At 47.3% G+C, this 57,671-nt stretch carries 49 protein-coding genes (1 of these 49 running past the window's edge); 27 read left to right on the top strand and 22 right to left on the bottom strand.

Annotated features, from left to right (window positions below):
* The first annotated feature begins 61 nt into the window (after window positions 1–61).
* Window positions 62–2,761: an RHS repeat domain-containing protein gene (locus tag AC2YIT_RS25335; RefSeq protein WP_487281042.1), complete on the top strand. Its 2,700-nt coding sequence runs from the start codon at window positions 62–64 to the stop codon at window positions 2,759–2,761.
* Window positions 2,748–3,452, top strand: coding sequence for a hypothetical protein (locus AC2YIT_RS25340; RefSeq protein ID WP_430852007.1), 705 nt, complete (start codon window positions 2,748–2,750; stop codon window positions 3,450–3,452). Before AC2YIT_RS25335 ends, AC2YIT_RS25340 begins: the two co-directional genes overlap by 14 nt.
* 731 nt (window positions 3,453–4,183) lie before the next feature.
* Here the strand turns inward: AC2YIT_RS25340 and AC2YIT_RS25345 are convergent.
* The 7 genes from AC2YIT_RS25345 to AC2YIT_RS25375 form a co-directional block, all read right to left on the bottom strand.
* Entirely contained in the window at window positions 4,184–4,324 is a 141-nt protein-coding gene (locus tag AC2YIT_RS25345) for a hypothetical protein (protein WP_430852006.1), read from the bottom strand.
* Between the two features lie 99 nt (window positions 4,325–4,423).
* Window positions 4,424–4,624, bottom strand: coding sequence for an integrase core domain-containing protein (locus AC2YIT_RS25350; protein WP_487281173.1), 201 nt, complete (start codon window positions 4,622–4,624; stop codon window positions 4,424–4,426).
* A gap of 22 nt (window positions 4,625–4,646) precedes the next feature.
* Entirely contained in the window at window positions 4,647–5,654 is a 1,008-nt protein-coding gene (locus AC2YIT_RS25355) for an IS110 family RNA-guided transposase (protein ID WP_487281043.1), read from the bottom strand.
* A 227-nt stretch (window positions 5,655–5,881) separates the two neighbouring features.
* Entirely contained in the window at window positions 5,882–6,169 is a 288-nt protein-coding gene (locus AC2YIT_RS25360) for a DDE-type integrase/transposase/recombinase (RefSeq protein WP_487281044.1), read from the bottom strand.
* A gap of 209 nt (window positions 6,170–6,378) precedes the next feature.
* Complete coding sequence (locus AC2YIT_RS25365) at window positions 6,379–7,020, bottom strand: DUF3885 domain-containing protein (protein ID WP_487281045.1); 642 nt, start codon at window positions 7,018–7,020, stop codon at window positions 6,379–6,381.
* Between the two features lie 221 nt (window positions 7,021–7,241).
* Window positions 7,242–7,829 carry a DUF416 family protein gene (locus AC2YIT_RS25370; RefSeq protein WP_430846425.1) on the bottom strand — a complete coding sequence of 196 codons (588 nt, stop codon included), beginning with the start codon at window positions 7,827–7,829 and terminating at the stop codon, window positions 7,242–7,244.
* Between the two features lie 661 nt (window positions 7,830–8,490).
* The gene (locus AC2YIT_RS25375) at window positions 8,491–11,274 is read right to left on the bottom strand and encodes a CshA/CshB family fibrillar adhesin-related protein (protein ID WP_487281046.1); all 2,784 of its coding nucleotides are present in this window, start codon (window positions 11,272–11,274) and stop codon (window positions 8,491–8,493) included.
* Window positions 11,275–11,580: 306 nt separating this feature from the next.
* Here AC2YIT_RS25375 and AC2YIT_RS25380 point away from each other — a divergent pair, with 306 nt between their 5' ends.
* Window positions 11,581–12,204 carry an FEKKY domain-containing protein gene (locus AC2YIT_RS25380; RefSeq protein ID WP_487281047.1) on the top strand — a complete coding sequence of 208 codons (624 nt, stop codon included), beginning with the start codon at window positions 11,581–11,583 and terminating at the stop codon, window positions 12,202–12,204.
* A 71-nt stretch (window positions 12,205–12,275) separates the two neighbouring features.
* Window positions 12,276–12,662: a hypothetical protein gene (locus tag AC2YIT_RS25385; RefSeq protein ID WP_487281048.1), complete on the top strand. Its 387-nt coding sequence runs from the start codon at window positions 12,276–12,278 to the stop codon at window positions 12,660–12,662.
* Between the two features lie 521 nt (window positions 12,663–13,183).
* Here AC2YIT_RS25385 and AC2YIT_RS25390 read toward each other — a convergent pair.
* Window positions 13,184–13,579, bottom strand: coding sequence for a hypothetical protein (locus tag AC2YIT_RS25390; protein WP_487281049.1), 396 nt, complete (start codon window positions 13,577–13,579; stop codon window positions 13,184–13,186).
* Between the two features lie 183 nt (window positions 13,580–13,762).
* Window positions 13,763–14,656, bottom strand: coding sequence for an alpha/beta fold hydrolase (locus tag AC2YIT_RS25395; protein WP_430846435.1), 894 nt, complete (start codon window positions 14,654–14,656; stop codon window positions 13,763–13,765).
* A gap of 520 nt (window positions 14,657–15,176) precedes the next feature.
* On the opposite strand from AC2YIT_RS25395, the gene AC2YIT_RS25400 reads away from it, so the two are divergent.
* The 5 genes from AC2YIT_RS25400 (at window position 15,177) to AC2YIT_RS25420 (ending at window position 21,655) form a co-directional block, all read left to right on the top strand.
* Window positions 15,177–15,563 (top strand): hypothetical protein, encoded by a 387-nt coding sequence (locus AC2YIT_RS25400; protein ID WP_430846437.1) that lies wholly within the window; start codon window positions 15,177–15,179, stop codon window positions 15,561–15,563.
* A 242-nt stretch (window positions 15,564–15,805) separates the two neighbouring features.
* Window positions 15,806–17,248: an FAD-dependent oxidoreductase gene (locus AC2YIT_RS25405; protein ID WP_430846439.1), complete on the top strand. Its 1,443-nt coding sequence runs from the start codon at window positions 15,806–15,808 to the stop codon at window positions 17,246–17,248.
* 157 nt (window positions 17,249–17,405) lie between these two features.
* Complete coding sequence (locus AC2YIT_RS25410; protein ID WP_487281050.1) at window positions 17,406–18,941, top strand: glycosyltransferase family 39 protein; 1,536 nt, start codon at window positions 17,406–17,408, stop codon at window positions 18,939–18,941.
* A gap of 331 nt (window positions 18,942–19,272) precedes the next feature.
* Entirely contained in the window at window positions 19,273–20,298 is a 1,026-nt protein-coding gene (locus AC2YIT_RS25415; RefSeq protein WP_487281051.1) for an MBL fold metallo-hydrolase, read from the top strand.
* Between the two features lie 676 nt (window positions 20,299–20,974).
* A complete protein-coding gene (locus tag AC2YIT_RS25420; RefSeq protein WP_487281052.1) occupies window positions 20,975–21,655 on the top strand; it encodes a sensor histidine kinase in 681 nt (226 codons plus the stop codon).
* Window positions 21,656–21,659: 4 nt separating this feature from the next.
* Here AC2YIT_RS25420 and AC2YIT_RS25425 read toward each other — a convergent pair whose 3' ends face one another.
* From AC2YIT_RS25425 to AC2YIT_RS25435, 3 genes are read right to left on the bottom strand one after another with little or no spacing between them, the layout of a single operon-like run.
* Window positions 21,660–22,460 (bottom strand): helix-turn-helix domain-containing protein, encoded by an 801-nt coding sequence (locus AC2YIT_RS25425; protein WP_487281053.1) that lies wholly within the window; start codon window positions 22,458–22,460, stop codon window positions 21,660–21,662.
* Between the two features lie 26 nt (window positions 22,461–22,486).
* Complete coding sequence (locus tag AC2YIT_RS25430; protein ID WP_487281054.1) at window positions 22,487–23,446, bottom strand: SDR family oxidoreductase; 960 nt, start codon at window positions 23,444–23,446, stop codon at window positions 22,487–22,489.
* Window positions 23,447–23,455: 9 nt separating this feature from the next.
* The gene (locus AC2YIT_RS25435) at window positions 23,456–24,517 is read right to left on the bottom strand and encodes an oxidoreductase (protein ID WP_487281055.1); all 1,062 of its coding nucleotides are present in this window, start codon (window positions 24,515–24,517) and stop codon (window positions 23,456–23,458) included.
* 322 nt (window positions 24,518–24,839) lie between these two features.
* Here AC2YIT_RS25435 and AC2YIT_RS25440 point away from each other — a divergent pair, with 322 nt between their 5' ends.
* Complete coding sequence (locus AC2YIT_RS25440) at window positions 24,840–25,031, top strand: DUF2188 domain-containing protein (RefSeq protein ID WP_430846453.1); 192 nt, start codon at window positions 24,840–24,842, stop codon at window positions 25,029–25,031.
* A 103-nt stretch (window positions 25,032–25,134) separates the two neighbouring features.
* Window positions 25,135–25,713 (top strand): DUF4142 domain-containing protein, encoded by a 579-nt coding sequence (locus AC2YIT_RS25445; RefSeq protein WP_487281056.1) that lies wholly within the window; start codon window positions 25,135–25,137, stop codon window positions 25,711–25,713.
* A 275-nt stretch (window positions 25,714–25,988) separates the two neighbouring features.
* On the opposite strand, the gene AC2YIT_RS25450 is transcribed toward AC2YIT_RS25445, so the two are convergent.
* From AC2YIT_RS25450 to AC2YIT_RS25460, 3 genes are all read right to left on the bottom strand, one after another.
* Complete coding sequence (locus AC2YIT_RS25450; protein WP_487281057.1) at window positions 25,989–26,768, bottom strand: Fpg/Nei family DNA glycosylase; 780 nt, start codon at window positions 26,766–26,768, stop codon at window positions 25,989–25,991.
* A 19-nt stretch (window positions 26,769–26,787) separates the two neighbouring features.
* Entirely contained in the window at window positions 26,788–26,955 is a 168-nt protein-coding gene (locus AC2YIT_RS25455; RefSeq protein WP_487281058.1) for a hypothetical protein, read from the bottom strand.
* A gap of 244 nt (window positions 26,956–27,199) precedes the next feature.
* Window positions 27,200–27,631, bottom strand: a complete 432-nt coding sequence (locus AC2YIT_RS25460; protein WP_487281059.1) for a MarR family winged helix-turn-helix transcriptional regulator — start codon at window positions 27,629–27,631, stop codon at window positions 27,200–27,202.
* Window positions 27,632–27,678: 47 nt separating this feature from the next.
* Here AC2YIT_RS25460 and AC2YIT_RS25465 point away from each other — a divergent pair, with 47 nt between their 5' ends.
* On the top strand, window positions 27,679–29,940 hold the full coding sequence (locus AC2YIT_RS25465; RefSeq protein WP_487281060.1) for an ATP-binding cassette domain-containing protein: 2,262 nt from the start codon (window positions 27,679–27,681) through the stop codon (window positions 29,938–29,940).
* Between the two features lie 53 nt (window positions 29,941–29,993).
* Here AC2YIT_RS25465 and AC2YIT_RS25470 read toward each other — a convergent pair whose 3' ends face one another.
* Genes AC2YIT_RS25470 through AC2YIT_RS25485 form a run of 4 tightly spaced genes read right to left on the bottom strand, consistent with a single transcriptional unit; the run spans window position 29,994 to window position 31,828 of the window.
* Window positions 29,994–30,497 carry a hypothetical protein gene (locus AC2YIT_RS25470; RefSeq protein ID WP_487281061.1) on the bottom strand — a complete coding sequence of 168 codons (504 nt, stop codon included), beginning with the start codon at window positions 30,495–30,497 and terminating at the stop codon, window positions 29,994–29,996.
* A 34-nt stretch (window positions 30,498–30,531) separates the two neighbouring features.
* Window positions 30,532–31,179, bottom strand: coding sequence for a hypothetical protein (locus AC2YIT_RS25475; protein ID WP_487281062.1), 648 nt, complete (start codon window positions 31,177–31,179; stop codon window positions 30,532–30,534).
* Window positions 31,163–31,657: an RNA polymerase sigma factor gene (locus AC2YIT_RS25480; protein ID WP_430846469.1), complete on the bottom strand. Its 495-nt coding sequence runs from the start codon at window positions 31,655–31,657 to the stop codon at window positions 31,163–31,165. The genes AC2YIT_RS25475 and AC2YIT_RS25480 overlap by 17 nt, the downstream gene beginning before the upstream one ends.
* 33 nt (window positions 31,658–31,690) lie before the next feature.
* Entirely contained in the window at window positions 31,691–31,828 is a 138-nt protein-coding gene (locus tag AC2YIT_RS25485) for a hypothetical protein (protein WP_487281063.1), read from the bottom strand.
* A 165-nt stretch (window positions 31,829–31,993) separates the two neighbouring features.
* Between AC2YIT_RS25485 and AC2YIT_RS25490 the strand changes: the two genes are divergently transcribed.
* The 9 genes from AC2YIT_RS25490 (at window position 31,994) to AC2YIT_RS25530 (ending at window position 46,845) form a co-directional block, all read left to right on the top strand.
* Window positions 31,994–32,854: a helix-turn-helix domain-containing protein gene (locus tag AC2YIT_RS25490; protein WP_487281064.1), complete on the top strand. Its 861-nt coding sequence runs from the start codon at window positions 31,994–31,996 to the stop codon at window positions 32,852–32,854.
* A 70-nt stretch (window positions 32,855–32,924) separates the two neighbouring features.
* Window positions 32,925–33,752, top strand: a complete 828-nt coding sequence (locus AC2YIT_RS25495; RefSeq protein WP_487281065.1) for an NAD-dependent epimerase/dehydratase family protein — start codon at window positions 32,925–32,927, stop codon at window positions 33,750–33,752.
* 120 nt (window positions 33,753–33,872) lie between these two features.
* Complete coding sequence (locus AC2YIT_RS25500) at window positions 33,873–34,877, top strand: aldo/keto reductase (RefSeq protein WP_487281066.1); 1,005 nt, start codon at window positions 33,873–33,875, stop codon at window positions 34,875–34,877.
* A gap of 8 nt (window positions 34,878–34,885) precedes the next feature.
* Window positions 34,886–35,773 carry a helix-turn-helix domain-containing protein gene (locus AC2YIT_RS25505; protein WP_430846480.1) on the top strand — a complete coding sequence of 296 codons (888 nt, stop codon included), beginning with the start codon at window positions 34,886–34,888 and terminating at the stop codon, window positions 35,771–35,773.
* A 512-nt stretch (window positions 35,774–36,285) separates the two neighbouring features.
* Window positions 36,286–39,114 carry an RICIN domain-containing protein gene (locus tag AC2YIT_RS25510; RefSeq protein WP_487281067.1) on the top strand — a complete coding sequence of 943 codons (2,829 nt, stop codon included), beginning with the start codon at window positions 36,286–36,288 and terminating at the stop codon, window positions 39,112–39,114.
* Between the two features lie 1,365 nt (window positions 39,115–40,479).
* Window positions 40,480–43,635: a SusC/RagA family TonB-linked outer membrane protein gene (locus tag AC2YIT_RS25515; RefSeq protein WP_487281068.1), complete on the top strand. Its 3,156-nt coding sequence runs from the start codon at window positions 40,480–40,482 to the stop codon at window positions 43,633–43,635.
* A 10-nt stretch (window positions 43,636–43,645) separates the two neighbouring features.
* The gene (locus tag AC2YIT_RS25520) at window positions 43,646–45,433 is read left to right on the top strand and encodes a RagB/SusD family nutrient uptake outer membrane protein (protein WP_487281069.1); all 1,788 of its coding nucleotides are present in this window, start codon (window positions 43,646–43,648) and stop codon (window positions 45,431–45,433) included.
* A 186-nt stretch (window positions 45,434–45,619) separates the two neighbouring features.
* A complete protein-coding gene (locus AC2YIT_RS25525; protein WP_430846488.1) occupies window positions 45,620–46,018 on the top strand; it encodes a VOC family protein in 399 nt (132 codons plus the stop codon).
* Window positions 46,019–46,104: 86 nt separating this feature from the next.
* Complete coding sequence (locus AC2YIT_RS25530; RefSeq protein ID WP_487281070.1) at window positions 46,105–46,845, top strand: hypothetical protein; 741 nt, start codon at window positions 46,105–46,107, stop codon at window positions 46,843–46,845.
* A 442-nt stretch (window positions 46,846–47,287) separates the two neighbouring features.
* Here AC2YIT_RS25530 and AC2YIT_RS25535 read toward each other — a convergent pair whose 3' ends face one another.
* Window positions 47,288–47,695: an EthD family reductase gene (locus tag AC2YIT_RS25535; protein ID WP_487281071.1), complete on the bottom strand. Its 408-nt coding sequence runs from the start codon at window positions 47,693–47,695 to the stop codon at window positions 47,288–47,290.
* A 122-nt stretch (window positions 47,696–47,817) separates the two neighbouring features.
* On the opposite strand from AC2YIT_RS25535, the gene AC2YIT_RS25540 reads away from it, so the two are divergent.
* Window positions 47,818–48,684 carry a LysR family transcriptional regulator gene (locus AC2YIT_RS25540; protein WP_430846494.1) on the top strand — a complete coding sequence of 289 codons (867 nt, stop codon included), beginning with the start codon at window positions 47,818–47,820 and terminating at the stop codon, window positions 48,682–48,684.
* Between the two features lie 24 nt (window positions 48,685–48,708).
* Here the strand turns inward: AC2YIT_RS25540 and AC2YIT_RS25545 are convergent, their stop codons facing one another.
* The gene (locus AC2YIT_RS25545; protein WP_487281072.1) at window positions 48,709–49,653 is read right to left on the bottom strand and encodes an NmrA/HSCARG family protein; all 945 of its coding nucleotides are present in this window, start codon (window positions 49,651–49,653) and stop codon (window positions 48,709–48,711) included.
* 116 nt (window positions 49,654–49,769) lie between these two features.
* Between AC2YIT_RS25545 and AC2YIT_RS25550 the strand changes: the two genes are divergently transcribed.
* Window positions 49,770–50,144 carry a winged helix-turn-helix transcriptional regulator gene (locus tag AC2YIT_RS25550; protein ID WP_487281073.1) on the top strand — a complete coding sequence of 125 codons (375 nt, stop codon included), beginning with the start codon at window positions 49,770–49,772 and terminating at the stop codon, window positions 50,142–50,144.
* A gap of 29 nt (window positions 50,145–50,173) precedes the next feature.
* Here AC2YIT_RS25550 and AC2YIT_RS25555 read toward each other — a convergent pair whose 3' ends face one another.
* Window positions 50,174–50,644, bottom strand: coding sequence for a DinB family protein (locus AC2YIT_RS25555; RefSeq protein ID WP_487281074.1), 471 nt, complete (start codon window positions 50,642–50,644; stop codon window positions 50,174–50,176).
* A gap of 196 nt (window positions 50,645–50,840) precedes the next feature.
* Between AC2YIT_RS25555 and AC2YIT_RS25560 the strand changes: the two genes are divergently transcribed.
* The 4 genes from AC2YIT_RS25560 to AC2YIT_RS25575 all read left to right on the top strand — a co-directional run.
* Window positions 50,841–51,824: a GlxA family transcriptional regulator gene (locus AC2YIT_RS25560; protein WP_430846498.1), complete on the top strand. Its 984-nt coding sequence runs from the start codon at window positions 50,841–50,843 to the stop codon at window positions 51,822–51,824.
* 211 nt (window positions 51,825–52,035) lie between these two features.
* Window positions 52,036–52,626, top strand: a complete 591-nt coding sequence (locus tag AC2YIT_RS25565) for an RNA polymerase sigma factor (RefSeq protein WP_487281075.1) — start codon at window positions 52,036–52,038, stop codon at window positions 52,624–52,626.
* 70 nt (window positions 52,627–52,696) lie between these two features.
* The gene (locus tag AC2YIT_RS25570; RefSeq protein WP_487281076.1) at window positions 52,697–53,866 is read left to right on the top strand and encodes a FecR family protein; all 1,170 of its coding nucleotides are present in this window, start codon (window positions 52,697–52,699) and stop codon (window positions 53,864–53,866) included.
* Between the two features lie 309 nt (window positions 53,867–54,175).
* A protein-coding gene (locus tag AC2YIT_RS25575) for a TonB-dependent receptor (RefSeq protein WP_487281077.1) crosses the window boundary here: on the top strand, window positions 54,176–57,671 show its 5' portion. The gene runs 47 nt beyond the window's last position; the window shows 3,496 of its 3,543 coding nt (coding positions 1–3,496); its start codon is at window positions 54,176–54,178; its stop codon lies off the right edge, out of view.

Here is a 57,671-nt window from a genome sequence, read left to right on the forward strand (position 1 = left end):
TGTCGGCTCAGACCGACCGGTAATACTGGAATATGGTACCAACATTGCCAACGACGTCCGGTTGTATACCGTTGCGGCAGATAACAGCCTGGTGAATGATAATGTTTATTATGGAGCAGGCCAGTTATCTAAAACCAGCACCACCGATGAAAACGGGAACCTGTCTGTAGAATTCAAAGACAAAAACGGAAGGGTTGTGTGCAAAGCGGTACAGGTGGCCAAAGCTGTGGGAGCTACCGCTGCGGTCTGGCAGAAAACGTATTACGTCTATGACGATCTTTCCCAGCTGAGATTGGTATTGCAGCCAGAATATCAGCGGGAGGCCAACCTGAGCAAATACGCGTTTAAATATACCTACAATGGGCGCGGACTGATGGACAGCAAATATGTTCCAGGTGGCGGTACGACAACAATGACCTACGACAGCCGGGACCGTTTAATCGAAAGCAAGGATGGTAATAACAAAATTACCTACTTTAAATATGACGATCTGAACCGGGTGATCGAAACAGGCGAGAAAGTAGGTACCGAATACCGGGCATTTGCTAAAACGCACTATGACAATTATTCACCTCCTTTTGGGGCAGCTCAAGCATTTGTAGGCAATTATGGTAATGGCTACCCGTCCACTTACCGGTCGGACGTCAAGGGAAAGGTAACCGTAACGGCAACACGCATATTGAATCCGGACGGCACGTACAGTGACCAGACTAGCGGATGGTATTACATCACCAACTATTACGATGATCGTTTTAACTTGATCCAAACAATCAGAGGGCTTTTTGACCTTGGCGGAGACAATCAGAATTATGAACATGTGGTAAGACAACTCCGTTTCGACGGCCGTGTGGAAAAGGAGCTTATCCTGCAAAAGGTGAGTACGGGTGAGCATACAGTTGAAAAACAGTACGAGTACGATCACAGCGACCGATTGTTGAGCATCCGCTACATTGTAAAAAGAGACGGTACTGAGAAGAAGAACATTGTAGTAGCTGCTAGTCGATACAATGGCCTCGGACAGTTGAAGAAGAAGTTTTTGAACTCGACAGATGCTAGCACGTTTCGGGAGCAATTAGATTACAGCTATATTCCAAGAGGCTGGATGAGCAAAGTAACGGGCAAGACCAGCGCCGGGGAGAATTTTGGCGTGGAACTTAAATATGCTAACGCAACAGTCCCGCAATACAATGGCAATATTGGCGACATGCTCTGGAAGCGCGGCGGCGCCTGGGTAGGTTACAAATTTACTTATGACGAAGCAAACCGTTTGACAAAAGGAGAGGGGTTAAACAACGATTACAGCGAAACGGTTTCATCGTATGACTTGAATGGAAATATCAAGGCGTTGCAGCGCAAAAATGGTGCTGCAATCTGGGATAACCTTAGCTATGATTATGTTAACGGCAACCGCCTGAACAAAGTAACCGATACTGGCACGACTGAAGGTTTTAGCAACGGGTCTTCTGGTGATGGCGTGGATTACGACTACGATGGTAACGGAAATGCCATTCGAGACCAAAACCGAGGCATCGGAAACGGGGGCATACGATATAACATTCTGAATCTGATCAGAGAAGTGGATGTCAACGGCCTCACGATGAAGTACCACTACGATGCAGCCGGAACGAAGCTCCGCATGCAGCGAGGAACTGACAACACCAAATACGCCGGAATCTTTGAGTATAATGGTAGTAATTACATCAGCCGTATTGCGACAGAAGAAGGCCAGATCAATATCGCCAATAACGGTGCTAGTGCCAGCGATTATTCATTTGAATACTACCTGAAAGACCATTTAGGGAACGTCCGACAGGTAATTAACGAGTCGGGTATGCTTTTGCAGGAGATGGAATATTTTCCTTTTGGGTTGGCGATTCCTCGTACGGTAGGCACGAATAAGTATCTTTACAATGGGAAGGAGAAGCAGCCTGAAACAGGTCTCTTTGACTATGGCGCTCGACAATATGATCCAGCTATTGGAAGGTGGATGGTGATTGATCCGATGGCGGAGTTAGATCGGAAAGCTAGTTCTTATACATATGTTTTTAACAACCCATTACGGTTTATTGACCCTGATGGTATGTTTGGGGATTATTATGATGCAAATGGAAAATATTTGGGAAATGATGGTATTGACGACAATAAGGTTTACGTTGCGGACTCCAAAAATGAGCGGGGAGGTTTCGACAATGCACAGGAGCTTTCAGTTACTCATAGCGAATTTACAATCTCAGCAAACGTTGTGAAGCACGAATCTTCCGGAGACAAGGATGAGAGTCTTTGGATTGCCCATGCAGCGAATAATGCAAAGGACAATAATGCGATCGACTACAAAAAGAAGAATGAAACATTAAACGACCAATTGACAGATAAAAGTTATTCAACTACTCCTGCTAGTGCGAGAACACAGTTGAGTGATAAGGATGACAGTAATGCGGCTAATAATGCCAGAGCTGCCGTTATTAGTGTATTGTCCGGAAAAGCAGATCCAACCGGTGGAGCAGTGCTCTGGGACGGTTCTGATTTTTTAAAGAAGGGTGGGGCGCATAATAAATTCAAAGAGTATTCAACAGTTACGATTGGTGGCGATGCACTTCAAAAGTATTCGGCTGCGTATAAACGTAGCACCGCTTCGCCAGACTTTTGTGATGCTCTTGCCAACAAATCTTCGTTCGTGTCGACAGGAAAAGGGAAATATTATTCCTTAGAATCAACTGGTGCTGCCGGGAAATCAATATTTTGGAAAATTGGAAAAAAATGACATGATAAAAATTGCTATTTTGATATCTGCTCTGCTCCTAATAAAATTGGGTGGCTATGAAAGCCAGATAAAGACAGATGATCTCCGTTTAGATACACTTTATCATCCGGATTTTGGAGCTTCTGTCGTCGATCGTCAGTGTGTGCGATTTGTGGATGGGTATAAATTAAAATTTGGAATTTTAATTTCAAATTATTATACAATAATGGACAGTTTGAGATTGAATTTGAATGACGATGGACTTGTCGATAATGTGCTAGTATTGTCTCCAAAATCACTTGATGCTATCGAAACGCCATGCAGATTTTCGTTTGACACAAACCCCAAACGAATACTGGTAGAGGTAATAAATGACGGTAATGGAGCGGCGAAAATTAGGGGGGTATACTATAATGTTTTATCGGATACCGGTGGTGTTCTTTCTCATTTTAGTGGGATTTTTCATACCAACAATGGATTTAAGATTGTGCATGAAGCTGGCGCAAATTACTCATGGAGTTATTCTACCGAATTCTCGGTTACAAAAAAACGTCTTGGATTAAAACAAATCTCTAAAATTTGCGCCTTTGGGGATAAAGCAGATAGTTTAAATTATCAATATGATAATATTGATTTAGGCAAAGTGAACATTCCAGACACTTTGGCTAACCAATGTAACTGCGACATCCTCTGGTCAAAATTGGATAAATAATGTGAGGACTTAGCACTCGGGATTCGTTCCTTAGGTGGTTTTTATCGGTTCGGATAGGAAACTATGGAGATTTATCAAATGGGACAGGAAAATTGTTTGAAATTATTGAAGATCTAACTAATGGAACTGGTCTAAAATGGTAACGATCTTAAAAAAATGGATGAGTTAGATAAGATTGATAATTTTATTTACCAAGTCCTTATAGATTTGTTATTTGATATGGTCCCTGAATATCGGGTTGTCTTAAAATTTGAAAATAATTTTCCGGGTGGGATATATTTTCATATGAGTGAATTTGCTTCATTTTTAAGTGGTGAAATAGAAAAAAAATCCTACGAGTACCATTGTAAATAATTCGTTTGCTTTCATAAATAAAGTTGGCGAAAGTAATAACTTGGAGGTTTTAAATATATTAAAAGTTGGAATTCTGGAAATATTGTACACGAGTAAAAATGTGGATAGAAAACTGGTGTCTGACGTTCTAAGCGAAAAACTTCAAAGATATTTTCTCGAGTTTTCGAGAAGTTATTATTGACAAAGTCTTTATTACATAGTTATTTGGGGCCCTTTTTTTATCGCCTTCGATGTCATTTGCTCAATGTACATTAAAGTAAAATGGTGCACTAAGAGGTGTTTTTGGGAAAATCAGGCAGGCTAGTTGCCTAAAATACAAGGCCCTGACAAGCTACATCAAATGCTTGTCAGGGCCTTGTGTTATCCGTCCGGGGAGATTATTGGGCGTATGCCTGCTTGGTTTTAAAATCACGGATGACCCTATCCAGGAAAGTATTGACGACAGAACGCGTCTCGCCTGTCAGCTCCTGGATCACTTCAAACTTACGCAGCAATTCCATGTCTTTTACCGGTGCCACATCGTCTGTCCGGCTTACGGCAATGCTTATTTCTTGGGGTACAGATTGAATGTAAAAAGGTTACCGTGTGGCCTTACCTTAAATAGGACAATGAGGATATTAGACTTTTTTGTTTTCCATTGTCTTCGCGAATACGGCCGGTGCCATCCCGGCAAGGGCTTGATGCGGGTGTAGCCGATTGTAATTATCCATCCATTCGTCCGATAAAATACGAACCGCAGCGGCGGCCGCTTGTTCAAGCGATTCAAACAAATATGCGTCTAATACTGCTTCTCGATACAGTCGGTTAAATCTTTCGATATAGCGGTCCGATTTCTATGGTTTAAACAAGTATAGGTACATAGTTTTTATCATATTTTTCACCTCGGCGAACCACAGCATAGATTCGGTGAATAAGTTTGTTCCGCACAGCATTCAAAATTAGCATCTTGTTCTTGCCTGTCGCGACTTTTCGCTGATAGTAGTTCTGCAATTCGCCTTGAGATCTGATGGTAGCCATGGCAGCTAAGTGTAGCAAGGTTTTGAGTGACTTACGGGCATGCGGGTTAACTCTTGTGCGGCCTCGTACACTACTGCCTGAACGATGTTCGAAGGGGGCTCCCCCCGCATGACAAGCTAACTTTTGGGGCTCACTGATAGTTTTAAATTCGCCCGTTGCTATGATTACTTCTGTCGCAACCACAGTTCCCACCCCCGGTACGGAAGTTAGTAAACCGAAAAGCATTCGCAATTCGCTATCTGTTTTAATAATCTCTTCGATGCTGGCCTCCACTTGTCGTAGGTCAATTTTGAGGGCTTTTAAGGAATTCTGGCAATGTTTTCTCAAAATTGACAGAAGTTCTTTGCCTCCAAATTGATTTTGTTCAGCTAATGGTACAGCTATTTGGTTGATAGCAGATTGTAGTCGCTGACGTAGCTGTGTTAATTCGCAAAGTTGCCTTAGAACCAAGCGTTGGGGGTGCCATAGCCGTAGGCGATCCTGGAACCGGAAGGCGTATTCGGCAATTCGGGCTGCGTCAATTGCGTCCGATTTACCCCGCTGCAAGCCACCAGCCTGCTTGATATGTAACGAAGCTTCCAGCCACAGATTAAACGCCTCCAAATGAAGTGTGTCTAAGACGTGCGCACTGTAAAGCCCAGTATGTTCCAGGCAACATACGCATGTTTCCAGGAAAAACTCCGGCAATGATTTTAGCCTTTTAGCCACTTTACGCACAGCATTTACAGAATTATCTGACTGTACTTGACAGACTAAGCCGTCAAGAGTATATACAGCCCAATCTAATGTAGCCTTTGATACATCGACCCCGATGAAGTAGTGAAATTTCATGAGATTTGGTAGGTTAATGATGGATAGATTGTCTTGTCCTATGCTCAAAACCTTCCTAATGGGTCTCTGGCTACCCTCATTTCTATTCGAGTCTGGGCAAGACTCAAAGCGGGCCCTAAATCGGACCATAGGTCTCTCTCCTAGCCGCCGCGATAGGTAGCCCCGCCCTGATTATTTTCCGATAAGATAAGAAAGGTTAAATATTGAAATCTTACCAGTCCACTAATCTAAAGGCCGCTGTGGCCATTTTGCGTTGGCTTGCCTGGCTGTATAAATTTGGTTTCAATCCCTTTTTCCTCACACCAGATCGTGAAATTTCCGGAAGTGAATTCGGGTCCGTTGTCCGATCTGATTGCAATTGGGAATCCTCTGCTTTCACCAATACGATTCAAAGTCCTAATGATCCGCTTAGCGGAAAGTGAAGTGTCGATTTCTATGGCCAATGCCTCACGAGAACAATCGTCGATAACATTGAATCCGGGCCGCCGGTGCGGTGCGGAACCTGCGGTTGCCAATCATACTATCACTCCATACTTCATTTACCTGGGCAGGCGGTGCTAACGGTTGCCTAATCCGATCGGGTAATCGCCGCTTCCCCTTTCGCTTGCCCCGGGCCACCCGGATAGGAACAAATACGGACCAAGACCTAAGATGCCGGTCGAGGAATTTGTTTGAAATTGGCCCTTTGTGTAAAAGCTAGCGCACGTTCAAGTGGTTAACCAATTCACTCAAATTGTTTGTCAATCCGCTCTCGATCATAGCTAAGTATCAGGTCATTATGTCTTTCATAAATTGACCTCAACGTTTGTCTATCTGCTGCTATAATGTCAAGCCCTCGGTCATCATACATGTGAAGAATGAGTTTCTTCTCGATGTTTAAAAAATAAACTTCTTTGCTTGTCAAAGAACGATTATTGTCAAGCCTTGGCTGTCTAGGAGGAAAGTCCGAGTGTCCTATTGCAGCAAAAATATTCTCGAGGTTTATTCTGTCCGAGGTTAATTTAATAATAGCAACATCAAACTTGTCCTTGGGAGAATAAAGCCCCGTTTCTTTTGAGTAATAAACTTCTGATTTATTGAGGTTGCTAATTTGTTTGAATGTAAAATTCCCAAACCGTATTTTCCTACGCTTGTATTTCCAATCTAACATTACCAAGTACACGTTGTCAGACCTGCTAAATGCGGTTTGAAAAATTATCGAGGCTCTTCTGATAACTTCCTTGAAATATTCGTCAGTGCTCGTGTCACCACTTTGCAAATCAAAACGGAGGCCATGATTCCAGCTATAAAATAGCGGCATTTTAAACCTCAATCCTTTGAAATTGTCATTTAAGAACTGGCGATATTCAGTAGTAGTTGACTTCACCTTTTTTGTTTTTTTTAATACTCTAAGCGATAGATACGAAATTTTCGGTTCCACTCCACCGCTAAAAAGACAATGAGCGACTTTATATCCTCGCACCAGCAGGTGCCTCCCAAGAATTCTGGCGCGGAAGGTTAGCGCGGCATTTTTTATTTGGCGCAGCCTCCATTTTTATGCGAGAGATCGTCGAGCAGGACAACGAAAACGCAAGAATAAAATATAGACTACTCAATAATAGACAGTTGCGGCAGTAAACTATTGATCAACCCATCACTTACAGCATCGAGCTTTAAAATAGCGAGCTGCTTTATTAACAGCTCTTGCCTGGCTTTCTCCCGCAGCATCAAATGATCCGACTCGATTCGAGATTCACACGAGGGATCATTGCTATTAAAATCGTCTCGGACTTGGATAAACATGTCTACTGTATCCCTCGCACATAGAGCAACATTCACGACAGATTCTAGGTCCCGCGTCTTTATGTATTCCAGGGTACTTAAAACTGCAACACCAGCATCCAACGCCTGTGAACAAGCGATATCTGAAAAATCCTCCGTGTCGGGAATTACTAAATCAACAGCGTCAATTAAATCCTGTAGTTGCCGCACAGAGCATGGGCTATCCTCCTTCAGAACCAGAAAAATTTCATCAATTGCGTGCTGGATAACCTGAGGGCTACCCCATCCAAAAGCCGTGACAAAGTTCTCGTAGTTTGGGTAAAGATGGACGCAGGTTATAGCCGCGAAAAGTAACCTTCCTTTCTCGGACAATGAAAGTAGTGCAGTTCTTATGTCCAGTTGAAAACTATCCATGTGATATTTGCAGTGGGTTCCTTTGACTTTGCAAGGCAAAGACTGAACTATACTAAGGGGTTCCCAAAAGCAAGTTATGGGATATCATCGCTATATATTTTATCCTTTGGATCATCTTCGGATCTACCGACCAATAAGGAATTCACAAATCCCTCATCGGATAGATCGGCGTACCACCACCAAAACAAGCTAAAAGAATCGGTTACCGTTTCGGGTACCTATTTTGAAAGAAAATACAAGCAATTGACATATAAGCGCTTTCAGAATAAAAATTGTTCCCAGTGTGATAACCCAGAGTGCCTCAAAGGGTGCTTTTTTCATTCAAAGAACTCATTATTGCGAGTACTTAAAAAGATAAGAATACCATTCCAATCCAATAGGGCTAAACATCTGGTAACCTTTTCGGTAACCTGCCTTGCGTACAACAGTTTGGTTAACCTGGCCTATCAAGCCATAGATGTCCGTACAACGGTGAAACGGCATTAGAGTCAAGTTACTAAACTTAACCGATGGCCTCAATTTTGGGGAGTATTACACTTGGAGCCAACATAACGGTAATTAATGCCGCAACAAAGCGCATTGCCAGTACCTCCTCATTTTGTTTGGGTTCTTTTACTATCGAAGTAATATTAAGAGAATTTCTGTTTTGTTATCTGCTATGTTATCGCACAATGACCAGTTTTTGTCCCGGAAGATTGAGCGCGTTTTTACCGGTGGTTAGCACATAGCTTCCGTTTTCAAGGCTTTCCACACTAATTTTGCCATTGAGGACCTTCGTAGTTAGTTTTAATATCCCATTTAAATCGTACACCCGCACTTCCTCGCCATCCTGTTCGTGCACTTGTACGACGTTGCTGGCCGGGTTCGGGTAAATTTTGAAGTCGCCGACATTGAGCGAAACGTGGCGGATGGCACTCCAGGCGGAGGTGCCGTCCAGATCAACCATTTTCAAGCGGTAGTAATGATCGCCAGCCGCTATATTCGTGTGAATGAAGTCGTAGTGCCGGACTATTGTGCTGTTTCCTGCCGATTCGACCCCGCCGATAGCTAGCCAATTCCGACCTTCTATGCTGTGTTGTATTTCAAAATGGCTACTGGCTGATTCTTCGGTGGTCGACCAGTTCAGTACCACATTACGCTCGGCTATTCTTGCTGTAAAATCGACCAACTTGACGGGGAATGCTGCGTTGGCCGTTACATTGAACGTACCCGGTGTGCTGCTTTTCACCCCGGCGGCATCCAGCAACGAATACGTGAACCCAACCGGATCACCCGGACCACCAGCACCTACCTGGCCGTAAAGGACTAATTTCGCCACATCCAGCGATGCAATGGTGGTATTTGAAGTGCCGGGGATTAACTCCTGCCCGTCGTAAAATAGTTTAGAATTGGGTTTAATGCTTTCTATGACAAAACTTTTGCCTGCATTGCAGCTGCCGGCTGCCACGCAATCTTCCGCGTCGCTACCCGCCAGCGAGCCACCCGAGCTGTAACCGGTCAGCGAGGCACTGTTCAGCGGAATGCCAAGGTAATCGGCGAGCGCAGGCCCACCCGCAGGCGATAGCGACAACGCCTCGTTTGGAACGACGAACGTCTTGCTTTCGGTAACCGGCCGGCGGTTGATCCCAAAATTGATGTTGGTCAGCGGATTATCCAATGTGACATTGATCCCGGCAATATTGGCATTAGGGGTGCCATCGCCGGTAGCCGTCGCGCCTTCACCGGTTGCTACCCAGCCCTGCGGCAATAATGCAGCGCCGGCGTTTTGCGTAAGGTAAGCATGGGCAGTTGTGAGCCGCAATTCATAAGTGCCATTGTATACATTAGGTAATGAGAAATTACCCGACGCGTCCACCGCCGAGAAGGCCCATACTTTTCCATTCGTGCCTACTGCAATAACATTCAGGCCACCTGCGTTGGTACCACCGCCACCTACCGCATTGTCCGTCATCCCATTGGCATCATTGAATACCTTTCCGGTAATCATGTTGGGTTTGGTCAGCCATATGCGGTGATCTTCGGTTTCTCCCTCGCCCAGGATAGCAATGCTTCGTTCGTCTGCTGGCGTGGCCGGGTCATCGGTCAGCGTCGCCGGGTCGGTGTAGGAAATTCTTACACGGGTGTAAGTTTGCCCGGCGCCGTAAGGAATGGACGTCAGGTTCCAGGTAAAATTAAGATCTTGCTGCGCATTATCATCCGTTAGCGTGTTCCAGGCAAATTCCGACGGACTGAAAACGCCATCCTGGTTAAAATCAATCCAGGCCGTGACGTAAGCCGGCGTGGCGGGATCGGGGGATTTTTTGTACGCCTGAACGGTATAGGAAAATGTGGGTGCAACACTGATCGGGAACACCGAAACTTCTTCAATATTCACAGGCCAGATGCCTTCGTCATATCCGGAATACTCGTCAGCAAAACCCCCATAGGTAGGGCCAAACGAATCGGCATCGGCGCCGTACATGCCGGTTCGCAAGTTCTCATAAAATGCCTCAGGAACGGTCCCGGGCTGGATACGGGGCGTGGCCGGTGACGACTGGTTCCAATTAAAGTAGTTAGTAATAGTAGCTGTGTTCCCCACCGGATCGCCTCCCGTGATGACAAATGGCTGCTTGTTAATGGCCATCCCGTAGGTCGGATCGCCGTCACCGGTATCATAGTAAACCATAAAGCCGAGCGCTAACGACGAGCCTGTGGCGCAATTCATTTCTATATTGGCCTGCAAGGGTGCGGCGGCCGAAGCTTCGGTTTTAATCGTATGAAATACCGCCGAATTGTATCCACCCACATGCGCCTTGACGGTTTTATTCGCATTTGTAAACACCGCAGAGGCGAGGTTGGAGCTGTGCGCTATCTCCCAGTCGGTTTGCGATGCCAGCTTCCATGCCGAGCCATTGGTGGTCGCCTGCACATAGTCGTTTATCGCGCCCACCACTTCGTTGCCATCCTCATTTTGCGCGAAAAACATGCTCAAGTCCATTGCTTGGCCGTACAACACTGCATGGGCACTGACCCGGAAATTGACCTTCAACCCCGTGCCAGCCCCAGCAAAATTGGGGGCAAGGCCAATGGGAGGATGTTCGCCCCACAAATCATGATAGTCATATAATGTCTGCGTTCCATCGGTAGCTTTCGTTCCAGGCGTGTAGCCAATGAGTTTGGTATTATCCAGCGTGCCAGGTGCCTGCACCGTGCCCGAAAAGCTGATCTCGTCCAGCACCACCGTCACGATCATATCCCCAAAATTGATGGTGCGTGTGATGCTCTGACCCGCGACCAGCCCGTTGGCCGGCAGAATATCATCCCAGGTAAGCCACGCCAACGTAGGTCTGAACACGCCCGTGCCATATTGCGGCCAGGTGGCTTGCGAAAATGCGTTGTGTATCGGTAGTAAATGCCGCAGGAGCAACATGGCGACCAAAATCCTCCTTAGGTAAAATCTCTTCATGGGTATGTATGTTAGCGATTGTAACAGGTTGCAAAAGTACCACTTCCGCCGATAAAGCATCTTTAAGTAACCGATATTTATCAAGAGGTAACCGTCAGTTATTTTACGAAAAGTTTTCCAATAAACACTCTTCGGATACAGGGCCATTATAGGTCACTGTAAACTAATATCACCTTATTCCAAAGCAATACCTTGCATTTACCAAGCGGGCAGTTTGGATAGTCCTGGTGATCACGTATTGCAACAAATCATTGCACATTACCGGTAAGCTTATATTTTTGAATAACTTTTCAAATTCTCCTGACATTGAAAAAATTGCTGATAATAGATGCGGTGACGATAACGGTGCTTTTTATGGCAGCTGTCGCCCCCAACTATTACCTAAATTATCAAGTGTATGCTAGTGTATTGGATTCACTCTCTGGCTTCGAATGGCTTACCTTTTTAGGTATATTAGCGGCAGGTGCCCTGGTTTCTGCTCTTTTTGCATGTATCAAATTTAAAAACATCCCATTCAAGCGTCGATTTCTAGGAGCCGATGTTTTCTTCAACCTGGCATTTCTCCTTTTCATTTCGTACCACGGGATCTTGGCAATTCTTAAAGCCGAAAGGGAATACGAAGCATTGTTATCTGAGTACAAAATCAAGGCTGAATCCGACATAAAGAATGGGCTTATAGTTTATGAGACCGCCGGATTATCAATATCATCGGGTCTAGTAGAGCAAATAAAGGAGGATAAGATCGACAGCCTAATGAGGACATATGGTATTGAAAGCCGGAATATCGGATGTATGGTGACAGCTCGGTTGCTAAAAGCCCAATCCGAATACGAACAGCTTACGGCGCCATTTCTGGATCGAAGAAACGGCCCTGGATGGAAACATCGGATGGAGTTGCAAATTGAAAATATCAGAAAGGGGAAATTCTAAACTATTCGACTGGAAAGTGTTGAACCAGTTAAAAGCAGAAACACGAGAGCAACTCAAGCGTTTAGACAACGATGGAAAGTTACACCTCTTATTTCTACACCCTTAGGCGGTTACACGACTTTCGTGTAAAATATCAACTTCTTCCACAAGCAGATGAAAGTCCTCGTTATATACTTCAAGGAGCTAGGCTTGATTTTCGCTATGCCAATGATGGCCCCTTGAAGAACTCCCACTACATAATTTGGCCAGAGTTTGAAGATGACGGAGGGTTCACTATTTTAAGTAAATGGTTGCCCATTCAGCCTTCGGGTACTGCCAAGATGTGGATTGTAAACCAAAAATTGCGCGAATATCACCAACTGCATTTGAAGGTTGGGTTGATTGGTTATATGACTAGCGGATCTATCGATATTGCTATTTGTGAGGTAGTCGAATTAATGAATCTTGGTACACTCTGATCTCCCTTACGGTTGTCATTCAATTCGTCTGCAAAGTTGGCTGTGCAAAGAGTTGTACTATAACTACTCGTTTTTGAGCGACTGGTGATTATGACTTTCCGTCTCTATTCTCTGTTCTTACTTGTTCGCAAAACCATGAATAGCCCTTCAACCGCGATCGGCCTGATGTTCATTTGTGCCACAACGGAATCTGGCGGCCGGGCACTCCGAAGTCGTTGGCTGGTCGGCTTTAAAATGTCCGCTCCTATAATTTGCAAAGAGATCAACAGATTGGAGCAACTTATAAGCTTCCCCGCATTTGTAAGTTAACCCTTTGCCAAGGCAAAAAGTCAGGAATATACTTTTGGACTTCACGCTGAATGTAGTAAAAGCCTCTTTTTTAACGAGTCAAAATGAGTGCTAAAAAGCGTTTTCGGTGGTTATCAAAAGTTTCACAAGCCAATTATACCTCAGATGAATTTGGTTGGGAAAGTGACGATGAGCCGGACATCTCCAGGCAGGTCTATTTAGGTTTAGTGTAATCAGCCCTTTCGACGATCTATCATCTTTTCAAAAAGAGCGACAAATTGTTCGCATGCCTTTTTATCGCGTAGTTCAATTGCCCAATAGGCATGCCGAAAAGCCGGATCGCTTGTTTTTGTTACAGCCGTTCCATTTTGAAGGAAAAATTTGACCTGATATTTTCCTCCATCTTTCTCATAGCGTACCAGCGTCGTTTCTGCCAGAGGGATTAAATATTCGTCGATTTGTAATACTTGGTTTCCTGCCATCAGCTGAACAGCGGGATGTTTATCTGGGTTAGCTTGAGCCAGCAAGGCCTGAAGATCTGTCACTTCTTTTGGGGCTTTGCTCTGTTGCGAGTGAACACTACCGCATAAAAGGTAGGTAACGAGGAAAGTAAGTGTAATTTGTTTCACGTTGAATCAGAAAGATTAGAGTTTCGACTGTAAGATGTCAAAAGGTGAATTAAGGTTGCATCATGGTTCGAAGACGACTTTTCTTCCTTTGCGTGCACCAAAAACTAAAAGACCTCCCGGTTTAGTTTAAATGAAATCTTTCGCACGTTCAAACCTTGTTACTACAAGTGGTCTTATTGTGTTTCAATTCCCCCCGGATTTGTCCCGGGCACTTTGTGCAGCTACAAAATCCGTTATGAGCTTCGATACATCATCAAAATGTGTGTCCAGCACATCGTGTCCCCCGTCTAAAATATGGATTTGAGCGTCAGGTAAGTTGTGTTTATAGCTCGCTACCTCCTTCACTGAAAAAAACATTTCGTATTTTCCCCAGATAACAAGCGCCGGGGGCTGGTAATTGCGCAAATATTCCTGGTAAGCAGGGAACATTTCCAGATGAGTTTTGAAATCGCAATTTAGTTCAAACTGCTTTTCAATGTTACCCGGTCTTTTCAAAAACGCCCAGTCAAGCATCCATAGTTCCGGGCTGACCCTGGTTAATACGTCTGGGGGAAGTCCTCCAAAGTATTGATTTTTGATACCTTCCTCACTTAGGAATTGAATGAGCTTTTCCTTTTTTTCTGGGGTCGGGTTGTACCAGTAATCGATATACTCGTCCCATTCCGGCCCCATTCCTTCCCGATGTGCGTTGCCACTCTGAACAATTATTCCGGCAATCTTTTCGGGGTGGCTCATGCATAGCTGCAGCCCAATCGGTGCGCCATAATCATGGAGATAGATAAAGAACCTTTTCAGATCTATGACTTCTGTAAATTTGTTGATTAATGCCGAGATGCCTCCAAATGTATAGTCAAAATCATCTGGTATGGGAAATTGACTGAAACCAAAACCCGGATAGTCCGGAGCGACGAGATGATATCTATCAGACATAGTAATCATCAAATTTTTAAAAGCTACCGATGACGTGGGAAATCCATGCAGTAGCAATAGAGCTGGACTCCCCTTTTCTCCAGCTTCCCGATAGAAAACGTCAATTCCGTCGATTGAAATAGTTCGATTGTGAATTTGTCTTGACATTGCTTTTGAATTTGTTTAATGATGGGGGACATGGCGCAACAAACTTCGAAGGTCAATTTTCGTACAGTACAACCTGGAAGTTCAAGCGGTTCGATACTTTTCGCATTTTCTGCATACAGCTCCTTAAGAGCTTGGGTAAATTGTCCTCTCCGGCAATAATCTGCCAGGCGGGTTGCAATTTGGTCGACGGTCATATCTATTTGAGATTAGCGATAGCGATGGGGAGTCGAGTAAAAAATTTCATTCTCAAATCGATGAGCAATAAGTGTTCCTCAACGATGATATTTGTCAACATTTACATTTACTCCTGTCAGGAAGAACTGACAGCTCAACACCTTAGAAATGGATGCCGAAACAGGCCGCAAAGCCATTTCGGGTCGCCTAACCTACGCTATTGAACGGTTCCCTCCGCGTTTGGCACTTATCAAGCGTAAAATGCCACGCTTCGGCAAATAAAACTTCGCCCGCCGCTGTATCCCGGACTAGTTTTGAACTATCAAAAATAGAAATTTAAAAAGTCATGAAAACATTCAAACACACAACCTTCGGTGCAAAACTATTTGTAATGGCGGCAGCCCTTTTGATCTCCTGTAAGGACGACGAGGAAAAATCGGCCCCGGAACCGATGGGATCTTTGGTTTCCTATACGACCATCAGCTCTACGAAGTTTGATCGTATAGATATTACCGTCAGCGGTGAAGTCAAGGCAGTGCTGAGCGGGACGTCATTCCTGAAACCGGCATGCGGGACACCGGCCTCAAAGTCGGTCAGCAACATTGCGCTGCCGGCCGGCACCCACATGATCGGCGCGAAGCAGTATAAAGACGGGAAGGTGGTTGGGAGTTGGTCGGAAGCACCGACAAAGATCACCGCCGGCGACTGCAAGAAGATTGCCTGGAACGAATAACCCTGCAAGAGGACATGAAAAATGTCTGGTTTCTGCTTGCGGCGATATGCCTGGCCTTGCATGGGTACGGCCACGCACCGCAAGTTTTGCATCAGGTATTAATTCATCAATGGCACATCGACCGGCATTTACGGCGAATTTTAAAGGTTAAGAACCATCCTGATTTTCCTCGTCATTGAAGTGGCGCTGTTTACCCGATTGGGGGAAGTCGTTAAAGCTTTTTTGTTTTCAATATTCCAATTATGCGTACAGTAGCCATTATTGGTGCCGGACCGGCGGGGCTTACCGCCGCTTATGAACTTGCAAAGCGCAATTACAAAGTCGAGATATTTGAAGCTCAGGATAAAGTTGGCGGCATGTGCCGGACCATAACGCTCTGGGGATGCCGCGTGGACTTGGGACCTCACCGGTTTTTCAGTAGCGACAAACGGATCAATGAACTTTGGTTGGAGCTTGCTGGCAATGACTATCGGATGGTGAACCGGCAAACGAGGATATTCTACAAAAGCCGGTTCTTTCACTACCCGCTCAAACCTGTGAATGCGCTAAAAAACCTGGGGATGGTTGAGGCATTGCGCTGTCTGCTGAGCTATTGTTTTCAAAAGGCAGCTCCGGTTCCTTTGAAAGGTGATTTTGAGAGCTGGGTCGTTAACAGGTTTGGCAGAAGACTGTTCTCTATCTTCTTTAAGAATTATTCTGAAAAGCTATGGGGAATTAAGTGTAACGAGCTTGACGCCGATTTTGCTACCCAGCGGATTAAGAAACTCTCACTGTATGAGGCAATCAAAAATGGCTTCACGGGCAACAGTGGCCGGCACAAAACCCTGGTAGACCAATTTGCCTACCCGGTACAAGGAACAGGGATGATCTATGAGCGTATGGGAGAATACGTTCAGGGGCGGGGCGGTTGTATTTTCTTAGGCACTAAAGTCAAGCGGGTAATGGTAGAAAATCATGTTGCCTGTGGTATCGAACTTGAAAATGGCTGTGTAAGGTACTACGATGCCATCGTAAGCACGATGCCCTTGACAACGCTTGCCCGCAATCTGGAAGGCACACCTGCGAATGTGCGCGAAAGTTTACGCACACTCACGTTCCGGAACACGGTGCTGGTGTACCTGCTGGTCGACGGCAAGGACTTGTTCGATGATCAATGGCTATATATCCATTCGCCGGGCCTGAGTGTAGGGAGAATTACCAATTTCCGGAACTGGTTGCCGGATTTGTACGGCAATTCGGAGAAGACAATCCTGGCGTTGGAGCTGTGGTGCAATGCAGACGATCCGATGTGGCATGCTACGGAGGAAAGCCTGGTCGAAATCGCGAAATCCGATCTGGCTAAAACAGGGCTGGGTAAGGGGCTGCCGATCATCGATGGAGCGGTTTACCGGATCCCTAAATGTTACCCGGTATATTCCAAAGGATATATGGAAGCGCTTCTTCCGGTCCAACAATATTTCTCCCGGATAGCTAACTTGTATCCCATCGGAAGGTATGGTGCATTCAAGTATAACAACCAGGATCATAGCATCCTGATGGGGATGCTGGCAGCACAAAAAATTGATGGAGATGAAAGCATCGACCTTTGGGGTGTCAATACTGATTACGAGAACTATCAGGAAAGTGCACTAATAACAGAGACAGGACTAAAAATCACCACGAATGCCGACTCCATCGCTTCGTGATTATCTTACTTGACTTGCCATGCTCGATTTTGACGAATGGTTGACCAATTACACCTGGACCGGGTTTATCCTGGTCTTAGTAGCGGTAGGCTTTTACTACAAGGCTTCGGTACCGGATAGGGTTACCCGTCTGCCTTCAAACGTATATTGGGCTGGTTTGCTTTTAGGGCTTCTCTTGTTGATGAGGCTTCCTTTTATTGCTTACAATCGCGAACTGGACGTTGACGAAAGTCAGATGCTGGCGCAGGCGATGAGCTTAAAGCAGTTGGGGGGATACTGGCAGTTTGTGGACGGCTTGACTCAAGGGCCGCTCACGAGCTATGCCCTGATTATTCCTTCGTGGCTGGGATTGCCGTTCGACTACACTTCTGGCAGGCTCTTGGGGGCACTCTTGCTTTTTCTGACTTTGCTGGCTATTTTTTTTACGCTCAGGAATCTGTTCCGAAAGACAGCCGCTTTGATGGTTTTTACGCCTGTTGCGTGTTTCTTCTTATTGAGTCAGGGAGTGTTTTCGACACTTTACAACGAGTATTTGGTCATGTTCCTGTTGGCATTATGCTTCTGGCAGTTTTCAGCTGTTCACCGCCAAACCCAACCACGGTCTTATCAACTGTTACTGCTCGGTTTCTTGGCGGGCATGGTGCCGTTCGCCAAATTGCAGGGTGTCCCTACGGCGCTTTTGATTGTGATTTTTACTGTGATTCTCATCGTGAAACGCAGCCAATATAAAATCAGACATCTAGCTTGTCTGGTCGGTGCAGGCATACTTTTTCCGGCGATTGTGTTGGTACAGATCATTCGCTATGACGTGCTGGACTATTTCTGGCAGTTCTATATGCTTGGCAACATGGAGTATTCCGGCGGCGGCTCCATTTGGGACAAAGCATTGCGGTATCCCGGGTTTCTGCGTCAATCGGGGCAATTCTTTTATCTCTTTATTTGTAACGCGTTACTGATCGTTGGTGCGGCGGCAAAATTGATATGGCCAGGCGGGCGACACGGGGTATCGCGGCTGATTTTCTGGTTCGGATTGTTGCATGTAATCATCGGTTTTTTCGTGGTCATCAAACCGGGTTATCTGTTCCCGCACTACCAATTGTTTTTAATTATTCCCCTGGCGGTATTGGCCGGGACGATGGTAGAGAGGGTGGCCGGATCGCCTTCATGGAGCAGCCTTCAAAAAAACGCAATGGTATCGGCCTGGTTGCTGACATGTTTCGCTCCGCACTTTGTCTCGAAATGGGCGTCAACGACGAGCCGGTCTTCGGGATCGGTAACCAGAATCAGCACAACCGACCTTGGAAAACCGCTTGTGATGTCGCCTGTCGGAAATACCATTCTGCGGTTTTCACGGCCCGGGGAGCTGCTTACCATATGGGGATGGCACCCGGCGTATCATCTGGAAACGAGGTTGTCTCAAGCCACAGCCGATGTAATCCCTTTTCGGGTTCTGACGCCTGGTCCCAGGCAGCAAAGTCACTTGCAAAGGTATTTACGGGATTTGGAGAAAAACATGCCGGTAGTTTTCGTCGACCAGATTACCACTGGTTCGTTCTGGTTCAACGATCCCGCTCAATTTGGGCATGCCCGGATACCGGGCCTTTCCAGCTTTATTTCAAAACACTACCATCAAGTAGCTACCATCCATGGTGAAACGATATATGTCCTGAAAGAGAGGCTTTCCGCTCGCTAGCTGTTTCCGGGGAAAACAATAAACTTTGCAGCGATTGCTGAATTTTGCCTTCCCTGTCAGGCCAGCGAAACATTGGGTCATGAAATAACTGCTTTATCGAGTTCATGCGCCGAGAACATCCGGGACTTTTTGCTAAAGACGTATCTACGAAATATCGTCGGGTACGATATCAACTGACGAAATATAGAAGCGACGCCAGGGATGTGTTCTATTTAAGTCGTTAATAATCAATTACTATAAAGATTGGCTTGGTTTCTTTGGATCATGTGAGCATGTACTTGGATTAATTATCCAGCATCAATATGACCTTCAATTACCAAACTGATAATTTATGGCATCTTCACCTACTTACCGTACAATTCTGATTACCCTGTTGATTGCATTGTTTTCCCCTTGGCGGGGGAATGCGCAAATGCCAATGCCGCCTAAAATCCCGATCTGGGATGCCAATCAAATCACATTACGGCTGCAAAAAGTCGCTGAGAATATTTATGCAGTTGTTCCCAGCACGGCCGGATCAGAAACCACACTAGGTATTCCGCAGGCGACTACGGCTGGTTTTGTTGTTGGTAGTAACGGGGTATTACTCATTGAAACCATGATCAATAAGCGTCTATATGGCCAATTAATCAAATTGCTTCGATCAGTTACCTCAAAACCAATTATATACGCAGTCAATACCAGCGACCACGGAGACCACTGCTTCGGAAATTACCTGCTGCCCGAGCAGACCATCGTCATTCAAAACGAGTTTTGTCACAACAATCTGACAGGAAATTATGAGGCTATCAAGCAATTCATGATAACACTTTTTGGTGCCGGTCGCGGTATTGAAGAAAGCGTTCACCGACCGGCAAATCTGGTCGTACCGCTCGACCAGCATATGAAGATTGACATGGGAGGTGGTACAACGGTCGAGTTAATTAACGTAGGCACTGCCCAGTCACCGGCCGACCTTTTCGTGAGAGTGAGACGACCGGATCGCACGGTCTGGTGGGTTGGCAATCCGTTCATTGCTGAGAGTCCCACAATTCCATGGTTGTTTGACGGCTATTTCCTCGATCCGGTGTCGAACCTAAAACAGATATACGATATGATTGGAGAAGATGACGTCGTGGTGCCCGGCCATGGAAGAATAACTGACAAAGACGGTATTCGATTTACAATTGACTACGTGTTGGCCTTGCAAGACAAGGTCACAAGGGCCGTTGAATCTGGTCTTTCCCTTGTTCAGACCCAAGAAACGGTTACTATGGAAGAATTCAATAAGGGATACCAACTTTTCAACTGGCTTCATTTTAACTTTAATGTCCCTAATGCGTATAAAGATATCAGTAACCAAAAATTAAGGAGGTAATCCTGCGATGGTTTCATTGCCGCTGGCCTGAATTATGAAATGAGCAAAGGGAATTGACAACGAACACCTGGCTAGCGTCAATTACCGTCGATGGCGTCTTGCTTACCTTTGCCTGGTAGTCATAACCGTGTTCATCAAACATCTCACTGGCATCTTGACCGGCATTTGCGAGCGGCAACACCACTTTTTCATTGACCTTCCCGCCTTCATTTCCATATCGGCATACCGGTCGAATTTGAATCCGGCCTGGTTTGCAAATTATTGTCCAATTACCTTAACAATACGATGATGAAAACAATATCCTACCGCTACATTTTTTTCCTGCTAGTTGTCACATTTATCCATTTAAACCCAATTGCCATGGCACAGGAAAGACCTTTGAATCCAATTGCTCATGTCGATGCGGTCCAAATTGCATTGCTGCAAGCTGGCGCGGTTATCAGGCAAAGTCTCTCAAAGTGATTAAAAGAACCGTACTATTTTTTTTGCGTATATATAATTGCGTTATTAATCGAGATTTGTAAAATGAAAATTACGAAATTGTCCTGGGCTGGCCTGATGATAGAGACGGGGGATATGACACTTTATATCGATTATCGCAGCGGTAATAATTCTTTTGATGCTGGTGCTTTCGCTATTTAGCAGGTGGAAAATAAGCAGGGCGTTCAGCCGTAGCATGGAGGAAAAAAATAGCAAACTCGAAATTTTATTGAAGGAAAAGGAATGGTTGATAAGGGAGGTTCACCACAGGGTAAAAAACAACCTGCAAATGATTGTCAGTTTGATAGATTCACAAGCCTCCTATTTAAATAATGGTGCGCTGGATGCAGTGCTGGATAGTAAACATCGGATTGAAGCGATGTCCTTAATTCATCAGAAGCTTTATCTGTCCGAGGATGTGACCACCGTCAATATGCGTTGGTATATCAACGAGCTAATCACTTATTTAAAGGACTGCATCGGTTCGAATCAAAGCATAACGTTTACCTCTGATTTGGAAGAAATTTACCTGGATGTTTCAAACGCGGTTCCGATCGGGTTAATTTTGAATGAAGCAATTACCAATTCGATCAAACACGCGTTTCCTGATAACGAACCGGGTTGTATCCGTGTGGCCTTCGGCGGCGAAGAGGAAAACGTGAATCTGGTTGTTTCTGACAATGGTATCGGCCTCAGCCCGGATTTCGATACCCGCCGCGCCGGCTCGCTGGGTATGAACCTCATGTACGGCCTTGCGACAGAGGTAAATGGAGATTTGACCATTGATGGCGCCAATGGTACGACCGTGTCAATTTCCTTTGTATTGCCAAAGGTACTGCAGCCTTTTTCTTCGTCTGTTGTTGCGGGTAATGACTAGATACCTATGCCTGCCGCATTTGCGGCATCACTTCCGACGGAGCACGGCCGAACTCCTTCTTGAAAACAAATGAGAAGTGAGATAGGTCTTCGAATCCGACTTCCAGATATACTTCGCTCGGCTTGCGATTCTGCCGGTTAATTTGAAAATATGCCTCTTCCAGGCGTTTCTTTTTGAGCCAGCTTCCCGGGTTTGTGCCAAAGGTTTTTTGGAAATCACGCTTGAAAGATGACAAGCTTCGACCGGTCAGGAAAGCAAACCGTTCCAGGCTGATATTGAACCGGAAATTATGGTTCATAAAAGTTGTCAGATCAATTTTGGCAGGGTTGGCGAAATTGAAAAAGATATTGGCCATATCCGGATCTGTCTTTAATATAATTGTCAGTAGTTCTTCTCGCTTGATGTCGGCAAATGCTTCATCGATGTGAGAATCCCCTGTATAATAGGGTTCGAGCGATTGGATATAGTGTTCAATCAGTTTGTTCTGCGGAAGAAAAAGGAATGAATCAACGGTACTTGAGGGATGTGTCTGAACGGGGTGCCGCTCCAAAAATGCCCTTAAAAACGGCTCGTCAAACGTAATGATAATCTTCTCAAATTGATCATCAACCTTATACTTGGTGTAGCGAACCAGATGGTTTTTCCTGGCGATGCAGTAATCGCCAGGAACCATGTGATAATACTTGTTGCCGTCAAATGCCTTCATTGACCCTTTCAGCAGATATAGAAAAAAGTGCTCGGGGATGAATTGCTCCGGTGATATTTCCGGGCCGAGGTGACAGGATTGAATGTTGTTTATTTTCAATGTCTCAGCTTTTGATACCTGCAAATTTACCGATTAAATAGCGAATCAATACTCGCCAGTATAGCTTCTTCCCGGGATCTGGGGTGCCAGTCGAGCATTGTTACAGCTTTTTGATTTGACATCTGAACATAATGCTCCTTTTCGGTAGGCTTCATATCGGCAACATTGGTAGCAAGCGCCGGCCGGTGCTGTTTGATAAATTGTGCTACATCGTAAAAGCTCATGGCGCCATCGGAAGTCGCAAGAAAGCGTTGTCCTTTTGCCTTCGGGTGCAGCATTGCCGTGATGTGAAGGTCTGCCGCATCCCGGACATCTACCACGCCAAATGTATGTGCCGGACTTTCGGTGATGGTGCCGCTAATTATCCCTTTGATGACCGTGTCCAGCGAGGCAGAAGAAATCTCTCCCAGTACGGGGCCGAAAATTCCAACAGGATTTATTACAGTTAGTTCCATATCCCTGCCCTCGTTTTCGATAAAGAGCCAGGCAGCCTTTTCGGCGATGGTTTTTGATTTAATATAGGGCATGATCGGCGCGCGCTCGTCGGTCCAATCCTCTTCGGTGAAAATGTGATTTTGGGGATCTTTACTGTAACCGATTGCCGCAAATGAAGATGTAAGCACAACCCTTTTTACACCAGCGTCCCTGGCTGCTTTCAACACGCGTAAGGACCCGTCCCTTGCTGGTATGATCAGTTCGTTTTCATCTTTCGGTTGCTCGGCCGGAAACGGAGAGGCTATGTGCAATACATAATCACAATTTCGCATTGCCTCATTCCAACCCTTGTCGGCGCTCAGATTTGCCTCGTAAAAGGACAAATTGTCGAATTCAGTAATCCCACCTTCTTTCAACGCCTGGATGATGCTCTCTCCTCGGGTAAGGGAACGCATGGTGGTTTTCACGTTATATCCTTGCCGAAGCAAACGCAAGATCGTATGAACGGCCAGAAAACCGGTTCCGCCCGTCACTAATACTGTTTTGTTCATGTCCTGATTTTAAAAATGAAATTTTGTGTTAGTTACTGTTTCTGCGTAATCCCAAAGCTGCTGTGCCAAAACCTGGTCGTTCATTGACGGCGTGGAATGCTTTGAGCGTGCCGGGTAGCCGGCGTATTCGTTTTGACCATCAGGTCCGATAAACTCGCCTCCTTTGATGGAGTTGTCAGTAGCAGCAAACAGGCTGGGTAGTGCACCTTGCCAAGGCTCCATAACTGCTTCGTATTGAGCAAACAGGCCTGTTAGTATTTCGCTGCTGATATGCCTTTGCAGGTCCGTGCGTGTTACACCCGGGTGTGCAGCCACTGATAATATTTTGCTGTTGCCGGCTTTCAACCTGCGATCCATTTCGTAAGTGAAAAGGACGTCGGCAAGTTTGCTGGTAGCGTATTCCCGCCACGGGTCGTAGGGCTTTTCGAGTTTCAGATTGCCAAAGTCGATACCGGACGCCAGCGTCGCAGCGCCGCTGGACAGCGTCACCACCCTGGCGCCGTCAGACATTTTCAACAAGGGGAACAAATGCGCCGTGAGGGCAAAGTGCCCAAGAAAATTGACCCCGAATTGCAATTCAAAACCATCATTTGTTTTAGATGGCGGAGGTATCATCACACCTGCATTATTGACAAGAATGTCTAAACGCCGGTGACTGCTTCTGAACTTTTCAGCAAAGGTTTTAATTTCATCCAGGCATGCCAGGTTCAGCACGCCGATTTCCAAACTGCCTGCCTTTGCGGATTCTTTGGAGATCGCTTGTGCCGCCGCAATTGATTTTTGCATGTTTCTGGCGCCCACTGTTACACTGGCTCCCTTGGCGTACAGTGCCTTAGCCGTTTCGTATCCGATCCCTGTGTTGGCCCCTGTAACGATAACTGTTTTGCCTGTTAAGTCAGGTATGTCGTTTGATGTCCACATTACTTGCGATATTATTTTCTGCAAAATTCGGCAAATCGACGGGTGATAGCTTTGTTGTGAAGTCCAACTTTGCTTTGCTGTGAAGTCCAGTGCATTGGTCGGTAAACCTGGCTGCCGATGTAAAAACAGAAATAACCGTGCTGTTATCAATACGGAAAAAATGAATTTGACCGGTTGCCAATAAAGTGGGCGGGAGCCTTATAGGAAGAATGGTCTTAGTCGTCGGTGTCCTTAAAATTGTAGTTCAAACAGCGCTGTCAATCTCCTCAAGTCATCCAGCAAATGATTCGACTTTTGCACCGTAGGGTATATGAATATGGCTGTAAACAAGTGAACCATAATATTTACACACTTTTTACACCCAAATGAACCGGTTTATAGCTGGTGCTTTTGGGTTTTTGAGCGGTTTCTAAGCTGCCGCAGGCGCGTTTTTTGCTGCGTTTTCGCCATTGTCATTTAAATAACTATGGTTATGCCTTGGTACAACGGGGATTACCCACCATCCTACAAGAATCAGCCAGTGAAAATTCGTGAGAAGGCTGTCGAAATTGCTAATGCTTTATTGGAAGAAGGAGCGGAGGAGGGCGTTGCGATTGCCACCGGGTTAAAACGTGCGCGCGAAACATTCAAAAAGAACTCTGCCCAAAAGGAAAAAAGCGAATGAGGCTCTCTGCAGAAGATTCAATTGAGCGGGCATGCTTTTTTAAGGCATGGCGAGCTACTGTTTAAACAATAGTCTGTTAATGCCACTTAAACAAATTCGTAAAATGAAACCAGCAACCACATTACTGACATTAGCCACCGCCGCCATGCTGTGGGGTTGTGGCACATCCAATTCCACCGATTCCACCGAGGCCGCCGATAGCGCCAATGAAGCTATGGCCGATAGCGCGGGAACAACAGCCGCCACGGCTGTTGCCGAGGAAGATGCAAAATTCGCCGTCGATGCAGCAGATGGCGGGATGGCCGAAGTCGCGCTCGGAGAGCTGGCACAAAACAAGGGGACCGATCCGAAGGTCAAGGAATTCGGTAAAATGATGGTGACCGACCATACGAAAGCCAATGATGAGCTCAAAGCGCTCGCTGCGGGCAAAAACATCACCCTACCTGCCGTGCCGAGCGAAGACAAGCAAAAAGTTGCGACTGATTTATCCGCTAAAAGCGGCAAGGACTTCGATAAAGCCTATATCGATCAGATGGTCGACGATCACCAAAAAACCGTTAAACTATTTGAGGACGGCCAGAAGAATGTGAAAGATGTCGAGATCAAAGCCTTCATTGACAAAACACTGCCGGTACTTAGATCTCACCTGGATCACATCAAAAGCCTTGATAAGGCGAAATAAATCATAATTGGTTTTCGGGCTGGCGGCTGCTGATGGCGACCGTCAGCTTTTTATTTTTACTTTAAATCTACGTGCAAATGAAAAGTATATTGATGATTTTGACATCCCATGCGCAAATGGAGCATACCGATGGCACAACCGGTGTGGCTGGGTGAGTTTGCTTTTTAAGTGGAAAGCGCATCGCCGGCTTCACGAATAACCCCTTGTCAGCCCGGCCCGACGGCCAAGGTGCTTATCGCGTTGCTTAAAGAGCAGCCCGTCGATGCTTAGCTGCGCTACTTATATAGTTTCTGTTCATTTGTGTAATAGGTCTTACGGCCACCGACGGTGGTCGTAATGATTTTTGCCCCAGTAGGGCTCGTTTCCTTTTTTGGATTGTGGATTTGTAGAAAATCTCTTATTTCACCACTGATAATATCCGGCTGCGCTTTCATAATTGCCTTTTCCGCATCAGCTAATACTTTTCCGATGGTCACACTCAGCGCCTTAACCGCAGCCGCAGGAATTTGGCTGGCGATGGACTCTGGATTAATCCTGGCTTCCCAAAGTATCTCATCGGCGTAAGCGTTACCGATTCCCGCAATCACTTTTTGGTCCATCAGCAGCGACTTGATCTTCGCGCGGCTCTTTTCAAGCTTGGCGGTAAGCCAGCTGGCGGTTAGCTCATCGGACAATGCATCAACTGCCTTGCTTGGCTTGGGGTTCAACAGTAAGTGCGCTGCCTTTTGAAAGTCGGTTAAGTAAAGCACCTTCCCACCCAGCCAGAGACCTGCGATTACCTGTTTAGGCGGATCGTCCTTATGATCTTGCAAAAGTAGTTTCCCATGAAGCATCAGATGCATAAATAGCTGTGCATCTTTTCCGAAATCAAAACAAAGCTGCTTCCCGACACGCGTCACCCCGTGAAGTTTCTTGCCGGAAAGCAGCTCATTGAGCTCCTTTTCAGAAACTTTCATTTTGCTCGTCTGGAGCAAGGTGGCTTTCTCCAGTTTGCTACCTTTCAGTGTCTTTGATAGGTTTCGGGCAAATACCTGTAGATCCGGAAGTTCGGGCATAACTACTTGCTTTGACGTTTCAAATATAGTTTAACTTTCGACCGGTCATTGCCGACTGCTTTGATCGCACCCAGCACGTCTTGCCTGCTGAGCCGTGTTCGTCTGGTATGTAATCGAGTTCATATTCTTCGTCAGCGGCGATCTTGTTGCGGTCGCGAAAGTCTTTTTTTAATTTATCGTCTGCCATGACTTGTGTTTTTATCTTCAACAATCACTTTATTGAATGTTCAGAAAAAAACTGTGCTAATACTCGTCTCCTGCGCATCCGCCCGCGATGCCAGGACAATCAAAATTATGTCGGAATATTCATGCCTTGCAATAATCATTCTGTGAAGTATCAACGAAACATACGATAGACAGCCGTTAAAACTTTTGCTTCAGCAGTGAATTCGAAAGCCCTTTTCGAATTTGCCGACAAAAAGGGATTGCTTTTAAGAGGCTGTTCCTTCAACATCACGCATGATTTTTGCCAGCAGGGATGTTAAGTTTTTCAGTTCGGCCCTGGTGAGCGTTTTGGCAGCCCTTTGGGCAAAGGCCTCTCTAAAGTTTTCCGAGTTGTCGACAATAAAGCGGCCTTCGTCTGTAACGCTCAGGTAAAAGACCCGGCGGTCGTCTAAGGACTGTTCCTGTTCGATCAGGCCGTTTCCAATGAGAAATTTAAGTTGCCTTGAGATAGCCGGTGGACTTATGCTGAACGCCTTTGCCACCTGCTTGCCTGTACACTTGTTGTGCCGATAAACGTATTCGATTATGTTGTAGTGGGTTGCCGTCACGCCGTTGATATTGCCCTTTTGCATATTGGCCAGAATAAAGCACTGCAAATCGGTAAACACTTCGTAAAATTCCTTCTGGACTTGCTCCATGCCACTAAAATAGTTAACTTTGTTAATTATTAGCAAAGTTAAGAAAAATGAAGCAGATTACGATATTCAATGCGAGACAGAATAATCTGAAGAATATTTCTCTTGCCATACCGAAAAACAAGATTGTCGTTTTTACGGGGGTTTCCGGTTCAGGCAAATCCTCACTGGTTTTTGAAACAATAGGGGCCGAAGCGCAACGCCAGTTTAACGAAACGCAGGGCAGCTTTCTCAGAAATCGCCTCCAGCACATCGGGGTACCGGATGTAGATAAAATTGAAAACCTGAATGTGCCCATTATAATTAACCAAAAAAGGCTCGGCGGAAGCGCAAGGTCGACCGTAGGGACAGCCACAGATGTCTATGCGTCTCTGAGACTTCTTTTTTCCAGGATCGGAAAACCTTTTGTGGGATATTCAAATGCATTTTCGTTCAACAATCCCCTGGGGATGTGTCCTGAATGTGAGGGGCTTGGTTTTGTACAGAGCGTAGATGTCGATGCGTTGATCGACAGGCGGAAATCTTTGAACGAGGGTGCGATCCTGTTTCCCACTTTCCAGCCCGGAGGCTGGCGTTTAACCAGATACACGGAGTCAGGCTATTTCGATAACGACAAAAAGCTGGCGGACTATTCGCCGGCAGAACTGGACATGCTGTTAAATGCTGTGGAGCATAAACCCAGGAAGCCGCATAAGGAGTGGAGAAAGTCGGTAAAATACGAAGGTATAGTCCCCCGGATTGAAAAAGCCTTCCTGAAAAAGGAATCAAAGGAATATAACGCCCGGAAGGAGGCTTTAAAAAACATCACCGTAACCAAACCTTGTCCGGCTTGTGCCGGCAAAAGACTCAACGATAGAATCCTGTCCTGCAAAGTCGCTGACAAAGACATCGCCGATTGCACGAGGCTTTCAATAGATGAGTTGCTCGGGTTTATAGATACACTTGAATCCGACATCTATGAAACCATACTGACAGAGCTCAAAAAGAAGCTGCAAAACATCATCGACATAGGGCTACAATACCTGACGCTGGACAGAAGGACGGATACGCTCTCGGGCGGCGAAAGTCAACGGATAAAAATGGTCAAAAACCTGGGCAACAACCTGACGGATTTGCTCTATATTTTCGATGAACCCAGCATCGGGCTACATCCTAAAGACCTGCAGAATATTGCCTCTATCATCAGGCAAATAAGGGATAAAGGAAATACGGTACTGATTGTCGAGCATGATCCCGATCTCATCAAGATCGCCGACTGGGTTATCGACATGGGACCGCAGTCTGGCAAAGATGGAGGAACCATCCTCTACGAAGGTTCCTTTGAAGGCTTAAAAAAGTCAACCGGAAAAACGGGCCTGTATTTCGCTAAAAAAAACCATTTCAAGTACAGCCAGAGAAAGGCGAAAGGATACCTGGAAATTGAAAATGGCAGCCTGCATAACCTCAAAAACGTCAGCGTAAAAATCCCCAAAAATGTATTAACGGCAGTAACGGGAGTGGCCGGCTCCGGCAAGAGTACCCTGATCAACAAGGTGCTGCCTAGATTTTATCCACAGATTACTATTATTGACCAGTCCCTGTTTGCCACCGGCATACGATCCAACCTGCTTACCTACCTGGATCTCTCTGACGATCTAAGAGGGCGATTCTCGAAGGCGAACCATGTGTCCCCAAAGCTGTTTAGCAGAAACAGCGAAGGAGCTTGTGAAAACTGCCGGGGGACCGGCGTAGAAAAAATCGACCTGGCATTTATGGACGATATAGAACAGCCTTGTGAACTTTGCGGAGGTTCGGGTTTTAAGCCGGAAGTCCTTAAATACTTTTACAGGGACAAAAACATCGTGGATGTGATGGAGATGACCGTTGAAGAAGCAGCAGGTTTCTTCCCGGACAAATTGTACGCCGGCTCTTTTGAAGTGCTGTCCAAACTTGGGCTGGGCTACCTGACCCTGGGACAACGGCTGGATAGTTTTTCGGGCGGAGAAAGGCAGCGTCTGAAATTGACTAAGGAATTGAAGCACTCCAATAGAATAATTGTTCTTGATGAACCGAGCACCGGACTCCACCCGAGCGATACGCAGAAGCTCCTGGATTTTATCGATGCCCTGGTCGATCAGGGCAATACGCTGATCGTGATCGAACATAACCTGGACGTTATCGCCCACGCCGATTGGATCATCGACATTGGTCCCGGGGCCGGAAAGTACGGAGGCCATATTTTGTTCACTGGAACCGTATCCGACTTATTGAAGGATAGTGCTTCGGTAACGGCAGATTATTTGAGGCAGCATCTTGGCGTCGAAGCTGGGTAGAATGAATATACAGTTTTCTCCAGAGTAAAAGTTACTCTGCAAATAACCGAACGTTAGGTTGCTATGCCAGTTGCAAGCATTGACATGTAATAATTTGCGCAATGTAACGAAGTCAACAGCAATAGTTCTTTTGTAGAAAAAGAATTAAAGCGGTCGGAGGTTACTATTTGATACTCATAAGTCATGTTTTGCCATTTCAGATGAGGCTTCATGACCAACAGCTCCACCCCTTCCTGGTCAGTCAGTACAAACGATTCATTGAAAATACCCCGGTGCTTGAAAATGTATCCTCTCTCAACGTTGTTAAAATATGTCTCCATAACAATGTCTCCATGCCAATTCAGGGTGAATGTCAGTAATCGGTGGGCGGCGTCCTTTACTTCAATGGTCGTACCCCAAAATCCCTTGGGATCAACTTGATAGGTTGCCTGGTTGGCCATTTCAATTACCGCTGTAAATGAGAACCAGCTTTTGTAAGAAAGCTTGCCAATGAATTGATCGCCTTGCGTTACGTCAAACGCTAAGGAGTTGGTTGATTTTGCCAGATAATCTGCCATAGTGGTATTGCTGTTTAATTTAGTTGTGGCTATTCTAAAAACCTTGTTTTAATTTTTTCATTTCAATAATGGTTTCTTCCAGTTTATCCAGTACACGTCCATACATCAGGCGCACTTCAAATTGGTAAATTTTAGCGGATATATAGACGATAAGGAAAAGGCTTGTCCCTATCATAAGTAACATGAATACCGGGTAATCCTCAATCAGGAATAAGGCCGGAAATTTTTGGCGTATTTTTAAGGTTACTCCTTGCTTATTCCAGGCAGACCAGATCGTACCGATAGCAATCAGGATGTAGAGCGGGTAGGAAAGACGGGCTATTTTTTCGCCTTTCAGCAGAACGCTTCTGAGCCATTGCTCTAACGAGATGAGATAGTCAAGACTTGTTGCCCCTTGATCCAAATTGTCGATATGCCGCAATTGCCGTTTGTTATACCAGGCTGTCAGCAGGAGCAGGATCGATGCAGCAACCCCTTGCCAAGTGGCATCCAGGAAATAATAGATGACAGGGATGATCAGGGCAATGACAAGTAGAACATATAAATTAATCCTGAACATCCTGTCCACTCTGTTAACCAGGTGCTTTGATTTTTGATTGTACAAGTCGTTAATGGCTGGGGCAGCCAAGCTCTTTTCATTTAGAAAGCCTTCTTTCCAGATGGTTTCAATGGGAATTTTCATCGAGTAGTTTCTTTAAACGTTCTTTAATCCGGGTCACCCTGACACCTATATTATTCGCATTGGTATCCAGGATTTCCGCAATTTCCTGATACGATTTTTCTTCCAGATACAGTAGGATCACGGCCCGGTCAACTTCGGATAAGCGTCTTATAGCTGCGTATAATTGGTTGAGAAGCTCATCGTTAAAAGCCCGATTTTCGGTGATCAATACATCGGGTAGAACTTCCGACGTAAAATAGGTCTTTCCATGTCTTTTCTTTTTTTTGAGTAGTGTCAAGCAGACGTTCAGTGAAACGCGATACACCCAGGTTGACCAGTTGCATTGGCGGTGAAAGTTGTCTCTGGTTCGCCATATTTGCAGACAGACTTCCTGGTAGTAATCCTCAAAATCTTCCTGAGAGTTGGTATATGCCCGACAGATTTTGATAATAATCGCGGCAAAGGGCAGAATCGATAACTGGTAAAAATCTTGACTCATTTTGTTTTTGCTAGCACCCAACCCGTAAGTTTCTCAATAACGACCGCGTTCTTCTGAAAGGTCACTCGGAGCTCCATTCCCTGGGCGCGAAGCATTCCGTTCCATTTCCCGGTGATATTCTGAGCGTTTGCTGGTCGAGACAAGTGCGAGCAATAGGATTAACTTCTTCATGGTTCTGTTCTTTGGCTGAGTTAGTGGCTATTTTCAAAGAACATTACACTCACGCAGGACTTTTTTTGCGCTGGTAGGTTCGGGAGGCTTAGAACTGAGCCGGTGTAAACGCTGGCATTTTGAATACGAAGCTATATTTTTATAAACGGCAATTAACCAGTGATTGTGGAAAAGGTAAACAAATATCGGCTACCGACGAATTTCAGTCAGAACAACATACTACCGATCCGGGTGGTGTCACCGGCGTTTGGGCACTTGTCGGAAGAAGCCTCTGAAAATTACGGAAGTAGCCAGCGACTTTCCTACTATTTTTTCCTGCTCGTGTTGGAAGGTTCTTGCCGATATAGGGTCGACGGAGAAAAAATCACGGTGGGAAAGAATGAAATGTTGTTTTCCCTTCCTAATCAGTTTCAGGATTTCCCTGAAAACGCACATGGGAAGGATTATTACAAGTTGGGCTTCGATGATGAATGCCTTTACCGCTTGCCTGGGAAATTTCCATTCCTTTTGAATCCTCTCAGCCAGCAAAAGATCAGTTTTTTGCCCGGTGCTGCAAACCGGCTGCGAGCCATATTTCAAATACTGACAGATCTGCTGCGTACTACTGACGGCGACCCCGACCTTGTTCTGGCATACCTGAACAGCCTGCTCACGGAAATCAATTCAGCCTATTTCAGATCGCAGAAGAGGCCAGCCGGTGGAGAGATTGATAAGTTCATCGAGTTCAAGGTGTTTGTTGAATCCAATTTTGCCAGTCAGCCTGCCATAACCACCATTGCAGAGAAGTTGGCTCTCGGAGACGATTCTTTATATCGTATTGTAAAAAAACACTCGGGCCTCTCGCCAAAGGAGTTTATGACCCAACGCCTGATGCTGGAGGCAACGCGCCGCATACACTACGGTCAGAATATTTCGGTGAAGGAGTTGGCTTACGAGCTCGGTTTTAACGACCCCGGCTATTTCTCCCGCTTATTTAAGAAAGCTACTGGCAAGACGGTGGCAGCCTTTTATCAGGATTTGTCCTGATAAAAGCGGTTTTTGTGCGAGCCTAGTCAACTGATTAACCAGACATTTGTGTTCATAAAAATCTAAAATTATGGACAGACAATCTGGTAAAATTCTGGTAACCGGTGCAACAGGCCTTGTTGGTTCGCGCCTTCTGCGCAGACTGGTGGAATCGGGCTATGAGTGCACCGCATTGGTAAGAGGGAAGGACGTTGCCGCCGGCGCAATTGCTGTCGAAGGCGACCTTTTTGATGCAGCAAGCCTGGAACGAGCGGTGAAAGGTACCACAGCCATCATCCACCTTGCGGCCGTGTTCCGCTCAGCTGACACCGATCTGATCTGGAAGAGCAACCTTGATGGTACCCGCAACCTGATCAATGCAGTAAAGAAAAACGCACCCGGTGCCCGCTTCATCATGGCAAGTACCAGCCACGTGTACAATATCGACAATCCGCATCCCGGCCGGGAAGAAGATGCACTCAACCCTCAACACGCCTATCCCGCCAGCAAAGTCGCGGCTGAAAATGCGCTTGGTGAGAGCGGCTTGAAATGGGCCGTTTTGCGCTTTCCATTTGTATATGGCGACGGCGACGGGCACCTCGAAGAACTTCCCAGGCATGTATCGGCGGCGAATTTTCACCCGGCCATGAGGATGAGCACGATCCATCACCGCGACATCTACACTGCAATGAAGATGGCCCTGGACGGGATACTGGATGGCCGCATCGTCAACATATCCGATGAAGCGCCAACCTCACTCTATGAGCTTTTAAAAATTGTCAGGCAACCTATGGCGTCGTCATCGAGGCCTCTGACAAATCCCTGGTATCTCCATGCAGACGGTTCACTTGCGCGAAGCCTGGGCTTTCGGCCGTTGGTCAGAACAGTATACCAGGCGATTGAAGAAGAGCTACTCTGACGCCCGGATCCTGCCCTGAAAGTCCCGATGTCGATAGACGTTAATAGCATTCGTTGATTTGCTTACAAGCCTCAGGGGTTTGCATACGTGTGCGCGATTTTGCTTACCGACCTTTGAGCCATGGAAATTAAACGTATTGCATTGGGTAGCCAAGGATTGGTTGTACCAGTGATCGGCCTGGGCTGCATGGGTATGACAGGCTTTGAAGAAGGACATATGTACGGCCCCGCGGATGAGCAGGAAGCCATCGCGACAATTCACCGTTCGCTCGAATTAGGCGGTAATTTTCTGGATACCGCCGACCTGTACGGGCCACTCAAAAACGAGCAGCTCATTGCAAAGGCCATCAGCGGTAAACGTGATCAGGTTATTTTGGCCACCAAGTTTGGATGGGAAATCGATGATAACGATAAAGTGACCTGGGCCATCAATGGTAAAAAAGACTATGTAAAGAAATCGTTAGAGCGTTCGCTAAGAAACCTCAATACCGATTACATCGACCTGTATTACCTGCACCGCCTGGATAAAAATACGCCGATCGAGGAAACGGTTGACGCCATGGCGGGGCTGGTCAAGGAAGGCAAGGTAGGTTATCTCGGTCTGTCAGAAGTATCGTCTGAAACGGTTAGGCGGGCGCATGCCGTTCACCCGATTACCGCAGTACAAAGCGAGTATTCCTTATTTGAACGGACGGTGGAAGAGCGCGGGGTGTTGGCGACATTAAATGAACTGGGTATTGGGTTTGTTGCTTACTCACCGTTGGGTCGTGGATTTTTATCGGGACAGATCAAAAGCATCGATGATTTGCCGGAGAGCGATTTCCGCAGAGCGATCCCGCGTTTTCAGGGCGAAATGTTTTATAAGAATATTGAACTGGTTAAGGCAATTGAAGCCATGGCCGCAACAAAGAACGTCACTTCTTCGCAGTTGGCTTTGGCATGGCTCATAAGTAAGGGGATTTTACCGATACCGGGTACGAAACGCAGAAAGTACCTGGAGCAAAACCTGGCGGCGACTACCCTTGCGCTGACGGAGGCGGATCTTTCACAACTGGAAAGCATTATTCCATTGGGTACGGACACGGGTGCACCTTACGACGAGTTCAGTATGGGCTTAATTGATTAATTTTAATTATGAACGCCATTAACTCTATATCGGAATTTCACCGGTTGCTATCATTGCCCGAACCTCGCCATCCGCTGGTAAGCATAATTAACTTGGCGGAAAGTGTTTTTCTGGAAGACGATATCTGGAAAGGTTTTGTTAACCGCTTTTATTGCGTGGCGCTCAAACGCGATGCCAGAGGCAAGATCCGGTACGGACAACAACACTATGATTACGACAAAGGAGTATTAAGTTTTACCGCGCCTAACCAGGTGCAACAACTGGACCTGCAAAATATGGAATGCGGGTCCGGTTATCTTTTGATCTTTCACCCGGACTTCCTCTTACAGCATCCGCTGGCAAATAATATTCACCAATATGGTTTTTTCGATTACGCAGTAAACGAAGCGCTGCACCTGTCGGCCGACGAGGAAGATGACCTGATCACGATCCTCCATAAAATTGATAAGGAGTGCCGGCATATCGATAAATATACCCAGGATATCATTCTGACGCAGATTGAGAGTCTGCTGAAATACTCCAACCGTTTTTATGAAAGGCAGTTTTTGACCCGCAAGAATAATAATTCGGATCTGCTGACCAGGTTCGAGCAGCTGATCGATGACTATTATAACAGCGACGTTCACGGCTTGCTCACGGTACAATATATTGCGGGACGGATGAATCTGTCGCCGAACTACCTGAGCGACCTGCTTCGAATTCATACAGGGCAGAATACGCAGCAGCATATTCATGAGAAACTGATCGCAAAAGCCAAAGAAAAACTTTCTACCACCAGTCTTTCGGTCAGCGAGATCGCCTATGCCCTGGGCTTTGAGCACGCACAATCTTTTAGCACGCTTTTTAAAAAGAAGACGAATTTATCGCCGCTGGAATTTCGTCAGACTTTTAACTGATTGCCGGGGCCGACCGGCCGCTCACCATCGTAACCTCCACGAGTCTCATCGGTTTCCGAGCTTTCACTTTGCATTAGAATGTCTGAAAATGTGTCCCGCTTTTCAGAGCTGCCCTAGCCGGTAAAAATTAAATTTTTTTCATTTTTTGGCTAATTAATACCATTATGGACTTTTTAGCCCCCTTATTTGGACTATTTCGTACCCATGCATAGACTGTTAGTGATCTACCTTTGATGCAATGAATCCTCGTTATTGTACCACTCTGACCGGATGCGAGCGCGCCGTTCCCGGATTTAGGAGTGAACATGGATATGAGGTCAAAGCCGCGGTTCATCTGAACTATTTAGCAATCACTTAAACACATGCATATGGACAAAACTTACTCAACGAAACCAACACACAGCCATCAGCTGATCCAAAATCAAGCCCCGTCGGAGCAATTTGCGAGGTTTCGCAAAGGAGGCAAAGATGTAAATCAAAATAGTAGTAGCAAGGGAATAGTACGAACCGTCATGAAATTGACATTAGTGGTCTGTTGCTGGCTGACATTCGTTTCGGCAACCACGCTGCTTGCTCAGACGTACAAATGGAAAAACGTTCAGATACTGGGCGGGGGATTTGTGACGGGTATTATCTATAGCACTACCCAGCAAAACCTGATCTATGCGCGCACGGACATAGGAGGAGCTTATCGCTGGGATGCCGCTAATAAAATATGGATCCCGCTCTCAGATAGCTTTGCTTCCAGCGATGATTATGGCGTGGTCAGTATGGCGACCGATCCCTCAAACCCCAATAGGGTGTATATGGCAACAGGCCTTTACACGCAGTCATGGGGCGCAACAGGAGCAGTCTATTCGTCGACCGACAAGGGAGCGACGTGGACACGTAACAACCTGTCGATTAAACTCGGAGGGAACGAAAACGGGCGCTCAGCCGGTGAACGTCTACAGGTAGACCCGAACCTGGGAAGCGTCCTCTTCCTGGGTTCCAGCACAGACGGACTCTGGAAAAGCACCAACTACGGATCTACGTGGAGCAAAGTCACCAGCTTTCCGGTCAGTTCCAGTCCGGTTGGTTCGGGCGGTATTTCCTTCGTACTGTTTGATAAAAGCAGTAGTTCATCCGGTACAGCGACGAAAACGATCTACGTGGGCGTCATGCAGACAGGTACCAACCTATACAAGAGTACGGACGGCGGAGTTACGTGGACGGCCGTCTCCGGCCAGCCAACCAATCTGATGCCGCATCAGGCGGCCCGGGCTTCGAACGGTATTATTTATCTGTCCTATTCTGACGCCAGCGGTCCGAATAATGTCGGCGCCGGAGCGGTGTGGAAGCTGAATCCGGCCAGTAATGCATGGACCAATATATCCCCACCTGCCGGACAAGGGGGGTACGGGGGCATTTCCGTCGACGCTCAGAATGCCAATCATGTGATCGTAAGTACATTGGGCCGCTGGTGGCCGCGCGATGAAGTTCTTCGCACGACAGATGGCGGCAGCAACTGGACCGCGCTGCTTACGAATGCTACATGGGATCATGCTCTGGCTCCTTATGCGGCTTCCATGAATCCCCACTGGTTGGGTGACGTAGAGATAGATCCGTTCAATGCTAATAACGCCTGGTTTGTAACGGGTTACGGGGTCTACAACTCGAACAATCTCGGTGCGAGCCCGACTAACTGGATATTTCAGAATAAAGGATTGGAAGAAACTGCCGCATTAGAGCTGATCAGCCCGCCTGCCGGTGCCCCGCTTTTGAGCGCCCTGGGTGATATTGACGGTTTCAAACATGATAACCTGGATGTTTCGCCATCCGGCGGTCGCTTATCGCCCCAGTATGGCACCAGCCTCAGTATCGATTTTGCGCAGAGCGTTCCCGGTTTTATGGCCCGTACCTACAACAATTCCGGTGGCAACTACGGCTCCTATTCCACCGACGGCGGCAGTACCTGGACGTCGTTTGCCAGCGTACCTTCCGGCACAACCGGTGGTGGCAATATCGCAGTTTCCGCCGATGGCAACAGGATTGTGTGGGCTCCCGAGGGGGCTTCCGCAATGTATGTCTCTACCAATCGCGGAACATCCTGGACGGCCTGCGGTGGTGTGCCAGCCAACTTAAAGCCCATCTCCGACCGGGTGAATTCTCAGAAATTCTATGCATACGACCCTGTGAATGGCAGGATTTGGGTAAGTACCAACGGGGGAACTTCCTTTTCGATACAAGCGACCGGCCTGCCGACGGTTCCCGATTATCAGGCATGGTTAACCAGAATCCGCACCGTTTTTGGCTCGGAAGGCGACATCTGGCTCGCCAATCCGAATGGGGTGTATCGTTCCACGAACTCCGGCACCAGTTTTACGCAGGTGGGCAGCGTACAAAATGCTACGGCGGTTTCATTCGGAAAAGCAGCTCCGGGGAAAACTTATCCGGCAGTCTTTATCGTCGGCACCGTGAACGGCATTTCCGGCTTCTACCGGTCGGACGACGGCGGGGCCACCTGGACACGTATAAACGATGCCCAGCACCAGTATGGCACGGTTACCACCATTACCGGCGATCCGCGTGTGTACGGCAGGTTGTACCTGGGAGGAGCCGGTCGGGGAATTATTTACGGAGATATACAAAATGCAGCTTCGGTTATTTCCGGCGCAACTTACCGCATTATCGCAAGGCATAGCAATCAACTGATGGACGTCGTCGGCGCGTCTACCGCTGATGGCGCGCAGGTGGACCAGTGGCCTGGCAGTGGCAGCGCTAACCAACATTGGGTAGTGACAGCCAATGGAAGCGGATATTATACTTTAAAGGCCGTTCACAGTGGCAAAAATTTGGACATCAGTGGGTTTTCTACGGATGACGGAGCGAAAGTGCAGCAGTGGACGACCGGCGCAGGTACCAACCAACAGTTTCAGTTGATGGATTCAGGAGACGGTTATTACCAGATCAAGGCCCGGCATAGCGGTAAATGTCTCGACGTGGCAGCTGCTTCCACAGCTAATGGAGCACTCATTCAGCAATGGGCGTGCAACAATGGCACCAACCAGCAATTCCGGCTCGAACAGGTAAGCACGGCAGGCATTTCCCGATTGGCAGGACCGGAATCGGTGGAATTTGAGCCAAGTGCAATGGCTTATCCTAATCCATCTTCCCAATTCTTCCAGATCAGGGCATCTTCTGAATTCAGTTATGAAATTTATAATGCGGCAGGCAGGAAAGTAGAAAGCGGGGAGGGGAAAGACGGAACCCTGGTCGGTCAGACTCTGCGGCCTGGCATGCATTTAATCAAATTACGTATGGGTGGCGTAAGCAAAGTCATCAAGCTGCTCAAACAGTAAATGTAACGTGGGAGGGTTGTGATAGCCCGATTTGCGCATAAGGCAACCTGGGGCTCTGGTTTATCATCCGGGGCCTCATTTTAGATACAACAATTAATCTTGGCCGGGGATTTACTCCGGCCAATTTATTTTGCCGGGACAACCACTTCCTGATCGGGATGAGAAGAAAATCATCCCCCCGAAGACCGGGAGGGGATTAAGCAACATCTTACTACAACGCTTAATCTATACGATTAACCGCATTCAATTATAGTAATTTCATATTGGTCCTGAAAATTTTGTGAAAAGTTATTGAATTCATTTCGACCAATAGCTAAATTATTTAGATGAATGATAACATTTGTGAAGACGAATGATATGCTCATCGACTAATAGGCGCACATCAAGCTAAGCGCCGGACAACTAAAACTCTCCACTCGTTTCGGGTCAAAATAGGTGTAATGATGAAAATAGACCCACGAATTTTCAAGGATAAATTAACCTATCGGAATTGCTTTCCAAAAAATCTATTGGCCTGAGTATATTTCTATATCAGGAGCTTTTACAGCTAGCTGGTGAACCCAGTGCTCCTATCTCGGCTCGATGTTGTAATTCTAGAACTGATGGCAGTATCCGGCTATTGAATTATGCAAAAATAACAAATCATTGTGATTGCACTATTTGGTAATATTTTTCTATGGAATTGTCTTAAATCTTGTATAATATCAAAATACAGTCTAAATCAATCAAATATAGAAGTATTTTTGGTGCTGTTTCACTTTAAAATTGTGCTGTAAAATCGATTGTTCTGCGTGCTATCGTCACTCCTTATCTTGAAATGATAGAGAAAAGTAATTTAATGCTTATCCGATTAATTATATCTGTGTAAAAAATATATATAGCTTTTTTGCGGGCGCTGTAAATGGCTTACAGGGAACGAAATATGACCCGTAAAGAGGCATTCGAGACGATTTGTCTCCCTTTAATGGAGGGAGTAGTCCTGATCTGTCGCGGATGATAGTGTTGTGTTTTTGTCAAACATCTTTCACTTCCGATAATGTTACTTACTCACACCGGTTATCGATTAATTATTATCCACACTAATGTTTCATTCTCGCCAAACAGAGATGCGAATCGGTGCATTTCCATTATTAAACCCACTTTTGAGCCGCTTCTGGCTACTGTTCATTAATACTATCACATTTCCCTATCAGCAAGATCTGTGTTTCAACGTATTCATCTATTCCTGTTTCTAACCTTTTGCCTATGACTAAAAAAAACTAACAGCATCTAAACTCCATTGAAGGCAACGGCCGATTTTTCGGTCGGGAGGAATCCTTATGCCCTGAAATGACGGTATTCTAAACCATGTATTAATTGAAATCTATGATCAAAACGCTTTACCTAAAACAGCTATGCCCACCCGCAGGTGTGTGCCTGGCTATGGCTCTGCTCGTGAGCCAACCCTTGCCGCTTCAAGCCGCTGGGCTGCCCGAAATGAAAACAGCCCTTTTGCAAGCAGATCTTACTGTGAAGGGAAAAGTTACCGAGGAAAACGGAACCCCGCTGCCCGGTGTAAGTATCCTTGTAAAAGGGACAAACACAGGTACTACCACGGATGCTTCCGGAGAATACGCAATCGCAGTTCCCAATGCAGAGGCGATCCTCGTATATAGTTACGTTGGTTTTGTTAAGCAGGAAGTTATAGTTGGCACAAGGAATTCCATCGATGTGACGCTGGTGGGCGATTCACAGGCCCTTAGTGAGGTGGTTGTAGTAGGGTATGGAGAGCAGAAGAAGGAGACATTAACCGGTTCCGTAACAACCGTGAAGGGATCTGAGGTTGTAAAATCTCCGGCCGTCAATGTGAGTAACAGTCTTGCCGGACGTCTGCCAGGGGTAACGCTGGTTTCACGAAGCGGCGAACCAGGACAAGACGGATCTACCATCCGTATCCGTGGGATGAACACGTTGGGGAACAACGATGCCCTTGTGGTGGTGGATGGTATCCCAGGTCGTTCGCTGGATCGCATTGACCCCAACAGTATCGAAACGATTTCGGTTTTGAAGGACGCTTCTGCTGCGATTTATGGCGCTCAGGCCGCAAACGGGGTTATTCTGATCACCACCAAACGTGGTAAAACCGGAAAACCTACCATTACCTTCAATGCCAATCAGGGTTTCAGTCAGCCTACCATCCTGCCTAAAATGACGAATTCATCGGAGTATGCACAGGCATTGAACGAGGTGGATCTGTATAGAAACCGTCCGCCCCGGTATACTTCCGAGGACATTGCCAAATTTGCCGATGGTTCGGATCCATGGAAATATCCGAATACGGACTGGTTCGACGAAATCTACAAAAATTGGTCGGGCCAGCACTTTTACAACGCTACTGTGTCAGGTGGCGGCGAGGCCGTGCGCTATTTTGTCTCGCTGGGTACCAAAACCCAGGATGGATATTACAAGAACAGTGCGACCAAGTACACGCAGCATGATTTCAGAACAAACCTCGATGCGACTATCACCAAGAATATCAGTCTGCGCTTCGATGTATCAGGCCGTATGGAAGATAAAAACTATCCTACGCGATCAGCGGGAGATATATTATGGATGGTGATGAGGGGCAAGCCGAATATGCCCGCTTACTGGCCAAACGGCGCTACGGGGCCGGATATCGAGTATGGAAATAACCCTGTCGTGGTGAGTACCAACCAAACCGGATACGACCGCGATAAGTGGTATGTCTTGAACAGTACACTGCAATTGAATGTCAAAATTCCCTGGATTGAAGGACTTTCATTCACGGGTAATGCCGGGGTTGATAAAGGGTTCAATTTCAGAAAGCGTTTTCAAACTCCATGGTATCTCAATTCCTGGGATGGGACCAGTCTTGATGCGAATGGGCAGCCTATACTGGTACGTGGAAAGAAAGGGGTAGGCGATCCTAACCTTACCGAGTATACGGAAGACAAGCAGGATATTTTGCTCAATGGTTATCTTAATTACGAGAAAGCCATTGGTGCCAACCACATGGTAAAGTTCCTGGTGGGTACTGAAAAGAGAACCGGTAATGGCGACAAGTTCAATGCGTTCCGCCGTTATTTCGTATCGACTTCCCTCGATCAGCTCAACGCAGGTGGGGATGCGGAGAAGGACAATGCCGGAACAGCCTACCAAAGTGCAAGGCTGAACTACTTCGGACGTGTCAATTACAGTTTCAGGGAGAAATACCTGATGGAGTTTGTATGGAGGGTAGATGGATCCTACATTTTCCCCAAAGCAAAACGTTTCGGGTTCTTCCCGGGTGTGTCTGCGGGATGGCGCGTTTCGGAAGAAGGCTTTTGGAAAGACAATGTAAGCTTTATTAATCAATTCAAACTTCGCGCCTCGTGGGGACAAACCGGTAACGACCGCATTGAAGAATGGCAATATCTGGGAACCTACGGTTTCCAGAACCAAAACATGGTGTTCGGTACCAATATTGAAAATAAAACATTGGGAGAAACCCGTATCCCCAATCCCAACGTGACATGGGAAGTAGCCAGCCAGGGCGATATCGGTTTCGATGCAAGCTTATTGAATGATCGCATCAATATTACCTTCGACGTATTTGATTATCGCCGCTCAGGATTGCTTTGGAAACGGAACGCATCCGTTCCAACTTCAACAGGTTTGACGCTTCCAAGCGAAAACATTGGAAAGACGTCGAACAAGGGATTTGATTTCAATGTGTCCTATCGCGGCGATGTGAAGGGCCTGAAATACACGATCTTTGTGAACGGAGGGTATGCGATCAATAAGGTAAACTTCATTGATGAAACACCGGGGCGTCCCGACTACCAGCAGGTTACCGGGCACCCGCTCCCCACCAAACCCAGCGATCCCAACGCGCCTTTCGATCCGGACCGTGACTTGTATTATCAGGCGATCGGCATCTTCAAAGACCAGGCTGCCGTGGATGCGTATCCGCACTGGGGAGGTGCCCGTCCGGGAGACGTAATTTTCCAGGATGTAAACAATGATGGTAAAATCGATGCGAGTGACCGTGTCCGTAATTACAAAACGGATGTGCCCCGCTTTCAGGGCGGTATTGGTGCTAACCTGAGTTACAAAGGCTTTGACCTTTCTATCCTGTTTCAGGCAGCTACCGGTGCGCTTCGTTACCTGTCTCTCGAAAGTGGCGATTTCGGAAACTACTGGAAAGAAGATTTCGATGATCGCTGGACTCCCGACAACATCAACGGTTCCAAGCCACGTGCAAGCAACAGAAGCGACGAATATTGGAGATCACAGCGAAATACGCACCTGCTTTTCAATACCAACTACATCAGGCTGAAAAACCTGGAATTTGGTTACACCCTCCCAACGGGGCTCTCCAGCCGTCTGGGCTTACAGAACGTTCGTTTGTATGTGAATGGAAATAACCTGGCTACCTATTGCCCTGGTCTGAAGGGATTCGATCCCGAGGACAACAACACGGGCGGTATCAACTACCCGCTTTCCAGGGTTGTAAATGGTGGTTTATCGTTGACTTTTTAATACATTATATATGAAAAAGATTGTAGCTTTTTTAACAGTGGCGCTCAGCTTTGGCAATTTGACTTCCTGTAATCAGGACTTTCTTGACAAGCAGCCGCAGGACCAGTTTTCGGAAACTGCGGTATGGAGTGATCCGGCGCTGATCCAAACGTTTATCAACAACACCTACCGGGGGCTGGGCCACGGCTTCAACAACGTGATGTTCTCTACTTACAGCGATGAGTCCATGGCTGTTTGGGGACCTGTTGTAAATGTGACCAAAGGTCTTATTAATGCCAGTGATATCAACGACTGGGCTTATGACCGGGCCAGCTATTTTGTATGGGACAATGTTTACAAAAATATCCGTGCAACCAACCTGTTTTTCAGCAAAATTGAAAGCGCTACCATGCTGGATGCGGCTACCAAGAACATGTACATGGGTGAGGAGCATTTTGTACGGGCTTATCTGTACCATAATCTGGTATCCGTTTATGGTGGCGTGCCGCTGGTAACCCAGGCGTACGGCCTCGGCGAAGAATATTCCATGCCCCGTAACACTTATGAAGAGTGTATCAAATTCATTGCGGATGAATGTGATAAGGCCGCTGCGTTGCTTCCTCTGACACAGTCTGCTGCCAACGCGGGCCGCGCTACCAAGGGCGCTGCCCTGGCTCTTAAAGCACGTACGCTTTTGTATGCGGCCAGCGATTTGTATGCTAATCCGACCTGGGCGCCCGGATACGCCAATCCGGAGCTGATCGGTTACAAAGGCGGTGACCGGGCTGCAAGGTGGAGAGCAGCCAAAGCCGCAGCAAAAGCCGTTATGGATCTGAACATTTACAGTTTGAACGCGCCCAATCCGGCTACACTGGCCGAAGCCTCCAAAAACAGGGCAGACATGTTTGTCTCGAAACAATCGCCGGAAGATATACACGTACGTTTCTTCCTGGCGAAACTGGATAATGACGGCGCATGGCCGGGGCGTTCTAACGGGCCTAATGGCTACCATAACTGGGGAGGCAATACGCCGCTTGGCCAGCTGGCGGATGATTATGAAATGAAGGACGGTACCAGATTTTCGTGGTCGAACCCGGCGCATGCCGCAGATCCGTATGTTGGGCGTGATTCACGTTTCTATTCCGATATTTTATACGAAGGCGCATCATGGAGACAGCGCCCGGCCGATGTGATTGACAAAGACCCCAAAGGGATCATTCAGACAGGCTATTGGGAAAAATGGAACCCGACGACTTCGAAAGTGGAAGTTGTGGCCGGGCTTGATACCCGCAAAGGACCTATCGAAGACTGGAACGGGACTTATTCAGGGTATTATCTGAAAAAGTTTATGGATCCGGCAGTGGATGCCCAGTTTTTCAGATCTGAGGTGCCGTGGCGATTTATCCGGTATACAGAGATTTTGCTGAACTATGCGGAGGCATGCCTCAACCTGGGCGAAGAAGCCGAGGCAAAAAAGTACCTGAACATGATCCGCAAACGTGCTGCTATGCCCGATATTACCGAAACCGGTGTAGCGCTGATGAAACGTTACCAGAATGAGCGCCGTATTGAAATGGCTTACGAAGAGCAGCGCTTTTTTGATGTTCGCCGCTGGATGATCGCTCCTCAGGTTTATTCCAACGCACGGGGTGTTGAACCAACCTACAAGTTAAATCCCGACAAAACAACCGCTGCAAAACCTACTTATAAGATCATTGAAGTGCAAGAGCGTAAATGGGTGGACAGAAACTACTTCCTGCCTATTAAACTCGATGAAATGAATAAGAACAGTAAGCTGATTCAGAATCCGGGGTACTAATAAAGTACGTGAAATGAACGCCGGACGCTCAGCCCGGCGTTCATTTTTTATGATAGTTGGGAGCTGCTTCCGCGCGAGCCGATAGCCCCGCTAGAAATCATATTGCGTGTTTTTTGTGGCTACTGACATACGGCTGTCAACCGGCGGGTATTTCTTTGGGAATTAAAAAACTGAACGATCCCTTTTATGACATTTGTTTCGACCCGTATCATCACCGCCAACATCGGCCACCTTGTCGATTTTTACGAGCAGGTTACCGGCTACTCCGCTGTCCGCTACACGGAGGATTTTGCAGAGCTCCGCACACCGGTAGCCGTACTTGCGATTGGAAGCACGCGAACGCTGCAGTTGTTTGGTGGCGACAGCATCGCGTCACCTGCCACTAACCGTTCGCTCATTCTTGAATTTCGCGTCGACGATGTGGATTCGCATTTCGAACGACTTGCAGACTACCTTGGACCAGCGCTTGTGCAGGCACCGACCACAATGCCATGGGGCAACCGGTCGCTGCTTTTTCGCGATCCTGATGGTAACCTGGTTAATTTCTTCACCCCTGTTACTCTCGAGGCGAAAGAACGTCAGTAGATGGTTCAGATGGATGGCGGTCGAATTATCGAAGACTTCTTTGTAACTTTCGATTACATTTCGTACACATTATAAACACCACTCAAATGAAACACTATTCCCTGTTAAAACTGGCGGCGCTTTTGGCTATTTTTCTAACTGCAATGGCATTTTCCTGCCAGGATCATAACATTCCGGATCCCGTTTCCAATTGCAATCGGATAGATGGCACTCCGCGCGCCGTAAATTGTGAATTTGAATTTGTAAAAGCAGATTTCTTTCGGGTCAATAACTATTCAGGAAGGCGAGATACCGTGTATTATGGAACAGTAACGCCAGGACAACCGGATGTGAAACTTATAGAGTCACAATATGGAGACTGGGTGATAAGTTACATTAGTCAGTTCTTCTATATAGGTCTTCAAGGCAAGGTGACGATTAAACGCATTGCCCCGCCACCCGCCGGTTCCAACAAATATATATTGAGAAAGGATCTGGTGTCTGAATCGGGAGGAAGGCCTATCGGCGAATATGATAGCCGGTCAGGTTTTTTTGAGCTTGAAAAGGATGAGAATCTGCCGCAGGTCACTATCGATATCCCGGTGGGCGGCACATATACCTACGATGTCACCTACGATTTCTCCGGCCGGTTTAATTACAATGGTGATTACCTCGATTATCCGCTGTTTTCCAATTACTATTTATTGGTACAAAATGTAAAAACTTCACAAATGCTGCGGGAAGCGCCGTATAATTATCAATGGTACAGGGACATTGCCGAAGCCAGGATGTCGTTTAACCCGAAGGTTGTGCCGCACGTCTGCGTTCCATGCCGGCAAACCCGGTAAAATTTGGCTACGGTGGAACCGGCGGAAATGTCGGCAGAATGCCCGGGACTTGGTTCTTGACATCTTCATCGTCGCGATAGACAACTTCCGGTATAAAGACGGGAATGCTGGTGATTAAATTCTCATTTTTGGATCGTGTGAACTGCGCCATTCCGGACGATGTGTCTGTGGCACACCGTTTTACCTACTTCAAGGTTTTTTAGCTTTATTTGTTAGAAAAAATGGGCTTTGAAAACGGCTCGTGTGTATACGGGCGATGAAATCCTATATCCCTGCAAACTACGCTGCTTTTTTGATTTTTTCGGGAAAGTGCTTCACGTTAGTATTTTAGCCTGCGGCATGAGCGAAAGATTTGAGAGAATAGAACCACCGGGGAAGACTATTTAGCCCCCACTCGGGAACCTGCGTAGTTATCGTGCAGGAGCGGCTACACGAAGCAAATTTACTTGACAACCTCACTCACCAAAATAATGGGACTTATATTGGTGTAATTTGAAAAGTCGGCTCGAATGGCATCTCTGTTTGGCGCGATGGCCGCCTGATAGTCGCTCAGACTATTTACATAGAATGTGCCGATCGCCATGAAGGGCATAGGTTGGTTGGGAATGCCGCTAGCAATCCCTTTTTCTATGGTGTATTTAATCAGGTTTGATCCTAGAAACTTTGCTACCATAGGCATGTGCTTGCTTTCATAATACTCGATGTCAAAGGTCTTACCTTCGGCATAAGGGTACATGACTGACACTTTTGTTATGCCTTTTTCCCCGGTAGCGACTTTCTGTTTTTCCTGACCGAACACAGCGCAGCAAGTTGTCAGGAAGGCAAATGAGAGCATTAGATTTAATTTCATAATTATTTTGGTTGGTAAGTAAGGTGTTCATTTTGAGTTGGTTGGCAAATATTGGAATATTTTCTATATTCGCAAAACGTTATTTTTCGATGGGATCAATCGAAAAAACCGATTAGGAAAAAATGGAATTACGCCAGCTCAGATATTTTCTGAAAGCCAAAGAGCTATTGAATTTTACAGAAGCTGCAGCGGCGCTGAACATCAGTCAGAGTACCCTATCACAGCAAATCAAGCAACTGGAAGAAGAGCTGAATGTCCCTTTGTTCAACCGCATCGGGAAAAGAATAAAACTCACCGAAGCGGGTGAGTTATTCAGCGAATATGCCTTGCAGAGTATAAGCAGAGCCAATGAGGGCCTGTTGCTTTTGAGCGATTTGAAAAATTTAAATACAGGGAAAATCGCTGTTGGGGTAATTTACTCCATGCGGATTCTATTTGCCAAAATACTGATAGAATTCGCAAGCCAGTACCCCAACATCAAGATTCAAGTGGTATTTGGTACCACAAAAGATCTTCTTGAGAGACTCAATTTGCATCATTTCGACTTCATTTTGACGTTTCATGAAGAACTCCGGGAGCCGCATCTCAAATATCAGACGCTTTTGAAAGCGAATATGGTGCTGGTAACTGCCAAAAATTCTCCGCTCGCTCATAAGAACAGCATATCACTCGACGAAGTGGCCGGGCTGCCATTGGCCCTGCCTTTCAGTGGCAGCAACAGCATTCAGTTTTTTGAGGAGTCATTCGGCCAGAAAAACCTGACCCCAAATGTTTGCATGGAAATAAACGACATTCCTACGCTATTCGAAATTGTTAAAACAGGTCATTGGCACACCATACTCAGCGAGACCAGTGTAAACGACCCTGGCGTGGTGGGAATTCCTATTGATGGAAAACACATGCGACGAACCATTATGATTATTTCCCTCAGAGAAGCATACGAAAAGAAAGCGGTGACGAAATTCTATGAGATGTTGGCAAAGATTTGAAAACAGCGATCTTTTTTTTACCCTTTAATAGCGTACTGTTGCCCCCTTCCAGCCAGTAACCCGTAAAAATTGCTCCCAGGTAAGTGCGCCAGGGTCTATTTGCCTGCTCCATTGCAGGTCACGATCTTCGCGATAATATCCATACTCGAAAGCATATGCAACCATCCCTGAAATCTCACGTACAAGATCCTCGTTGGAAGCAAAATCAGGGAAATGCGTCAGCAATTCCTCCGCTGAAAATGCGGAAATGTATGCGGCTTTCCGGCCGGTAACGCGCATGAAGGTATCTACCAGTTCCCGCGGTGAAATGATATCGCCAATGACCGGTAGCGATTTGCCGGCATACTTTTCCGGATCAGAGAATAGCTCTAAAACGGCCGGACCGGTAGCGGTGAGTGGGTCCACAAACGGTGCGCGAAAATTTTCGGGCAAATAAATCGGAAAAACGAGCGTATCTCCTTGCAGGGTGGGTGTGTACAATTCAATCAGGTTGGTGTAAAAGAACGCCATGTAAATAAATGAACTGACGACGGGCAGGGTACGGATGTATGCCTCTATGCGCGCTTTGTCAGTGAAATGGGGGGCAAACAGCTTACCGCCGCTGATTTGATCAACATTTTCAAGGCTGCTGAAAACGATGTGGCGCACTCCCGCATCAACCGCTGCATCGGCCAGCTCGCGGCCCAGTTCAAACTCGTGGTTGGCTGGTGGAACGATGTTGGGTGTCAGCAGGAAGACGCCCTGAGAGCCCTTGAATGCCTCGCGGAAGGCGTTTTGATTTCCCGGGGCAAGCGGAATATTTACCAGTTCCACCCCTTGTGCGGCCAGGCTGAGCGCCTCGGGCGAATCGATCCTGCGGGTAATGCCGCGCAAGCGGTAACGTCCGCTGGCGAGTAAGGTACGCGCGACGCTCCGGCCTTGTTTTCCCAACACACCCGTAATGGTTATCAATGGTTTATCGTTGCTCATGATTTCATTATGAAGAAAAATTTTAGTACTATAAAAATGATAGTTGCAAAACTATTGATAGGTTATTAGCTTCGCAATAACTATCCAAATGGATAGGTGTACCAAAAGCAAATGCGATGGAAATTGAATGTCAGGGAGATTTCGTAAAGGTCGGTAATGTACTCTATCCTTGCACGGTCAGTCTGGCGATGGATCTGGTGGGCGGCAAATGGAAGGTGGTGATCCTTTACCACTTAAAGAATGCTGCCAAGCGGTACAGCGAGCTCCGAAAAGAGCTGCCCGGCATCACTGAAATGACGCTGAGCCTGCAATTAAAGCAGTTGGAAGAAGATGGTCTGATTCTCAGGCAGGTTTACGGCGAAAAACCACCCATTAAGGTGGTATACAGTCTGACAGCGCTCGGACAGAGTTTCACGCCGGTATTGGATGCGATTCTAGCCTGGGGGAATCAGATTGCTTCGGAAAAAGGTGAGTTTGTAGAAAAGTCTTAAAATACCTTGTGTTCCTTTGTTGATGATGTTTAAAACAGTAGTTCTTGAGGTGGCTGAACGCCTGCCAGGCGAAGATAGACCGTGGTCTGTCCCCGGTGGTGCGCCTGATGCTCGAAGGCCTTGGCCAGGGCAAGCCTTTTAGACATCTCGAATTTTCCGATCATTTTAACGGACTCGTCCAAACTGCCGTCCGCCATTGCCTTTAAATTGTCAATTACAAAGTCATAACTGGCCAGTACGACTTGGGTTACATTCGCTTTTGACTTGTCGCTGGTTTTCTCCAGAATGCCTACCGCAAATGGGCTTTGAATACCCATCGCCGATGAAGCCAGGCCATAATTGGCATCTGCCAGGTGTAACATCTGCTCGGAAAAAGAACGCATTTCAGGTGTTGGCTTGAAGCCGTACCCACTCTCCGTCATGGCCGCCAGGTATTGCATCGTATACGCCTTCGACCGCTCCCATTCTTTTACGAGGGCCGATACGTTGGTCTGTGCCATAGAAAGTTGGCTTGCGATGGTTAGATATAGCATAAGCAGTAAATTCCTAATTTTCATGAGTCGATCCTTTTAATGTTGATGTTTTGAGTTCGATGACAAAACTACGTACAATTTCCCACCTCAATATGGGTGGAAATAGACATTCTGATGGGTTGATTTGGACGTGAGGCTTTTCTTAACTTTGCAGGAAAACTGCATGAAGCATATTACCATCATTGCTCCCGATAACCAGACTAACCTGAGTACTGTCGCGTGTATCGCAGGTGCTTACGAAATATTCGCAAGGGCTACTGAGTATTTTGAGGCCAGTGGCAACAAAGGAACATACCGTGTCGAAATAGCTGGCCTGAGCCGTAAGGCCGATCTGGCAGACGGTATGTTTTCCTTGAAAACGGATGTGTGCTTTTCGGAGATTAGTAAGACCGACCTGATTGTCATTCCATCACTGGATGGCAGCTTTGAAACGGCGAAAAACGGTAACATCGAAATTGTCGAGTGGATCCTGGAACGGTACAAGCACGGAGCAGAAATAGCTACCATGTGCAGCGGCGTGTTTATGCTTGCCTCAGCTGGTATCCTTGATGGTAAAAGCTGTTCAACGCATTGGAATTATGCCGATAAATTCAAAGCGCTTTTTCCAAAGGTGAAGCTGCAAGCTACACAACTGATCACCGACGAAAATGGCATTTACACCAACGGTGGTGCCTATTCGTTTTTGAATCTTGTCATTTACCTTGTCGAGAAATATTATAACCGGCAGACGGCTATTTTTTGTTCGAAGGTTTTTCAGATCGAAATTGACAGGCACAGCCAGTCGCCTTTTATTATTTTCAAAGGACAGAAGCAACATGGCGATGAAATGGTCCGGCAGGCTCAGGCTTACATCGAAAGTCAATTGACTGAAAAGATCTCGGTCGAAGACCTCTCGTCCCGGTTTTTTATCGGAAGGAGGAATTTTGACAGAAGATTTATTAAAGCGACCGGGAATACACCATTGGAATATGCGCAACGCGTCAAGGTAGAATCCGCAAAAAAAAACTTGGAAACGACCCGCAAGTCCGTGAACGAGGTGATGTACGAAGTAGGGTATTCCGACCTGAAAGCATTCAGGGAAGTATTTAGAAAACACACGGGATTATCACCCCAGGTCTATCGCAGCAGGTATAACAAAGAGGCATAGAAGCACTGGCGAATGCTATCCATGTAAACCGCACCAGAATGCGCGATACAATTGGTAGCAATTACAGATAACACGTTGGGGGAAATCCTTCATCAGCAAGCTTGGTCTCTTTCATTGGGTACCTGTTTCAAAGCAGGCTTGGTGCACTGGAGGTAATTAGATTTAAGAGTAGCCCGGCTTTAAGTGGTACACTAGTTATATCCGAACCCATTTGCCGAATTTACGCATGTACCGGTCCGCATTGAATGACGAAAAAGCGCTCTTGCGACAGGTCGCTGCGGGGGACGAGCGGGCTTTTACGCGGGTTTTCGAGCATTATCACCAGCGACTGGGAATGCATATTTACCGCATTACCCGTTCGGAATCAGTAGCCGAAGAGCTCGTCCATGACGTTTTTCTGAAAATCTGGCGAAACCGCGAGTTGCTTGTGGAAGTCGAGAACTTCCCGGTCTACCTTTTTGTAATATCCAAAAACGCGGCGTTGAACGCCCTGAAAAAGATCGCGGCCGAGCGGGTGAAATTCACCGGCCTCGACGATGCCGAGGAAGGACAGGCCGAGCAGCCGGACGACTACCGTTATGCATTGATCGACGAGGCGATTGACCAGCTCCCGCACCAGCAGCGGCAGGTATACTTGCTGAGCAGGCACCAGCGGCTGTCTTATCATGAAATCGCGTTGCAAATGGGGCTGTCGAAAGAGACGGTCAAAAAGTATCTCCAGATCGCTACGGCCTCCATCATTTCCTACATTGGAAAAAGCGCCAAAATGAGCCCGGTTCTGGTGCTGAAAATTTTCTTTTAAAAATTTTCCAATCCAATAGCCCCTTTTTTAGGGGTGCTGTTGTCCTGTGATTGAAAATTGATTTAAATCGATGAACCAGGACGACCCGCAAAGGCTGCAACAGCTTTTCGACCGCTATTACGCTGGCCAGGCCACGCCCGAAGAGGAGGAGGAATTCATGCGGCACATCCGGTCGGGGCAGCATGATGACGCGATAGAAGGTGCCATGAAACGCAACTGGCTTCAACCGGCCGACGCGCGGCCATTGTTCGATGCGTCGCGCAGCCGGGATATGCTGGGCGCCATTCTTGCCGCGGGTAGGCAGCGCAGACATTGGCGTGCGGGTATTTGGGTGAGGTATGCGGCGGTGGCGGCCGTGCTCGCGGTGGTGGCTGGATTGTGGATAATCAGAAGAAATGCGCCAGAAAAGCCGGTGGCAACGGAAACCATTCAAAACCACGATGTAGCGCCCGGCGGTAATAAAGCATTGCTTACGCTTGCAGACGGAAAGGGCATCGAGCTGGACCGTATCGGAAGCGGGCTGGTGGCCCGGCAGGGGAATACAGAAATTACGAAGCAGGAGGACGGGCTCGTGGTGTATAACAGCCGAGTAAAGTCAGTTGCGTCGACCGGTTTCAACAAGGTAACCACACCCCGGGGCGGGCAGTATAAGGTGCAGCTGCCGGATGGCAGCAAGGTGTGGCTCAATGCGTCGTCCTCCATTCGCTTCCCATCCGTTTTTCCGGCTTCAGAGCGCCGCGTGGAAATTACGGGTGAAGCCTATTTTGAAGTGACCAAAGACAAGGCCAGACCGTTCACCGTGCGTTTCAATGGCTCGGAAGTGCAGGTGCTGGGCACGAGTTTCAATGTGATGGCCTATGCCGATGAACGGGTGTCGAAAACGACGCTGGTAGAAGGTTCCGTAGCCATCCGCAACCAAAGCGAGCGTGCCCTGCTGCGGCCCGGCCAGCAGGCTGCACTAATGCCCGGTGGGCGCATCGAGATGGCCTTCAAGCCGGTGGACGAAGCCGTGGCGTGGAAAGAAGGTATGTTTTATTTCAAAAATGCAGGTGTGAAGGACGTCATGCGGCAGCTCTCGCGCTGGTATGACGTGGAGGTGAGTTACCGTGGCGAGGTGCCCGTGCGGCAGTTCACAGGCAGGGTATCGCGCAATGTGAACCTTTCCGAGATTGTGGGAATGCTGCGGTATGCCGGCGTAAAATGCAGTGTGCAAAGCAATACGATTGTGGTTGAACCGTAGTTTGCGTATAGTGACTAGGGTTTAAAGTTAATGAGTTTGAAGTTTAGAGTTTAAAGTTTAAAGTTCGACCTCCGACTTTTAATCCTCAACCCTCAACTCATAACTCTCAACCCTAAACTCATAAACCCTAAACTCATAAACTCATAAACTCTAAAACTCATAAACCCCATGCTAAACAAACCGCACATTCCGCCCTGAAATGCCGGTGCTAAAACAAAAGGGAAAATGCGCTAACATTTTCCCCGTAGTTCAGGCGCAACCAGCTTCTCTGAAAAAGTCATTTTGCCATTCCTAAACTTTAACAAAGTTATGAAAATTAACCTTCTGCCCCGCTTTCCGGCGGGCGGCAGGGCGCATATTGTCGCCCAAACACTTATGACTATGACCAGGATCATGCTTTTGCTCATCGTAACCCTCTCCCACGTAACCGCGGACGGGTTTAGTCAAAAGATTTCCTTTCAAGCCAAAAATGTCCCGCTGCAAACCGCTATGCGGAGCATCGAGCAGCAAACGGGATACCTGTTCTTGTACGACGAGCTCGATTTGCCCGCTTCCAAAAAAGTGTCGGTGAAGCTGAAAAACGGGTCGATCGACGCGCTTTTGAATGCTGTTTTCAAGGATACGCCGCTTTCTTACAAAATCTTCCAGCGGAATATCGTACTGAAAAAGACTGTAAAAATGCCGGCTACGGAAACAGTACTTCCGAGTCGCACTCCCGAGCCGCAGCCGTTAATCCAGCTCAACCGGCGGAGTATCGAGCCGTTGCCCGTCAGCGCCGACCGCATTGTGCGGGGCCGTGTGACCGACGAAAACGGCAGCCCGTTCCCCGGGGTGAGCATTATCGTCAAAAACTCGCAGACCGGCACAGCTACCGATTCCAACGGTGAGTTCCGCCTGAGTATTCCCGAGTCGCTGGCAGGGAACGGCGAGCTGGTGATCGTCGCGAGTTTTGTCGGGTATAAAAATCAGGAGATCGTGGTCGGTAACAATGCGGAACTGAACTTGGGCATGACCGTCGACACCAAGGCTTTAAACGACGTGGTGGTAGTGGGCTATGGTACCCAGAAGCAAAGCAGCATTACCGGCTCGGTGGCCTCATTACCGATGAAAAATGTGGCCAGTCAGCCCCTCACGAGCCTCGACCAGGCGCTGGGCGGGCAGATCGCGGGCGTGAACGTGGCGCAGACGAAAGGTGCGCCGGGTGGGGGCGTGTCCGTGCGCGTACGTGGGACGGGCTCCATAGGCGCGGGCAACGAGCCTTTGTACGTGATCGACGGCTTCCCGGTTTCGAGCGATTTCAACAGCAATTTCAACCCGCTTTCGTCCATCAATCCCAACGATATTGAATCCATTGAAATACTCAAAGACGCCTCCGCGGCGGCCATTTATGGCTCGCGGGGAAGCAATGGGGTAGTGCTGGTGACCACGAAACACGGGAAGTCGGGCAAATCGATGGTGCAGCTCGATACCTACTATGGTTTCCAGCAGGTGGCGAACAAAATCGATATGCTCAATGCGCGGGAATATGCCGAGTATAACACCGAAGCCCGCAATAATGCCTGGGTAGACAAAGGCGGCAAGGCCACCGATCCGAACGACGTGCGGCCCGCGGCGTTGCAAATACCGGAGATGTTCATGAACCCTCAGTCGCTCGGCAAAGGTACCGATTGGCAGGACGCGGTGTTCCGTACGGCGGCCATCCAGAACCACCAGCTGTCGGTTTCGGGGGGGAATGATAAAACGACGTTTTTTATGTCCGGGGCCTATTTCAAGCAGGACGGCATTGTGATGAAAACCGGTTTCGAGCGCTATTCGGCACGGGTGAATCTCGACCACCATATTTCCAAAAATGTGAGTGTGGGCATGAACCTCTCGCCTTCGTTCGCGACAAGCCGCATTTTGCCTGTCGAGGACCAGGTATTCACGGGCGGTATCCTCGGTTCGGCACTGTCGTTGCCGCCTACCGTGCCGGTTTACAATCCCGACGGCTCGTTTACGACATTGCTCGGCCCCTCGCCGTACAACATCGGGGTGATCGACAACCCGGTGGCCATTGCCAGCAAAATCAAGGACAAGCGCACCGTTTTCCGCACATTAGGTAATGTGTATGCCGAAGTGAAGCTGCTCGACGGCCTCAAATTCCGCACCTCGTTTGGTCTGGACTATTCCGATGCGCGTGAAAATGCCTATTATCCCTCTGATTTAGGCTGGAATGGCGTCCCTGCGCCGGTCCAGGCCAGGGCCATAGCTTCTACCGGTCGTGAGCTGAACTGGCTGAACGAGAATATTTTGAGCTACAAGAAAATATTCAATACCAAACATGAGCTGGATTTGCTCGCGGGTTTTACCTCCCAAAAAGCACACGGAGAATCCGCAGCATTGAATGCCACCAATTTCCCGACCGACCTTATTCCGACCTTGAACGGCGGCCAGGTGACGGGCGGCGGTACCTATGCGTCGGAATGGTCGCTGCTGTCGCTGCTGGCGCGGGTGAATTACACTTATGGGGGCAAATACCTCGTTTCGGCCACCATGCGGCGCGATGGCTCTTCGCGTTTCGGGGCACGTAACAAATGGGGCACATTCCCGTCGGCTTCCGTGGGCTGGTACCTTTCGGAGGAGAATTTCATGAAATCGCAGAACGTGGTAACCGACCTGAAACTGCGGGCGAGCTACGGCCTGGCCGGTAACAACACGATCGGTAACTATAACCATATCGGGCTGCTTTCTAACCGCCGTTACAGTTTCGGCGCGGGTACCGGCTCGCTGGTGTACGGGCTTTATCCGAGTTCGATCAGCAATGAGCAGCTGGGCTGGGAAATGATGCACCAGTTCGATATCGGCGTCGATTTTGCATTGCTGCGCAACCGGCTGAGTTTCACCATTGATTTTTATAACAAAAACACCACCGACCTGCTGCTCAATGTGCCCGTACCGGCCTCGACCGGCTACGAGACTGCCCTGCAAAACATCGGTAAGCTCAACAACCGCGGCTGGGAGTTTAGTATTCATTCCAAAAACCTGACGGGCGCATTCAAATGGTCGACGGCATTTAATATTTCTTTCAATAAAAATAAGGTGGTCAAACTGGGACCTTCCGGTAACCCGATCATCTCGAAAAGCCCTTCATTCAGCCCTAATACGCATATTACCAAAATCGGTTCGCCGATCGGCAGCTTCTGGGGTTATGATGCGATCGGTGTGTACCAGTCGCAGGAGGATGTGGACAACAGCCCGAGGGTGGGAGGGGCCAATGGCTCGCGCCCGGGCGACCTCAAATTCCGCGATATCGACGGCGACGGCGCTATTACACCCAGCGACGTCACCATTATCGGCGACAACAGCCCCGATTTTTTTTACGGCATCACCAACAATTTCTCCTACGGCCGGTTCAGCCTCAGTATATTGGGCGATGGCGTGCAGGGCATCCAACTTCTGAATGGCTCCCGCCGGAATATCGGACTGGTAAACGGCAGCTACGCCCGAAAAGACGTACTTGGCCGCTGGCAATCGCCCTCGCAGCCGGGCGACGGGCGCACACCCCGTGCGAACGTGGCGCCTACGGGTGGGAATGTGAGCTACGTGTCGAGTTTGCTGGTCGAGAATGCTTCGTTTTTCAGGATCAGGAATATCAATTTGCGATACAACCTTCCCGAAAGCATTTCGAAATCGGTGTATTTGCAAAATGCGGCTGTGACGCTTTCTGTGCAGAATGCGCTCACATTCACGCCTTACCGCGGCTATAATCCCGAGCAGAGCCTCAATGGCAGCAGCTCGCTCACACCGGGCGTCGATTTCAACGGCT

The organism is Dyadobacter sp. SRI_021, assembly GCF_057586235.1.

Bases quoted from the DNA above. Each gene is read 5' to 3' on its own strand.
- AC2YIT_RS25355 (WP_487281043.1), bottom strand. From the start codon at position 5,654: ATGAAATTTCACTACTTCATCGGGGTCGATGTATCAAAGGCTACATTA.
- AC2YIT_RS25370 (WP_430846425.1), bottom strand. From the start codon at position 7,829: ATGGATAGTTTTCAACTGGACATAAGAACTGCACTACTTTCATTGTCC.
- AC2YIT_RS25375 (WP_487281046.1), bottom strand. From the start codon at position 11,274: ATGAAGAGATTTTACCTAAGGAGGATTTTGGTCGCCATGTTGCTCCTG.
- AC2YIT_RS25385 (WP_487281048.1), top strand. From the start codon at position 12,276: ATGGAAAGTTACACCTCTTATTTCTACACCCTTAGGCGGTTACACGAC.
- AC2YIT_RS25395 (WP_430846435.1), bottom strand. From the start codon at position 14,656: ATGTCAAGACAAATTCACAATCGAACTATTTCAATCGACGGAATTGAC.
- AC2YIT_RS25400 (WP_430846437.1), top strand. From the start codon at position 15,177: ATGAAAACATTCAAACACACAACCTTCGGTGCAAAACTATTTGTAATG.
- AC2YIT_RS25405 (WP_430846439.1), top strand. From the start codon at position 15,806: ATGCGTACAGTAGCCATTATTGGTGCCGGACCGGCGGGGCTTACCGCC.
- AC2YIT_RS25415 (WP_487281051.1), top strand. From the start codon at position 19,273: ATGGCATCTTCACCTACTTACCGTACAATTCTGATTACCCTGTTGATT.
- AC2YIT_RS25420 (WP_487281052.1), top strand. From the start codon at position 20,975: ATGGAGGAAAAAAATAGCAAACTCGAAATTTTATTGAAGGAAAAGGAA.
- AC2YIT_RS25430 (WP_487281054.1), bottom strand. From the start codon at position 23,446: ATGAACAAAACAGTATTAGTGACGGGCGGAACCGGTTTTCTGGCCGTT.
- AC2YIT_RS25440 (WP_430846453.1), top strand. From the start codon at position 24,840: ATGCCTTGGTACAACGGGGATTACCCACCATCCTACAAGAATCAGCCA.
- AC2YIT_RS25445 (WP_487281056.1), top strand. From the start codon at position 25,135: ATGAAACCAGCAACCACATTACTGACATTAGCCACCGCCGCCATGCTG.
- AC2YIT_RS25450 (WP_487281057.1), bottom strand. From the start codon at position 26,768: ATGCCCGAACTTCCGGATCTACAGGTATTTGCCCGAAACCTATCAAAG.
- AC2YIT_RS25455 (WP_487281058.1), bottom strand. From the start codon at position 26,955: ATGGCAGACGATAAATTAAAAAAAGACTTTCGCGACCGCAACAAGATC.
- AC2YIT_RS25460 (WP_487281059.1), bottom strand. From the start codon at position 27,631: ATGGAGCAAGTCCAGAAGGAATTTTACGAAGTGTTTACCGATTTGCAG.
- AC2YIT_RS25465 (WP_487281060.1), top strand. From the start codon at position 27,679: ATGAAGCAGATTACGATATTCAATGCGAGACAGAATAATCTGAAGAAT.
- AC2YIT_RS25470 (WP_487281061.1), bottom strand. From the start codon at position 30,497: ATGGCAGATTATCTGGCAAAATCAACCAACTCCTTAGCGTTTGACGTA.
- AC2YIT_RS25475 (WP_487281062.1), bottom strand. From the start codon at position 31,179: ATGAAAATTCCCATTGAAACCATCTGGAAAGAAGGCTTTCTAAATGAA.
- AC2YIT_RS25480 (WP_430846469.1), bottom strand. From the start codon at position 31,657: ATGAGTCAAGATTTTTACCAGTTATCGATTCTGCCCTTTGCCGCGATT.
- AC2YIT_RS25485 (WP_487281063.1), bottom strand. From the start codon at position 31,828: ATGAAGAAGTTAATCCTATTGCTCGCACTTGTCTCGACCAGCAAACGC.
- AC2YIT_RS25495 (WP_487281065.1), top strand. From the start codon at position 32,925: ATGGACAGACAATCTGGTAAAATTCTGGTAACCGGTGCAACAGGCCTT.
- AC2YIT_RS25500 (WP_487281066.1), top strand. From the start codon at position 33,873: ATGGAAATTAAACGTATTGCATTGGGTAGCCAAGGATTGGTTGTACCA.
- AC2YIT_RS25505 (WP_430846480.1), top strand. From the start codon at position 34,886: ATGAACGCCATTAACTCTATATCGGAATTTCACCGGTTGCTATCATTG.
- AC2YIT_RS25510 (WP_487281067.1), top strand. From the start codon at position 36,286: ATGAAATTGACATTAGTGGTCTGTTGCTGGCTGACATTCGTTTCGGCA.
- AC2YIT_RS25515 (WP_487281068.1), top strand. From the start codon at position 40,480: ATGATCAAAACGCTTTACCTAAAACAGCTATGCCCACCCGCAGGTGTG.
- AC2YIT_RS25520 (WP_487281069.1), top strand. From the start codon at position 43,646: ATGAAAAAGATTGTAGCTTTTTTAACAGTGGCGCTCAGCTTTGGCAAT.
- AC2YIT_RS25525 (WP_430846488.1), top strand. From the start codon at position 45,620: ATGACATTTGTTTCGACCCGTATCATCACCGCCAACATCGGCCACCTT.
- AC2YIT_RS25530 (WP_487281070.1), top strand. From the start codon at position 46,105: ATGAAACACTATTCCCTGTTAAAACTGGCGGCGCTTTTGGCTATTTTT.
- AC2YIT_RS25535 (WP_487281071.1), bottom strand. From the start codon at position 47,695: ATGAAATTAAATCTAATGCTCTCATTTGCCTTCCTGACAACTTGCTGC.
- AC2YIT_RS25540 (WP_430846494.1), top strand. From the start codon at position 47,818: ATGGAATTACGCCAGCTCAGATATTTTCTGAAAGCCAAAGAGCTATTG.
- AC2YIT_RS25545 (WP_487281072.1), bottom strand. From the start codon at position 49,653: ATGAGCAACGATAAACCATTGATAACCATTACGGGTGTGTTGGGAAAA.
- AC2YIT_RS25550 (WP_487281073.1), top strand. From the start codon at position 49,770: ATGGAAATTGAATGTCAGGGAGATTTCGTAAAGGTCGGTAATGTACTC.
- AC2YIT_RS25555 (WP_487281074.1), bottom strand. From the start codon at position 50,644: ATGGCACAGACCAACGTATCGGCCCTCGTAAAAGAATGGGAGCGGTCG.
- AC2YIT_RS25560 (WP_430846498.1), top strand. From the start codon at position 50,841: ATGAAGCATATTACCATCATTGCTCCCGATAACCAGACTAACCTGAGT.
- AC2YIT_RS25570 (WP_487281076.1), top strand. From the start codon at position 52,697: ATGAACCAGGACGACCCGCAAAGGCTGCAACAGCTTTTCGACCGCTAT.